Origin of the sequence: Streptomyces sp. NPDC001137 (genome assembly GCF_040298885.1) — a bacterium.
In the GTDB taxonomy this organism is placed as follows: domain Bacteria; phylum Actinomycetota; class Actinomycetes; order Streptomycetales; family Streptomycetaceae; genus Streptomyces.
This window is the reverse complement of sequence record NZ_JBEPBA010000018.1, coordinates 115,344-170,358: the sequence shown is the minus strand read 5'-3', so window position 1 is coordinate 170,358 and position 55,015 is coordinate 115,344. Positions and strand designations below refer to the sequence as shown.

Below are 55,015 nucleotides of genomic sequence, written 5' to 3'. Positions count from 1 at the left end.
CTGATCAACGATCCCGAGACGGACCACGAGCGGCACATCGTCCTGCCGACCCGCCTGATCCCGCGGGGCACCACCGCCCGACCCTCCGCCGGGCCCGCGACGGAGGAGCAGAATCCCTCCTGAGGGCTTCCGCAAGCCCCCAGGAGCGTTCTCGACTACACGATCATGTAGTTCCGTGGCACGGTCGGCCGGATCAGCTCGACCAACCTTGAGCGCAGTACTTCCGTACCGCGAAAGGCAGTTGTCGCGCCATGCCACGAGGGCACTCCTGGAGCGGTACGGCGACCCGGACGCCACCGCCGCGCCCGCCACGGCGTACGAGGTCCGCACTCTCACCGGCGGCCCCCTGGACGCCCTCGCCGAACGGCACGGGCTCCTTCCCATGACCGTCACGGAGGCGCACGACCTCACCGCCCCCGGCCACCCGCGCCGCGAGCGCTTCGTCCGCGTCGTCCTCCCGGACGGCACCGCCTACCGCACCGCCGACCACCTCACCGTGCTGCCGTTAACGCCCCGACCCTCGTCGACCGCGCCGCCACCGCACTGGGCGTCGACCCCGACTCCGTCCTGGACATCCGCGCCATCCGCCCCCGCCGCGACGGTCTCGCGATCGACCGGCCCTTGACGGTACGTCAACTGCTGGCGCACCACGTCGAGTTGCAGGAGCGGCCGTCGCCCGCCCGGCGAGCGACGCTCGCCGCCAACCCCTGCCCGCCCGAGCGCGCGGCCCTGCCAGTCCAGCCGTGCCGGGAGGCCTTTCGGGTGGACCACTCCGCCCCGGTGATCATGATCGCGGCGGGCACGGGCCTCGCCCCTTTCCGCGGAGCCGTCGCCGACCGCAGGGCAGCCCTCGCCGCGGGCACCGAACTCGCCTCCGCCCTCTGCTACTTCGGCTGCGAGGCACCCGACGCGGACTTCCTGCCCGCCGAGGAACCGCGCGCCGCCGACTCCGCCGGGGCGGTGTCCCTCCGCCCGGCCTTCAGCACTGCCGGGACCTTCGTGCAGCACCGCATCGCCGCCGAAGGTGATGAGGTCTGGCAGCTGCTCGGCGCCGGCGCCCGGGTGTACGTCTGCGGCGACGGTTCGAAAATGGCGCCGGGCGTGCGGGACGCGTTCCGTACGCTGTACCGGGACCGCACGCCGGGCGCCGACGAAGCGGCGGCCGAGGAGTGGCTCGACGCACTGATCGCGGACGGCCGTTACGTCGAGGACGTGTACGCGGCCGGCTGACCGAGGGGAGAGGTGGGCGCACGGTGTTGGACTCCTGGGAGCGGGCCCGACACGTCCTTGCGGGCGCACAGATCCCTCCCGACCGGCTGGCCCACCTGCGCCCTCTGACCGGTGGCACCTACAACACGGTCGAGGAACTCCGTCTCACCGACGGCAGCCGCTACGTACTCAAAGTCGCGCCGGACACCCCCGGACTGCGCTACGAGAGCCGGCTCCTCGTCGCCGAGGCGGAGTTCTACCGCGGCGCCGAAACGGCCGGGGTGCCGGCGCCCCGGCTCGTCACCCTCGACGACGACAGCTCCGTACTCCTGATGACGGCAAGTCCCGGCGACCCCTGGGACGGATCCCTCACCGAGGCCGAACGGACTTATCTGCGTGCCGAGTTGGGACGCCAGGTGGCCGCCCTGCACCGTGTCACCGGAACCGCCTTCGGCTACCCCTCGGGTGCGCTGGGTCCCCTCGCCCGCGACTGGCGGACCGCCTTCGGCGGCATGCTGGAGGCGATCCTCGACGACGCCCGCCGCTTCGCGGCCCGGCTGCCCAGGCCCGTCGACGAGATCGCCCGCACCCTGCGCGCCGCGTACGACGCGCTCGACGAGGTCACCGTCCCCGCGCTCGTCCACTTCGACCTGTGGGACGGCAACATCCTCGTGGCACGCTCGGCGGATTCCGTCCGCATCGGCGGGCTCATCGACGGCGAGCGCATGTTCTGGGGCGATCCGCTGGCCGAGTTCGTCTCCCTGGCGCTGCTGGGGGACATCAGGAAGGACGAGGCCTTCCTGTCGGGCTACCGGGAGGGCGGCGGACGCGCCGAGTTCGACCGCCCGGCCCTCCTCCGCCTGGCCTTGTACCGCGCCTACCTCTACCTGATCATGCTGGTGGAGACCGTGCCCCGGGCGATGAGGGAGGGGGACGTCCGGTGGCGGGAGCAGGAGGTCGCGCCGGAGCTCGTGGCCGCCCTGGACGAGATCGAGGAGGCCACCTCTTAGCTCACATCGTGAACTAAGGGTTGGAGGAATGTCGCGCCAAGTCTCTCCGCAGAGGTATGTTGCAGGTCGGACAGGGCGCGAAAGGAACCACATGGCGGGGCGGAACGGGCGCACGGTGCGCGACCTCAGGCGGGCCAACCGCGCGGTCGTGCTGCAGCGGCTCTACTTCGACGGACCCCTCAGCCGCTTCGAGCTCGGCCCGGTCACCGGGCTGAGCTCCGGCTCGGTCAGCAACGTCGTCGCGGACCTGGTCGCCGACGGCCTGGTCGAGGAGGCCGGAAGCGTCGACTCCGACGGCGGCCGCCCCCGCACCCTGCTGCGTGTGGCGCCCGGCGCCGGCCACATGATCGGCGTCGACGTCGGCGAGACCCGGGTGCGCGTTGAGCTGTTCGACCTCACCCTCACCGAACTAGCCCGCACCGAGCGGCCCTTGGAACAGCAGCGCTACGACGTCGAGGTCATCGTCGGCCACATCCGCGACGGGATCGCCGAGGTGCTCGCCGGCGCCGGCCTCGGCCCCGAGCAGCTCCTCGGCGTCGGCATCGGCGTCCCCGGCATCGTCGAGCGCACCCCGGAGCGCGGCGCCGTCGTCCACGGGCAGACCATCGGCTGGGACGCCGTCCCGCTGGAGTCGCTGCTCCGCTCGACCTCCCGACTCCCGGACACGGTCCGCTACTTCATCGACAACGGCGCCAAGACGCTCGGCCAGGCCGAGATGTGGTTCGGCGCCGGACGCGGGGCGCGCAATGCGATCGTCGTCCTCTTTGGCTCCGGTGTCGGCGCGTGCCTCGTGACGCCCGAGGTGGAGCACGGACGGGCGGTCGAGTGGGGGCATCTGACGGTGCGGGTCAGGGGGCGCCGCTGCCGGTGCGGTGCGCTGGGCTGTCTGGAGGCGTATGCGGGGGCGGAGTCCCTGCTGGAGCGGTGGCGCGAGGAAGGTGGGCGACCGCCCGAGGGTGCGGACGAGGAGACCGCTCTGACGGCCATGCTGGCTTCGGCCTACCCGGTCGAGGGGGGCGAGGCCGATCCGGTCGCCCTGGGCGTGCTGGAGGAGACCGCCGAGTATCTCGGTGCCGGGCTGTCCGACCTGATCAACCTGTTCCAGCCCGAGCGGATTCTCATCGGGGGGTGGGCGGGGCTTCAGCTGGGGGCGCGGTTCCTGCCCGCGGTGCGACGGTATGCGGCCTCGTACGCACTGCGGCATCCGGCCGAGAAGGTGAGCATCGATCTCGGGCGGCTCGGGCCCGACGCGGTGACCGTCGGAGCGGCGATTTTGCCGCTGGCGGACTTCTTCGCCCGGGGCGGGCGGCGGCTTGAGCCGGTGCCTGAGGGGCCGGTGCCCGCGTGGCAGACGGCGTTGGAGGAACGCACTCCCTGACAGCCCCCCCGCTCCTTTGGGGCGCACCCCCAGGTTTCGGCCGTCACCCGCAGAGGTACTCGCGTCTCGCTCGACGACGTGAAGGGAGTGCGCCGTGGCCGATCGGCACGACACAGGCCAGGGCGGTGAGCCCGTACCGCGGGATCTGCCCGACCAGCAGGTCGGCGAGGGTGAGGACCCGCTGGACATCCCCGTTCCGGACATGGAAGCCGATACGTCCGACGACGAGGTGCCGGACACCGACGAGGCCGGTACCGGGCGCCGCGACGGCCCTCGTTCGGCCACCGTCCACCCCGAGCACCCCGACCCGGACGAGTCCTCCGCCTGACCGCGACAGGAGCCCAGCATGGGTATCGGCGACCGGGTCCGCGCATGGCCCGTCTACCGGCAGCTCACCGGCACCGACCGCACGGGCCGGGGGAACGCCGCGAAATCCTCGTACACCGAAGGCCTGCGTCCCCGCACCGACAGCGCGGAGCGCGTGGTGCAGTCCGTCTGCCCCTACTGCGCGGTCGGCTGTGGCCAGCAGGTGTATGTGCGGGACGAGAAGGTCGTGCAGATCGAGGGCGACCCGGCCTCGCCGGTCAGCCGCGGGCGGCTGTGTCCCAAGGGCTCGGCGACCCTCCAGCTGACCACCGGACCGGCCCGCGAGCACCAGGTGCTCTACCGGCGCCCGCACGGCACCGACTGGGAGCCGCTCGACCTGGACACGGCCATGGACATGGTGGCCGAGCGGGTCCTGCGCACCCGGCGCGAGACCTGGCAGTGGGAGTACGAGGGGATGCGCACCGCCCGCACCATGGGCATCGCCAGCCTGGGCGGCGCCACCCTCGACAACGAGGAGAACTACCTCATCAAGAAGCTGCTGACCGGCCTCGGCGTGGTGCAGGTGGAGAACCAGGCACGGGTCTGTCACTCCTCCACGGTCGCAGGCCTCGGCACCTCCTTCGGCCGCGGCGGCGCCACCACCTTCATGCAGGACCTGCAGTTCTCCGACTGCATCGTCATCGAGGGCTCCAACTTCGCCGAGTGCCACCCGGTCGGCTTCCAGTGGGTGATGGAGGCCAAGAAGCGCGGCGCCACCATCATCGACGTCGACCCGCGCTTCAACCGCACCAGCGCGCTCGCCGACCTCTACGTGCCGATCCGCGCGGGCACCGACATCGCCTTCCTCGGCGGGATCATCAACCACGTCCTGACCGAGGAGAAGGACTTCCGCGAGTACGTCCTCAACTACACCAACGCCTCCACCCTGGTCGGCGAGGACTTCCGCGACACCGAGGACCTCGACGGCGTCTTCTCCGGTCTGGACGAGGAGAAGAAGCACTACGACCCCACCACCTGGCAGTACGAGGGCGTCGAGATCCAGCAGCCGGCCGGAGAGGCCGACGAGCTCTACGAGGAACGCACCCGCAAGTCCGCCGGCGCCGAGGCCCACGGCTCCGGCGGAGCGCGTACCGGACACCGCGCCCCCACCGACGAGACCCTCCAGCACCCGCGCTGCGTCTACCAGATCCTCAAACGGCACTACGCCCGCTACACGCCCGAGATGGTCGAGGAGGTCTGCGGCATCCCCGTGGACACCTTCCGGCAGGTCTGCGACGCGCTGACGGCCAACTCCGGCCCCGAACGCACCAGCGCCTTCTGCTACGCCGTCGGCTGGACCCAGCACACCACCGGCGCCCAGTTCATCCGCGCCGCCTGTGTCCTGCAGCTCCTGCTCGGCAACATCGGCCGCACCGGCGGCGGCATCCAGGCCCTGCGCGGCCATGCCTCCATCCAGGGCTCCAGCGACATCCCCACCCTGTTCAACCTGCTGCCCGGCTACATCCCGATGCCGCACGCCCACGAGGACATGAACCTCGACAACTTCGTCGAGACGACGCGCACGGTGAAGGGCTTCTGGTCCGACATGCGGGCCTACCTCGTCAGTCTGCTGAAGGCCTACTACGGCGATGCCGCCACACCCGACAACGACTTCTGCTTCGACCACCTGCCGCGGCTGACCGGCTCCCACTCCACCTACGACACGGTGATGGCCCAGCTCGACGGTGACTGCAAGGGCTACTTCCTGCTCGGCGAGAACCCGGCGGTCGGCTCCGCCAACACCCGTCTGCAGCGCCTGGGCATGGCCAACCTGGACTGGCTGGTCGTCCGCGACTTCTCCCTGATCGAGTCGGCGACCTGGTGGAAGGACGGCCCCGAGATCGAGACCGGTGAGCTGCGCACCGAGGACATCGGCACCGAGGTGTTCTTCTTCCCGGCCGCCTCGCACACCGAGAAGTCGGGCTCCTTCACCAACACCAACCGCTGGGTGCAGTGGCACTACCAGGCGGTGGAGCCCGAGGGCGACGCCCGCAGCGACCTGTGGTTCATGTACCACCTGGGCCGCCGCATCAAAGAAAAGCTGGCCGACTCGACCGACCCCATGGACCGTCCGATTCTCGACCTCGCCTGGGACTACCCGGTCAGCGGGGACCTCGAGGAACCCGCGGCCGACGCCGTGCTCGCCGAGATCAGCGGGCACGGCCCCGACGGCGCTCCACTGAGCGCGTACACCGAGCTGAAGGACGACGGCTCGACCCGCTGCGGCTGCTGGATCTACTGCGGGGTCTACGCCGACGGCGTCAACCAGGCCGCCCGCAAGAAGCCCCACTGGGAGCAGGACTGGGTGGCCGCCGAGTGGGCCTGGGCCTGGCCCGCCAACCGCCGCATCCTCTACAACCGGGCCTCCGCGGCCCCCGACGGCACCCCGTGGAGCGAACGCAAGAAGTACGTCTGGTGGGATGCGGAGGAGGGCAGGTGGACCGGCCGTGACGTTCCGGACTTCGTCCCCGACCGTGCACCGGACTTCGTGCCCGACGAGGACGCGGTCGGCCCCGACGCGCTGCGCGGCGACGACCCGTTCATCATGCAGGCCGACGGCAAGGGCTGGCTGTTCACCCCCGCAGGCCTGGAGGACGGCCCCCTGCCCACCCACTACGAGCCGCAGGACTCGCCCTTCCCCAACGCCCTGCACCCGTCGACCCCGCGCAATCCGGTGCGCCAGCTGCTGCCGCGCGAGGGCAACCGCTACCACCCCAGCGGCGACGAGAAGGGCGCCGAAGTCTTCCCGTACGTCGTCACCACGCACCGCCTGACCGAGCACTTCACGGCGGGCGGGATGAGCCGCTGGTCGGAGTATCTCTCCGAACTGCAACCGGAGTTCTTCTGCGAGGTCTCGCCCGCGCTGGCCCGCGAACGCGGCCTGGAGAACGGCGGCTGGGCGACGATCGTCACGGCCCGCAACGCGGTCGAGGCACGCGTGCTGGTGACCGACCGGATCCGGCCGCTGCGGGTGCAGGGCCGCACCGTCCACCAGATCGGCCTGCCCTTCCACTGGGGCCCCAACGGTGTCGCGAAGGGCGACGCCGCCAACGAACTGATGGCCATCGCGCTCGACCCCAACGCCCACATCCAGGAGGACAAGGCGCTCACCGCCGACATCCGCCCGGGCCGCCGCCCGCGCGGCCCGGACCTGCCGAGGCTGGTCGCCGAGTACCGCGCCCGGGCCGGTATCACCCCGGACACCGGAACGGAGGCACGCAAGTGAGCGAGGAACGCGTCGGGTTCTTCACCGACACCTCCGTCTGCATCGGCTGCAAGGCCTGCGAGGTCGCCTGCAAGGAGTGGAACGCCATCCCGGAGGACGGGCTGTCGCTCACGGCCATGTCGTACGACAACACGCAGGCGCTCGGCGCCTCGACCTGGCGGCACGTGGCCTTCATCGAGCAGCCCCGCCCGGACGGCCGCACCCAACTCCCTCTGGTCGAGGGCGAGTCGAGCGCGCAGGAGACACCGGTCGGCGGCGACGGCGAACTGCGCTGGCTGATGTCCTCCGACGTGTGCAAGCACTGCACCCACGCCGCCTGCCTCGACGTCTGTCCCACCGGCTCGCTCTTCCGCACCGAGTTCGGCACGGTCGTCGTCCAGGAGGACATCTGCAACGGCTGCGGCTACTGCGTGCCCGCCTGCCCGTACGGCGTCATCGAGCAACGGCCGCGCGACGGACGCGCGTTCAAGTGCACGATGTGCTACGACCGCCTTGGCGCAGGACAGGAACCGGCCTGCGCCAAGGCCTGCCCCACCGAGTCCATCCAGTTCGGCCCGCTCGACGAACTGCGCGAGCGGGCCGCGCTGCGCGTCGACCAGCTGCACGAGGCGGGCGTCACCGACGCCCGCCTGTACGGCCACGACCCGGACGACGGCGTGGGCGGCGACGGCGCGTTCTTCCTGCTCCTGGACGAGCCCGAGGTGTACGGGCTGCCACCGGACCCGGTGGTGTCCACCCGCGATCTGCCCCAGATGTGGAAGCACGCGGGCGCCGCGGCCCTGTCCCTGCTGGGCGGCCTCGCGGCCTGCTTCGCGCTGGCGGGAAGGGGCCGGCGATGAGCACGACCGAACGCGCGGGACGCAGGCGGCGGCGCGGCGAACAACCCGTCGTCCCCCGGGCCGAGTTCGAGTCCTACTACGGCCGCCCGGTCATCAAGGCACCCTCCTGGGCCGCCCCCGACATCGCCGGGTACTTCTTCCTCGGCGGGCTCGCCGGAGCAGGCTCGGTGCTCGCGGCGGGGGCGCACCTGACCGGACGTACGAGGACCGCGACGGCACTGAAGGTGTCCTCGCTGGCCTCCGTCTCCCTGTCGGCGGCCGCCCTGATCCACGACCTGGGCAAACCGGGCCGGTTCGCGAACATGCTGCGGGTGTTCAAGCCGACCTCGCCCATGAGTATGGGGTCCTGGCTGCTCGGCGCCTACGGGCCCGTGGCGGGTGCGGCCGCCGCGAGCGCCGTGACCGGCCGGGCGCCGCGTCTAGGGGGCGCGGCGACCGGCGCCGCCGCACTGCTCGGCCCCGCGGTCGCCACCTACACCGCGGTGCTGGCCGCCGACACCGCCGTACCGGCCTGGCACGGCGTCCACCGCGAGCTGCCCTACCTCTTCGCGGCGTCCGCGACGGCGGCGGCCTCCGGTATGGCCCTGGTGGTCGGGCCCACGGACGAGAACGCTCCGGCCCGCTGCGCCGCGGCGCTGGCCGCGCTGGCCGACGCGGCGGTGTCGAAGGCGGCGGACAAGCGCCTTGGCATGGTCGCCGAGACCTGGCGGGAGGGCCGGGCCGGCGCACTGCTGCGGGCGGCGCAGGTGCTCACCGCCGGCGGCGCGGTCACGGGCGCGCTCTTCGGCGGACGGCGCGGCGCCGCGGTCGCCTCCGGGCTCGCCCTGCTCGCGGGATCGGCGTGCACCCGCTTCGGCGTCTTCGCGGCGGGCATCGCCTCGGCGGAGGACCCCAAGTACACGGTGGTCCCGCAGCGCGAACGGCTCGACGAGCAGGCGTAGACACCTTCCAGGCCGGTCAGCCCGCCTTGTGTGCCCCCCCGGCGGCTCGCCCTGCGTTCCCGCATCGTGCTGGGTCGGCCCGGTCGCCTCCGGGCTCGCCCTCCTCGCCGGGTCGGCGTGCAGCCGCTGGCGTCTTCGCGCAGCGCGAACGGCTCGGAGCGCAGGTGTAGACACCTTCCGGCGAGCAGGTGCAGAGACCTTCCGGGCCGGTCAGCCCACCTTGCGCCCCCGCAGCGGTTCGGTCCGCGCTCCCTCGCCGTGCTGCAGGCCCTGGAGGAACTCCTCCAGGACTTCGCTCGCCTCGTGCTGCGGGTGCCAGCCCAGCTCGGCACGGGCGCGCGTGCAGTCCATCAGCGGCAGCCGCAGGACCGCGTCGAACAGATGCGGCGACGCGGGCAGCAGATGCAGTCCCCAGGCGGCGGCGATCGCCGAGCGGGCCGCGACGCGGGGGAGCCGGACCGGGCGGGTGCCCAGGAGCTGAGCGAGCAGTTCGTCGTCGACCGGGGGCTCGGCCGCCAGGTTGAACGCGCCGCGGACCTCCGAGCCGAGCGCGAGGACGTACGCCCTGGCCGCGTCGTCGGTGTGCAGGGCCTGCACCCGCAGACCGGGGATGTCCGGCAGGAAGGGCAGCAGCTCCGGACGGGCCAGCGGGGCCGGCAGGAAGCGGCCGCCGAAGATCCGGCGCTGCTCGCTCGCCGACTCGCGCTTGAAGAGGAAGGCGGGCCGCATCCGGACCACCCGCACCTCCGGATGATCGCGCTCGAAGGTGTCCAGGGTGCGCTCCAGATAGGCCTTCTCCCGGCAGTACGCGGCATCCGGCCAGCCGTGCGTCGGCCACGACTCGTCCACCGCGTGGTCCTTCGGTCCCGGAGAGTAGGCGCCCACCGACGACGCGTGCACGAGCGTCGGCACCCTGGCCGCCGCGACCGCCTCGAACACCCGGATGCTCCCGAGCACGTTCGTGCGCCAGGTCGCCGCCGGATCGTGCGTGGGCTGGAAGGCCCACGCCAGATGGACGACAGCGTCGGCGTCCTCGAACTCCTTGGCCAGATCGGCCTGCTGGGACGCGAGGTCGACCGCGGACCACTCCGTCCGGGCCGGCGACCACTCGGGGATCCGCCGGGCCAGACCCAGCACGGACCCCACCTGCGCCTCCTCCGAGAGAAGGCGCACCACACTGGTGCCGACGTTGCCGGTGGCACCCGTGACCACGATCCTGCTGCCCACTGCGCTGCTCACCTTCGGCTCCTTCCGGCCGCACGGTCCGAAACGGGGTGGCCGAGTACCCCTGCCGGGGCGAGGGCACGCGGAAGCCGCCGTATGACCTCGGAGGTAATCGACGCCCGCACCGCCGCCCGGAACCATGGCGGACGTACCCACCCACCGGATCGCAGGAGGACGTCCCATGCCGTATTTCGCCAGCCCTGCCGACGGCGCTCAGCTGCACTACGTCGACTACGGACCGGCCGACGGCCCGGTGGCGGTCTTCGTCAACAGCGCCTACCTGGGCACCGAGATGTGGGAGTTCCAGATGCTGCCGCTGGCGGCCGGGGGTCACCGGTGCGTGGGCCTGGACCGGCGGGGGCACGGACGCTCCGAGGACGTGTGGAACGGCTACGACCTCGACACCCTCGCCGACGACCTGTACGGACTGCTGGACCACCTTGATCTGCGCGCGGTGACGCTGATCGGCCATTCCGTGGGCAGTGCGGAGATCGTGCGCTGCCTGACCCGGCACGGCAGTGGCCGGGTGACCCGCGTCGCGCTGGTGGCGGGCATCGCCCCGGGCGTGGCCCGCACGGAGGACAACCGGGACGGCTGGGACCCCGCGGTCATGCGGGCCGGCAACGCGGCCTTCCTGCGTGACCGGCCGGCGTTCTTCAACGACCCCGGCGCACTGCGCGACTTCTTCGCCCTGCATCTGCCGGGCAACGACGTCTCGCCCGCCTACGTCCGCTACCTCAGCGACCGCTGCCTGGTGTCCACCGCGCGGGCCTCCAGCGCCGTCCAGGAGACCATCGTCACCCTCGACGTCGCCCCCGAACTGGCCAAGCTGGAAGTGCCGTTGCTCGTCGTGCACGGCACACACGACGTCTCGGCACCCCTGGAGACGACCGGCCGCCGCGCCGCCGCCCTCGCCCCCGATGCCACCCTCAGGGTCTACGAGAACGCGGGCCACGGCCTGTTCGTCACCCACGCCGAGCAACTCACCGCCGACCTGCGGGAGTTCATGACCGGCTGAGCCCCGGCGGCTCGGGCACGGGCAGCAGGGAGATGATCAAGGCATGAGCGAGATCATCCTGATGTCCGACGCCCGGGTCGCCGCCGTCCCCGTCGCCGAGAACGGCGAACCGCTCGTCGACGTACGAGACAAGCTCCTGGTCGACGACCGCAAGCACGAGCACTCCCACGGCGCCGAGGTCCATCTGCGCCGGGGAGTCCTCGATCGCCTCCTCGCCGCGCAGGCCCTGCTTCCCGAGGGCCTGCGTCTGCTGTTCGTGGAGGGATACCGGCCGCCGGCCCTCCAGCGCCGCTACTTCGAGCAGTACGCCGACGAGCTGCGCGCCGCACACCCCGACTGGCCCGCCGACCGGATCCCCATCGCCGCCAGCCGCTATGTCTCCCCGCCCGAGATCGCCCCGCACAGTGCGGGCGCGGCCGTCGACCTGACCCTGGCCGACGCCGACGGCCGCGAACTGGACCTGGGCACGGAGATGAACGCCAACCCGGAGCAGAGCGACGGCGCCTGCTACACGGCGGCCGCCAACATCACGGACGCGGCCCGCGCCCACCGTGCCCTGCTCGGCGGGGCGCTGACGGCCGCCGGGCTCGTCAACTACCCCACCGAGTGGTGGCACTGGTCCTACGGAGACCGCTACTGGGCGCTGGCGACCGGCGCACCCGCCGCCCTGTACGGGCCCAGGCAGCCGGCCGGCTCCTAGGCGAAGGCGTTCACGCCCGTCAGCTCCGCCGACAACTCCCACAGCCGGGCGGCCTGTTCGGGGTCGATCGCCCAGTCCTTGACGCCGCTGGTCGCGCCGTCGACCGCGAGCTCGGCGATGTCGCAGTCCTCCAGGTAGACGCCGCCGAGGCCGTCCAGCTGGGCCGAGGTGGCCGCCCACACCTGGGTGGCCGCGCCCTGCGGCGGGGTCTTGAAGCCCTCGGGGTTGAGGATGTTGCCGTCCTCGTCGATCCAGCCGCGCTCGATCATCTCCGCCTTGGGGATGTGCCGCTGGAGCGGGGTGAGGATGCCGCCGGGGTGCAGGGAGAAGGCGCGTACGCCGGCGTCGCGGCCGAGCTGGTCGAGGTGGACGGCGAACAGGACGTTCGCGGTCTTGGCCTGCCCGTAGGCCTTCCACTTGTCGTAGCCCCGCGCCCAGTGGACGTCGTCCCAGCGCATGCCCGAGAAGTGGTGGGCGCGGGAGGAGACGGACACGACGCGGGCGCCGGGCGCGATCGCCGGCCACAGCCGGTTGACCAGGGCGAAGTGGCCCAGGTGGTTGGTGGCGAACTGGGCCTCCCAGCCGGGCCCCACCCGGGTCTCCGGGCACGCCATGATCCCGGCGTTGTCGATCATGAAGTCGATGTTCCGCCCGGAGGCGAGGAAGCGCTCGGCGAAGGCCCGCACGCTCTCCAGGTCGCCGAGGTCGAGCTCGTCCACCTCGACGCCGTCGAGGCCGGCCAGCGCCTCCTCGGCGGTGGCCCGGCGGCGGGCCGGGACGACGACCCGGGCGCCCGCCTTGGTCAGGGCGCGCGTGGTCTCCAGGCCGAGCCCCGAGTAGCCGCCGGTGACGACGGCGAGCCTGCCGGTCAGGTCGACGCCCTCAAGGACGTCGTCGGCCGTGCTCGTGGCGCCGAAACCGGATCCGATCTTGTGCTGTGCAGTGCCAGTGCTCATGCCGAGAACGCTACGGATTGGAGTGCTCTCGAAGTCAAGCGCGGACCAGCGCGGTCGGGCGCGGGCAATGAAAGAGCCCCGACCGGACGGGGGAGGCCGGTCGGGGCTCGCCAAGGGGTGGGCACGGATGGCGGTCGCCTCTCGGCGAAGGGCTCCACAGGGCTTCAGCCGAACGATCGTCCCTGTGGGCGAATGGTGAGGCCCGGGGACACTGTCCCATCCGCACCCACGGTTGGTTCAACGGCGAACTACCGCTGGGTGTTCCGGTGTTCGGCGCGTTGTGGGGTGATCTGCGTCACCCGCTCGGGTCGCTCAGGCCAGCGGGCTGTTCTTCAAGTCGGACAGCAGGTGCGCGGGGTCGTCGTACACCGCCTCGGCTCCCGCCTCCTCCAGGTCCGCGCGTGGGATGCCGCCGCACAGTACGCCCAGACAGCGCACGCCGGCGCGACTGCCCGCGCGCATGTCCCACACGGTGTCGCCGACGAAGACCGCCCGTTCCGCGGGTACCCCGGCCAGTTCCAGGGCGTGTTCGACGGGCTCGGGGGCCGGTTTTCCCTCCTCGACGTCGTCCGCGCTCGCGGTGGCGGTGATCGCGTCGTCGGCGGAGATCGCGCGGCGCAGAGCGGAGAGTTCCGGGCCGCTCGCGGACGTGGCCAGCACCACCTTCCAGCCGTCGTGGTCGAGGCGCCGCAGCAGCCGCCCGGCGTCCTCGAACGCGGGCAGCCGGTCGAAGTACTGGCCGTACAACGCCTTGTGCGCGGCGCTGAGTTCGGCGTCCTGGTCGGTGTCCCGCCGGTCGCCCAGCAGCCGGGCGACGAGGTCCTCGGAGCCGAGACCGATGGAGCGGTGGATGGCGTGCATGGGCACCTTGTGCCCGGCCTGCCGGAAGGCCTCCCACCAGGTCGCCACGTGAAGGTGGTTGGTGTCGACGAGGGTTCCGTCGACGTCGAACACGGCCGCCCGTTCCATGCGCGCTCCTTCGCTCTCTCGCTGACCCGAGTACCACGTCAGGTTCCCGCCACTCCTGCGGGCGTGCGCCGCGAGCGGGTCCAGGCCAGCAGCTCGTCCAGGCTCCAGGTGTTCACCACGCGCTCGGCCGGCACCCCGCACTCCTCCGCCCGGGCACAGCCGAGGATCTGCCAGTCCAGCTGGCCCGGCGCGTGCGCGTCGGTGTCGACCGAGAACAGCACTCCCGCCTCGACCGCCCTGCGCAGCAGCCGCCGTGGCGGATCCAGCCGCTCGGGCCTGCTGTTGATCTCCAGGGCGGTGCCCGTCTCGGCCAGCGCGGCGAACACCTCCTCGGCGTCGAACTCCGACTCGGGCCGCCCCCGCCCGGTCACCAGCCGCCCCGTGCAGTGCCCGAGCACATCGGAGTGCGGATCGCGTACGGCGGCCACCATGCGGCGGGTCATCGAGCGGGCGTCCATGCGCAGCTTGGAGTGCACCGACGCCACCACCAGGTCGAGCCGCTCCAGCAGCTCCGGCTCCTGGTCCAGCGCGCCGTCGTCGAGGATGTCGCACTCGATGCCGGTGAGCAGACGGAACGGCGCCCAGGTGGTGTTCAGCTCCGCCACCACGTCCAGCTGTTCCCGCAGCCGCTCGGGTGACAGACCGCGCGCCACGGTCAGCCGGGGGGAGTGGTCGGTGAGGACCGCCCACTCGTGCCCGAGGGCCTTCGCGGCCCGGCCCATCTCCTCGATCGGGCTGCCGCCGTCCGACCAGTCGGAGTGCAGATGGCAGTCCCCGCGCAGCCTGGCCCGCAGCCCCGCACCGGCCCGGTCCTCGCTCGGCGCCCCCGCCTCGCCCTCCAGCTTGCGCAGATAGCCGGGCACCTCTCCGGCCAGCGCCTCCCGGACGACCTGCGCGGTCTTCGGGCCGACGCCCTTGAGCGACTCCAGTGACCCGGCGGCCGCCCGCTCGCGGACCTCGTCCGCGGGCAGGGACGTCAGCACGCGGGCCGCCGTACGGAAGGCGCGGACGCGGTACGTCGGCGCCAGGGACCGTTCCAGCAGGAAGGCGATCCGCTCCAGTGCCTCGACGGGATCCATGGTGACCTCCTCCTCCAGGGTTCCCCAGCGCCGGGCACCCCGCACGGTTTGTCCCGCCCGCACCCGGGTACTGCGATGCGCACCCCGCACCGTCCAGGAGGAGGTCGGCGATGCCCACATCAGCTCCCACCAAGGTCGCCGTGATCACCGGCTCCGACTCCGGCATCGGCCGCGCCACCGCCGTACGGCTGGCCCGGGCGGGCATGGACGTCGGCATCACCTGGAACAGCGACCTCAAGGGCGCCGAGGAGACCGCGGAGGAGGTGCGCGCCCACGGGCAGCGGGCCGCCGTGGCCCAGATGGACCTCACCCGGCTGCCCACCGCCGCCGGCACCGTCGACGAGCTCTGCGACCGGCTCGGCCGCCTGGACGTGCTGGTCAACAACGCCGGTACCGGCACCATGACGCCCTTCCTCGACCTCGAACTCGACACCGTGCGCGAGGTCGTCGAGGTCGACCTCATCGGCCCCTTCCTGTGCGGGCAGCGGGCGGCGCGGCACATGATCCGGCAGGGCGACGGCGGCCGGATCGTCAACGTGACCTCCGTCCACGAGCACCAGCCGCGGGTCGGCGCCGCCCCCTACTGCGCGGCCAAGGGCGGCCTCGGACTGTTCACCCAGGTCATGGCCCTGGAGCTCGCCGAGTACGGCATCACCGTCAACGCGGTCGCGCCGGGCGAGATCGCCACCCCGATGACCGGCCAGGAGGACACCGACGTGCACACCGAGCCCCGCCCCGGCATCCCCGTGGGACGGCCCGGCGACGCCCGCGAGGTCGCCGCCGTGATCGCCTTCCTGGCGAGCCCCGACGCCTCCTACGTCACAGGCGCCTCCTGGAGCGTGGACGGCGGCATGCTGCGGATGGGCCCGCAGGCCGGCTCCCACCTCAAGAGCGACGACTGGCGGCGCCCCTGAGCCGGCCGCCGTGAGACTGCGCATCAGCTCCTGCGACGGCCCCGGCTTCACCCTCCCCCACTCTCGGCTTCGCTCGAGCGGGGGGACCCCCATCGCTGCGGCCGCGGCTTCCGCTGCCGGGACCAGACCGGCGCACCGCTGAAGGACCCCGAGCACCTCGCCCGCATCCGGGCCCTGGTCATCCCGCCCGCCTGGCGCCAGGTGTGGATCTGCCCCCGGCCCCACGGCCATCTCCAGGCCGACGGCACCGACGACGCCGGGCGCCGCCGCCAGTACCTCTACCACGAGCAGTTCCGCGCCCAGCAGGAGCAGGCCAAGCACGAACACGTCCGCGAGGTCGCCCGCGCCCTGCCCGAACTGCGCGCCAAGGCGTCGACGAGCAGGTCCTTGCGGTCGTACGCGCCCTGCTGCGCCGCCGCAACGGCGGGGAGCGGCTGCTGGTCCACTGGGACCGGCGCGCCTGCAACACCCCCGCCGTGTGCCGCGCCTCCTGCATCGACCCCCGTGTCGCGGAGCTCTTCGAGCAGGGCGAGACCATCGCCCCCGTGCTCACCCGGCTGGGGGAACACGGGCACCTCGGCCGTCCCGCGACGCAGGGTGCCGTCGAGGCGGCGGTGCTCGATCTGCCGCAGCGCCGACACCCCCGAGCGATCCCTGCCCGATGCGTCCTACGCTCTATTGCATGACCGAACAAGCAGCTCCCTACATCTCCAATCCCCGGATCATGGTCCTCGGCGTGCAGCCGGGCACACCGCCGTTCCGGATCGTGGAGATCGACGGCGAAGTGATCGGCGAGGCCAAGTCCGTCACCGACGTCCTGGAGGCGGCCGCCGCCTTCGGCATCACGGTGCACGACTTGGACGACCCGGACGTGGTGCGCTGGGTCGGCGGCGACAAGTTCACCTGGAAACTGCACTGACGGGGCGGCTCAGCCGACCGTCCACTTCTGGTTGGCGCCGCCCGAGCAGGTCCAGATCTGCAGCCGGGTGCCGTTGGCCGAGTTGTTCCCGGTCACGTCGAGGCACTTGTCCGCCTGCGGATTGACGATGTCGTGCGCGCCGGTGACCGTCCACCTCTGGTTCGGGCCGCCGGTGCAGTCCCACAGCTGGACGGTCGAGCCGTCCGCGGTGCCGTTGCCGGTGACGTCCAGGCACTTGCCGAGCGCGCGCAGGGTGCCGTCGGAGGCCGCGGTCCACTGCTGGGCGGCGGTGCCGTTGCAGTCGTACAGCTGGACCGGGGTGCCGTTCGCGGAGTTCGCGCCGGCGACGTCCACGCACTTTCCGGCCAGTCCCCTGATCGCCGCCCCGGTGGCCGAGTCGCCGGTCGTCACCGACACCGAGTCGACCACCAGCTGCTGGGGGAACGACGTGGAGCCGTCCGGGTCGCCGGGCCAGTAGCCGCCCACCGCCAGGTTCAGGATCAGGAAGAACGGCTTGTTGAACACCCAGGTCCTGCCGCCCAGATCGGCGGGTGTGCGCCGCTGGTAGACATTGCCGTCCACGGACCAGGTGATCGAGTCGGGCGCCCAGTCGACGGCGAAGGTGTGGAAGGCGTCCGCGAAGGCCTGCCCGTTCGGGAGGGAGTAGGCGGCGCCGATGCCGCCCGAGCCGGAGTAGCCGGGGCCGTGGATGGTGCCGTGCACGGTGGACGGCTCGTAGCCGACGTTCTCCATGACGTCGATCTCGCCCGAGTCCGGCCAGTTGACGGGCGTGCCGAGCATCCAGAACGCGGGCCACATGCCCTGGCCCCGCGGGATCTTCATCCGTGCCTCGACGTGCCCGTACTGGGCGTTGAACTTCCCCGCGGTGTTCAGCCGCGCCGAGGTGTACTGGCAGGTTCCGTACCAGCACTGGTAGTTGGCCGGGTTCTCGCGCCGGGCCGTGATCACCAGATGGCCCTGGCCGTCCAGGGCCGCGTTCCTGGTGCCGGAGGTGTAGTACTGCCGCTCGTGGTTGTTGACGTTGTCGCCGGTCTCGGTCTGCCACTTCGAGGAGTCGACCGCGGCCCCGGCGGGCCCGTCGAAATTGTCGGAGAACGCCACCGCGGCGGCGACCGCCCCGGGCGGATCCGCCTGCGCAGCACCGGTCGCGGCGGACGCGACCAGCACGGCGGAGAGGGCGGCGAACAGACATCTGCGCAGCAGGCGTGGGGAGGCCACGGCACTTCCTTCCGTACGGCGGCCGGGCGCACCGAGGCGCCGGCCGAGGTGGGGGGTGCAGGCGTCGCCTCTTGATTTAAGGAGTGAGATAAGTGGGCGTCAATACTTTGGTACGGACCAGGAGTTGGGCGGTGGGACTATGCGCCCTTTGCCCTCTTCGCCGCCCGTCGCGGCAGCCGCTCCCGCGCGTGCACCGCCCGGCTCAGCCGCCGCCCCAGCAGGAGGTAACCCACCAGCGCACCGGCGGTGTTGAGGATGACGTCGTCGATGTCGAAGGCCCGGCCCTCGACCAGTGCTCCCTGGGCGAACTCCACGAGCAGCATCACCACCGCGGTCAGCGCCAGCACCCGCAGCAATCCGCGCGCCCGCGGCGCCACGACCGGCACCAGGATGCCGAACGGAACACCCAGCAGTACATTGCCGCCGATCTGCTTCACGGCGTCCCGGAACGCCGGCTGGTCCAGATAGAGCCGCAGGGTGCTGCCCGGATGCAGGTTGGTGTGGGCCATCGCCACCGAGGCGGGGGAGGGTTCCAGGGTCAGCCGGGCCAGCACCACGGCGAACGCCACCATGAACCCGAAGGCGCACAGCATCGCCAGCAGACGGATCGGCAGGGCCAGTACATGCCGCTCACGAGGAGCGGGCTGCGACTTGCCCCCGGGCTTCCCGGACTTCTTCGCCTTCTCCGGCCTCTTGGCCTTCTCCGGCCCCTTGGTCTTTTTCCCGAACCTCTTCGGCTTCTCGGACGTGCCGGTCTTGGTGGTACGCAGGCGCAACGCTGAACGTGCTCGCAAGGCTGCACGGGCCATCAGGTCCTCCAGTCTTCAACTTCCCTGCGTTCTAAGGCGGTTACCCGCTCGTCGGCCGAGAATGCCGCCGCCCGGCCGGCCCGGCCCGAATGTCCTCGCGGTTTCCCTTCCCGCCGTAGGGGCACTCCGGCGGTGGAAGCCAGCGCGCCGCCGCCCTAGGCGCCCGCCGCGATGTTTGGATGCCGCGGGACGGACATGCCGGATGTACCGGACATCCTGCAAGTGGGTGACGGTGCGCGAGCAGAGCCCGAGGAGGTGGCGCATGACCCCGCGAACGGCCCTGTTCACCGTGGTCGAGCTGCTGGGCTGGTGGATCGCGCTCGGACTGCTGTGGCTGGTCCTCATCAGCACCGTCGACACGCTGGAACTCGTCGTCGGCGCGGGCTGCGCCTGCGTGGGCGCCGTTGCGGCCCGGGGCGCACGACGGGCGGTGAGCGGGGCGTGAACGGCTGGACGCTCGCCGCCGCCGTCGGCCTCGCCGGCGGACTGGGCACCGCGCTGTGGGGTGTGACCACCGGTCCGCTGCGCCGCCGCGTCGTGGCCCAGAACCTGTCCACCGCACTCGCCTGTCCGAGCCTGCTGCTCCTCTCCCAGGCCTACGACCGCCCCTCCTACGTCGACCTCGGCCTCGTCCTGGCCCTGCTCGGACCCGTCGGCACCCTCGTCTTCGCCCGGCTGCTCGCCGAGGAAATCGCCGAGGACCCGCCACGCGCCTGGGGGCCCACCCTGACGGTCGCCGGCCTCGGCGCTGCCGCCGTGACCGCCCTGTGCATCGCGACCGGCCCCGGCCGCGCCATGGTGAAACTCCTCGTCATCGGCGCCTTGCTGATCAGCGGCAACATCATCGCCTCGCGGGCCCTGGCCGGCGGATTCCGGGGGGTCCGCGGTGGCTGACGCGGTGATCGTCGTGGCACTGCTGCTGGTCGCGGCCTGCGCGACCGTGGCCGTGGCAACCCGCGACCCCATGCGCCAGGCCCTCGTCCTGTCCCTCCTGGGCATCGCCCTCGCCGCCCTGTTCACCGTGCTCCAGGCGCCCGACGTCGGGCTCTCCCAACTGGCCGTCGGCTCGGCGCTGACGCCGCTGCTGCTGATGCTCACCGTCCGCAAGGTCAAGCGGCGCGCGCAGGGCAAGGAGCGTGAGCGATGACCCGGCGCGTCCGGCTGTGGGTGCTGCTCGCAGGCGGTGCGGGCCTGGCCGCCCTGCTCGTCGCGGCCTGCCTGGACCTGCCGCGCTTCGGCGGCGACCGCCACCCCTACGGCGACCGCGCCGTGCACGCCTCCCTGGCCCGGCAAACCGCCAACACCATCTCCTCCGTCAACTTCGACCAGCGGGCCTTCGACACCCTCGGCGAGATGACCATCCTGTTCTCCGCCGTCCTCGGCTGCGTGACGCTGCTGCGCCAGACCCGCGACGAACACCGCGCCCGCCCCGAACCCGCCGAAGTCGCCCTGCCGGTCCGCCGCTACGCCCTCGTCGTCCTGCCCGTCGCCCTGCTCAGCGGCCTGTACGTCATCGCCCACGGCCAGCTCAGCCCCGGCGGCGGCTTCCAGGGCGGGGTGGTCGCCGCGACCGCCCTCCACCTGCTCTACCTGGGCGCCGACTACGCGGCCCTGGAACGCATCAGACCGATCGGCGCCTACGAGGTCTCCGACGCCCTCGCCGCCTCCGGCTACCTGGTCATGGGCATCGCGGGACTGATCGGGGGCACCGCCTTCCTCGCCAACACGCTGCCGTACGGCACCTTCAACACGCTGTCCTCCGGCGGCACCGTCCCGCTGCTGAACGCGGCCATCGGCATGGAGGTCGCCAGCGCCGTCGTCGTGCTGCTCGCCCGCTTCCTGGACCAGGCCGTCGAGATCGAGGAGGAGAGCGGCACATGAGAGCCGTGATGGATGTACTGCCGTACCTGGTCGCCGCCTGGGTCTTCCTGGTCGGCTGCTACGGCCTGGCCACCAGCCGCAACCTGATCCACGCCGTCGGCTGCCTGTCCGTGTGCCAGGCCGGCACCTATGTGCTGCTGCTGTCCGTGGGTTACCGCGACGGCGCCACCGCACCGGTGTTCTCCGACATCAAACCCGGCTCCCGGCCCGTCGTCGACCCGGTCGTGCAGGCGCTCACCCTCACCGACGTCGTCGTCGGCGCCACCGTCACCGCGCTGCTGCTCGCGCTCGTCATGCAGATCGCCAAACGCCACGGCACCGTCGACCCCGACGAACTCTCCGAGCTGCGCGGCTGATGAACGACCTGCTGCCCCTCGTCGTCGCCGTGCCCCTGCTGGGGGCCGCCCTCCTGGTCGCCGCGGGCCGCCGGCTGCCCCGGGTGGCCGCCGAGTCCGTCGGATGCGCCGTCTCCGCCGGCACGGCCGGGCTCGCGATCGTACTGCTGCTGAACTCCTCACCGCCCATGACCGAGTGGGTCGGCGGCTGGCAGCCCGTCAACGGCGAAAGCGTCGGCATCGTCCTGACCGGCGACGGGCCGGGCCTCGGCATGGCCGCGCTCGCCTCACTGCTGACCCTGGCCGCACTGGCGTACTCCTGGCACTACTTCGATGAACCGCCCCGCCGCCACGCGGGCTCCTTCCCCGCGCTGATGCTGCTCTTCCAGGGCGGCATGTGCGGCTTCGCGCTCGCCGGCGACCTGTTCAACATGTTCGTCTGGTTCGAGTTGATGAGCGTCGTCGCCTACGCCCTGACCGGCACCCGCGTCGAGGAGGCCAAGGCCGTCCAGGGCGCGCTGACCTTCGCGGTCGTCACCTCGCTCGGCGCGTACGCCGTGCTGATGGGCATCGGGCTGCTGTACGCGCGCACCGGCCAACTGGCCATGACCCAGATCGGGCGCGGCCTGGACCGGCACGGCGGGCCCGACGCGCTCGTCCTCACCGGCTTCGTCCTGGTCCTCACCGGACTGCTGGTCAAGTCGGCCGCCGTGCCCTTCCACTTCTGGCTGCCCGACGCCCACGCCGTCGCACCGACGCCCGTGTGCATGCTGCTGTCCGGCGTCATGGTCGAACTCGGCACGTACGGCGTCTGGCGGGTGTACGGGAGCGTGTTCTCCGGGCCCGGCGGCATCCCGGCCGCCGACGCGCAGCGGGTACTGCTGGTGCTCGGAGCGCTGACGGCTGTGATCGGCGCGGTGATGTGCTGGTTCCAGCGGCACATCAAACGGCAGTTGGCGTTCTCGACGATCGCCCACACCGGACTGTTCCTCATCGGCATCGGCGTGCTGACCCCGGAGGGCGACGACGGCGTCGCGCTCTACATCCTCGGCCACGCCGGAGTGAAGGCCGCCCTGTTCGCCTGCACCGGCATCCTCCTCGACCGCTTCGGCAGCGTCGACGAATACGCGCTGCACGGACGCGCCCGGCGGCTGCGCGGAGTCGCCGTGCTCTACGGCCTCGGTGGACTCGGTCTCGCCGGGCTGCCGCCCTTCGGCACGGGGCTCGGCAAGGCCGTCACCGAGGAGGCCGTGGGCGGCTCGCTCACCGTGCTGTACGTCCTCGCCAGCACCGTGACCGGCGCGGCGGTGCTGCGCGTCACCGCGCGGGTCTACTTCGGCCTCGGCCACCGGCCCGAGGAGGACACCGAGTACGAGACGACCGGCTCCGGCGAGGAGCCCGAGACGCAGCGCCGGCTCAGCCGGGTCCCCGACACCATGACGGCGGTACCCGCGGTGCTGCTCGCGGCGGCCCTCGCCGTCGGCGTCGTCCCCGGCTTCGCCGAAGTGGTCGCCCACGGCGTGAACGAGGCCGGGTCCGGCGGAGTCGTGGTCTCGACCCCGCACTGGACACCGGCCGGGATCCTGCTCGGGCTTGCCTCCGCCGTACTGGCAGTGGGCCTCGCGACCGTGGCCGTCATCCGGCCGAAGCTGCTCGCGGGGGCGTACCGAGCCGCGCAGCTGCGGCGCCTGCAGTCCGGCCATGTCGGGGACTATGTGGCCTGGATGCTCGTCGGCGCCACGCTGCTGGCCGCGCTCGTACTGCCCGGAGTCCTCGGGGCCTGATCAGCTCTCGTAGGTGACATGCACCTCCTTGAAGCCCAGGGAGCGCAGCAGACCCTCCAGCATGTCGGTGGTGTTGGACTCGGCGCGCCGGGTCAGGCCGCTGTCCTTCGCCGCGTCACCGATGTGCTTGACCGCGAGTTTCTGCACGGCCTGCTCACTGTTGGGATTGTCCGAGAACAGGTCGCCGAGCCGGTCGAGGAGACCGCGCTGCTTGGAGACGGCGTAGGAGCGGTCCGGGTCGAGGGCCGGCTTGCCGAGCGCCGCGTGCGGCAGCCGGAGTGTGGCGGACGTGCGGTCGCCGTTGACCGTCACGTCGTCCTTGCCGACCTTGCCGAGGTCGACGTAGGCATCGACGGTGCCCGCACCGATGTACAGGGTGCGGGAGCCGCGGATCGCGTCGGGCAGGTACTTGGTGTCCTTTTCCAGGTCGACGACGACCTGGAAGTTGCCGGAGGCGGCGTCGTAACGGCTCATGTCCTGGATGGACTGGAGCAGTGCGGGTCCCGAGCGGTCGTGCGTTTCGGTGCCGAACAGGTCCTTGAGGCCAGGAAGCACACTCAGCCGGATCCCGGCGAAGAACACCACGAGCACCAGCACGACGGCGCTCACCGCCTTCGCCCAGCCGGGCATGCGCCTGGACATGCGCCTGATGGGAGTCGTCATGGCGACGGCCCTCCTTCCTACACTGCGCATGCCCCTCAAAACCCTTGTCAGACCGAGCCGTTGGCCGAATGGCGCCGCTGACGGGGGCACGCAGGGCGCACTAGCGTGGAGAACTCTCCGTACCGGCGCGCCTGGAGTCCCGGATGAGTACACACAGCACTTCCCGGCCCCTCTGCCCCATGCACCGCATCGACCTCCCCGAACCCGGACCTCCCCGCCCCGCCACCCTCGCCACCGGCACCCCGGTGTGGCTGGTGACCCGCTACGCCGACGTACGCCAGGTGCTCATGGACCCCCGGTTCAACAGGAGTTCCCTGCACGCCGAGGACGCGCCGCCGCTGCTCGTCGTACCGAACCTGCTCGACGACCCGAACGGGCTCCTCAACCAGGACGGCGAGGCCCACCAACGGCTGCGCGGCACCGTCCAACGGGCATTCACGCCCCGCGCGATCGCCCGCTGGCACCCCTGGGTGGCCTCGGTGGTGGAGACTCTCCTCGACGACTTCGCCGCACAGGACCGTCCCGCGGACATCATCGAGGGCTTCACCCGCCCGCTGCCCGTCTCCGTCATCTCCCGGCTGATGGGGCTCGACCACGTGGACCGCGAGCGCATCCGCCACTGGGCCGACCACGCGCTCTCCGGCGGCGCGCACACCCGGGAGCAGGTCGTCGCCGCCATGCACGAGTTCGGCGCCTTCGCGGCCGATCTGGTCGCCCAGCGGCGCAAGGCCCCCGGCGACGACCTGGTGAGCGGCCTGGTGGCTGCGGGCGACAGCCTGGACATCGACGAGCGGCAACTGGTCACGCTGGTGTGCGGACTGGTGGTCGCAGGCCACGAGACCACCATGACGGCCCTCGGCAACATCGTCGTCTACCTCCTCACCGACCGGCAGGAGGCCTGGTCCGGGCTCGCCGAGGACGAGGAGACGGCGGCGGTCGCGGCCGAACAACTGCTGCGAGCGGTCCCGCTCAGCGAGGGGCGGGTGCTGCCCGGCCTGATCCGCCGCGCCGTCGAGGACACCGAGGTCGGCGGTGTGACGATCCGGGCGGGCAGCGTGGTCGCCGTCCAGACCAACGCCGCCGGCCGCGACCCCGACGTGTTCCCGCCCGGCCCACCCGACCTGTTCACCCCGCTGCCCGCCCCCAGCGTCATCTTCGGCGCCGGCCCCCACCACTGCCTCGGCGCCTGGCTCGCCCGCCTGGAACTCGGCCTGGCCCTGCACCGCCTGGCAGCCCGCTTCCCCGACCTGCGCGCCGAGTTCACGCCCGGCACGATCGACTGGCGAGAGGGCCAGATGACACGAAGCCCGAGGCGACTGCCGGTGTCGTGGTGAACGGGGCGTGACGGCCTGCGGCGGTTTCGGCCGCGCCCCACAGGGGCGCGGGGCTGTATCAATGTGCGGCTTCGCCGCGCGGGCGCGACCGGCCACGACGGGGCCGCACACGACCGACGACCCCTCCTCGCTCAGCCCGCGCAGCTCACCGCAGCAGCCGGTCACCCGAGGGACGCGACCACCACACACCCTCGCCCCGCGTGAGCCCCGGCAGCCGTAGCTCGACCTCGCGCACCCGGCGGGCCGGCAGCTCACCGGTGATCAGCCAGGACGAGGAGCCCGCCGTGGTGCCGGTGAACTCCGCTCCGCGCGAGGCGAGTTCGGCGGTCACCGGAGCCAGCGCGTCCAGCGGCACCTCCGCCTCGAACGCGTGGTACGGCTCGTACAGACGGGTCCCCGACGCCTCCAGCGCGCGGCGCAGCACGATCGGGGTGAGGCCCCGGAAGTCTGCGGCTGTGCTGATCGGCGAGCAGTAGCCGGAGCGGATCAGCGTCACCCGGTAGTCCGTCACCGGCACCCCGGACAGTCCGGTCGACATGCTCGTGTGCACCGTGTCCTCGATCGCCTGGTGGAAGGCGCGGGGGAGTGCGCCGAGCTCCGTCTCGTACAAGAACACCCCACCCGAGTCGCGCGGGCCGGCCTCCACCCGCAGCCCGATGGTCGCCCAGTACCGCGTGCCCAGGTGCCACGGCATCTCCGCGCGGGCTTCGCCCACCCCCCGCGGCCGCTCCAGGAACCGCACCCGGCCCGGCGCGAAGTCGGCCTCGACGCCGAAGTCCCGGGCGAGCGTCGCCGCGATCACCTCCATCTGGACCTCGCCGTAGAGGAGCAGCGCGGTGGCCCCCGCGGGCGCCGGCCCGGCGTGGATCAGCGGGTCCTGGTCGGCGAGGGCGAGGAGGGCCTCGCGCAGGCGTGCCGCCTGCTCGGGGCGGCGCGCACGGACCACGGTCTCCAGCGTCGGGGGCGCGAACTGCGGTGCTCGGTCGGTGAGTTCACCGAGCCGGTCACCCACCCGCACCCCGCCAAGGCCTCCGATCGCCGCGATGTTCCCCGCGGTGAGCGGCCCGTCCCGGCCGATGACCTCAAGGCGGTTCACCCGTCCGAAGACCTCCGTGGTGCGGCCGTCGGCCTCGCGCCGCAGCAGGGTGAGGCGCTGGCGCGGTGTGACCTCGCCGTCGTAGAGCCGAAGGTACGCCGTCCGCTCGCCGCCCGGGCCGGGGCGCACCGCGAACACCGTGCCGCGCGGGCCGGTGCCCTCGGCCGTGGGGGCCGGCGGGATCAACCCGACCATTCCCGAGACGAGCTCGGCGACGCCCTGCCCGCCCAGGGCCGAGCCGAAGAAGACCGGGTGGAACGAGCCGTCGGCGGTCCGCTCCGCGAGTACCTTGCGCAGGTCGTCGGGCGTGGGCGCGGGGCCGTCGACGACCGCCGCGAGGATTCCCGGGTCGACCTCGGCGAGGGCCTCGGCCAGCCGCGGATCCCCGGGCGGGCGTACGGTCACGCGGGCGTCGGCGGTGCCGATGCCCGTCACGTCCGTGAGCGGTGCGACGTAGGGCGTCAGTCTGCGCCGGATGTCGGCCAGCAGGCCCGCGGACCGGGCGCCGGCACGGTCGATCTTGTTGACGAAGACGAGTGTGGGCAGCCGCAGCCGCCGCAGGGTCCTCATCAGCACCCTCGTCTGTGCCTGGACGCCCTCCACGGCGGACAGCAGCAGCACCGCCCCGTCCAGGACCTCCAGGGCGCGCTCGACCTCGGCGATGAAGTCGGAGTGTCCGGGGGTGTCGATGAGGTTGATCTGGGTGTCGCCGACGGTGAACGCGGCGACCGCGGAGCGGATGGTGATGCCGCGCTCCCGCTCGATCTCCCCGTCGTCCGTACGGGTGTCACCGCCGTCGACGCTGCCGAGCCGGTCGATCGCTCCGTGGTCGAACAGCAGCCGCTCGGTGAGGCTGGTCTTACCGGCGTCGACGTGGGCGAGAATGCCGATGTTCAGGGTGTGCATGCGGGGTCGAGTCCTCGAAAACCGTGGGCCGATGGGGGCGCTGGTTGATTCCGAGGAGTCGGCGCATGGGATCTCCTGAGGTGAGGGACTCGGACCGGGACATCATGGCGTGCGGCCGGTGGCGCACCGCAACCGAATTTCCGCGGTCAGTAGCATGAGCCCGTCCCCCGGAATGATCACGCGAGGAGCGGATCGTGCGAGACATCTCCGTGTTCAGCGGCAGCGCCCACCCCGATCTGGCCGCGGAGGTCTGTGCGCATCTCGGTGTGCCGCTCAGCCCCACCCGGGTCAGCCGTTTCGCCAACGACTGTCTGGAGGTGCAGCTCCAGGCCAACTGCCGCGAGCGGGACGTCTTCCTGATCCAGCCGCTGGTCCGGCCGGTCCAGGAGCACCTCGTGGAACTGCTGCTGATGTGCGACGCGGCCCGCGGTGCGTCGGCGGCGCGGATCTCCGTCGTGATGCCGCACTATTCCTACGCCCGCTCCGACAAGAAGGACGCGCCCCGGATCTCCCTGGGCGGCCGGCTCGTCGCGGACCTGATGGTCGCGGCGGGCGCGAGCCGGGTCCTCGCCATGACGCTGCACTCGCCGCAGGTGCACGGCTTCTTCTCGGTACCGGTCGACCATCTGCACGCCCGGCGTGAACTGGCCGCGTACTTCCGGCAGTACGACCTGTCCCGCACGACCGTCGTCTCGCCGGACCTCGGCAACGCCAAGGAGGCGGCCGCCTTCGCCCGGATGATCGGCGCCCAGGTCGCCGCCGGCGCCAAGCAGCGGTACGCCGACGACCGGGTCTCCATCAGCTCCGTGATCGGCGAGGTCACCGACCGGGACGTCATCGTCCTGGACGACGAGATCGCCAAGGGCAGCACCGTCCTCGAACTCCTGGATCGGCTGCGGGAGTTGGGGCCGCGGTCGATCCGGGTGGCGTGTACGCACGGCCTGTTCGCGGCCGGGGCGCTCAAGCGGATCGGCGAGCAGCCCGACGTACTGGAGATCGTGTGCACCAACACCGTGCCGGTCCCGGAGGAGGAGCGCACCGAGAAGCTGCGGATCCTGTCCATCGCCCCAGCCCTCGCCGAGGCCGTACGACGCATTCACAACGGGGAGTCCGTCAGCGCCCTGTTCGACGCGGCGCGAAGCGAATAGACATGAGGTAGCGAGCAACGCTCGGCATCACAGGGATGCTCAGGAGGGGTTGCAGTGGCGAAGGCGAAGTTCGAGCGGACCAAGCCGCACGTGAACATCGGCACGATCGGTCACATCGACCACGGCAAGACGACGCTCACGGCGGCCATCACCAAGGTGTTGCACGACAGGTTTCCCGACCTGAACCCGTTCACGCCGTTCGACCAGATCGACAAGGCGCCCGAGGAACGGCAGCGCGGCATCACGATCTCGATCGCCCACGTCGAGTACCAGACCGAGCGCCGGCACTATGCGCACGTCGACTGCCCCGGACACGCGGACTACATCAAGAACATGATCACGGGCGCGGCCCAGATGGACGGCGCGATCCTGGTCGTGGCAGCCACGGACGGACCCATGCCGCAGACCAAGGAACATGTGCTGCTGGCCCGGCAGGTGGGCGTGCCGTACATCGTCGTCGCCCTCAACAAGACCGACATGGTGGACGACGAGGAGATCCTGGAACTGGTCGAGCTGGAGGTGCGCGAGCTGCTCAGTGAGTACGAGTTCCCCGGCGACGACGTCCCGGTCGTCAGGGTCTCCGCCCTGAAGGCCCTGGAGGGCGACGAGCAGTGGACCCAGTCGGTGCTGGACCTGCTCGACGCCGTCGACACGGCGGTCCCCGAGCCGCAGCGCGACGTCGACAAGCCGTTCCTCATGCCGATCGAGGACGTCTTCACCATCACCGGCCGCGGCACCGTCGTCACCGGCCGGATCGAGCGCGGGGTGCTGCACGTCAACAACGAGGTCGAGATCATCGGCATCCACGAGCAGAAGACGAGGACCACCGTCACCGGCATCGAGATGTTCCGCAAGCTGCTCGACGAGGGCCGGGCCGGGGAGAACGTCGGACTGCTGCTGCGCGGTGTCAAGCGCGAGGACGTGGAGCGCGGGCAGGTCGTCATCAAGCCCGGCACGGTCACCCCGCACACGGAGTTCGAGGGGCAGGCGTACATCCTCTCGAAGGACGAGGGCGGCCGGCACACGCCGTTCTTCGAGAACTACCGCCCGCAGTTCTATTTCCGCACCACGGACGTCACCGGTGTGGTGACCCTGCCCAAGGGCACCGAGATGGTCATGCCGGGCGACAACACCAGCATCCATGTCGTGCTGATCCAGCCCATCGCCATGGAGGAGGGCCTGAAGTTCGCCATCCGTGAGGGCGGCCGGACGGTCGGCGCGGGTCAGGTCACCAAGATCCTCAAGTAGGGAGCTTCACAACGACCCGGATGTGGCCTCGGGCTGTCCCAGAGCCGCGTCCAGGGTCGGGTGTGCGGGCAGCAGCCGGGTCAGTCCGGTGACCCGCATGATGCGCAGGGCGAGCGGGTGCGTGCAGACGAGCCGCAGCTCGCCGTCCTGGTCGAGGACCCGGGAGCGGGCCCGGTAGAGCAGGCGTAACCCGGAGCAGTCGAAGAAGTCGACCGGCCGCAGATCGATCACCAGACGGACATCGGGGCGTGCCGTCACCCGGTCCAGAACGGGGGAGATCTCCAGGGCCGCGGCGATGTCGATCTCGCCGCGGAACTCCAGCACCGTATGGCCCCGGTCGAGGTGGACACGCAGATGCCGGGTCGGCGGTGCGGGCTCCTGGTGCACGACGACATCGCCTCCAACCAGCTCCGTCCGCTGCGGGGTTGCAGGTCACCGGGGGCTGGGGTGACAACGTGCAGCGAGCGTACGAGCGCAGAAGGTCCCCCGGGTCCCTGGTGAGCGCAAATCCGTTCTCCGTCCTGCAAGTTACCCTCGATGGAGTGAATTTGAGCATGTTCGATTGACATATGTCTTCGAATTGCGATGAAGCGCTCCCATGGTGGGTGCGGCAGGGCTACGACAGTGCGTGCCAGGCCTTGGAGAGTGCCTGGCGCAGCTGCTCGGTCTGGTGTGCGGTGAGATCCCGCACCATCCGCTCCTCCAGCTCCCGCACGGGTCCCGCGAACTGATCCAGGAGCTCCCGGCCGGCATCCGTCAGCAGGATCAGCAGCTCGCGCCGGTTGCGCGGATTGCGCTCCCGCCGCACCAGTCCGCGGCTCTCCAGGGACCGTATGAGATCGGCGATGGACTGGGCGGTGACGAACGAGTCGCGGGCGAGCTGTGCGGCCGACAGCCCGTCGTGCCGCTCCAGGACCGTGAGCGCGGTGTACTGCAGCGCGGTGATCCCGGACGGCTTGACCAGCTCGTCCAGGTGCGAGCGCACCACCAGCTCCACCTGCTTCACCATGTAGAGCAGGGACGGGGACGTCTTGGTCGCCTGGGTGTCGAGCATGGGTTCAGCCTAGAGCATTGACAGGAAACCTGTCTGTAATGAGACTGCGAACCAACAGGAATCCTGTTGGTTGAAATCTTGGCAATGAGGCTGAGGAGTGGTGATGACCGCCTTCGAGATCGAACCCGGACAGTTGTTTGTCGGGGGCCAGTGGCGCGAGGCCGCCGACGGAGCGCGCACCGAGGTGGTCGACCCGTCCCGGGGCGCGGTCGTCACCACCGTCGCGGAGGCGGGCGCCGCCGACGTGGACGCGGCCGTGCGCGCCGCCCGGGAGGCCTTCGACAGCGGCACCTGGTCCGGGCTGAGCGGCCGCGAGCGCGGCCGGATCCTGCACCGCGTCGCCGAGCTGATCCGCGAGAACGCCGACGAACTGGCCCGCCTGGAGAGCCTGGACGTCGGCAAGCCCATCTCGCTGTGCCACGCCGTCGACATCACCAACGCGGCCAACGACTACGAGCACTTCGCCGCCCTCGCCCACTCCCTGGACGGCGCCGTCCGCGACACCCCCATGAACGCCCTCGCCTACACCAAGCGCGAGCCGATCGGCGTGGTCGCCGCGATCACCCCCTTCAACTTCCCGCTGATCCTCGCCGGTTCGAAGATCGGCCCCGCGCTCGCGGCCGGCAACACCGTGGTGCACAAGCCGGCCGACGAGACCCCACTGAGTGCCCTGTACATGGCCAAGCTGCTCCAGCAGGCGGGCGTCCCGGACGGCGTCGTCAACGTGGTCACCGGCACCGGACCGGTCGCCGGCGAGGCGCTGCTGCGCCACCGCGGAGTCGACAAGGTCGCCTTCACCGGCTCCACCGCCATCGGCCGCCACGTGGCTGCCACCGCAGGCGAGGCCCTCAAGCCCGTCACCATGGAACTCGGCGGCAACGCGGCCCACATCGTCTTCGAGGACGCCGACCTGGAGAAGGCGGTCGGCGCGATCATCAAGGCGTTCGTCTTCAACACCGGCCAGTTCTGCATGGGCGGCCCGCGCCTGCTCGTCTCCCGCCCGGTGTACGCCACCGTGCTCGGCATCCTCGCCGACGCCGTGCCCGGCGTACCGGTCGGCGACCCGCGCGACCCCGAGACCGTCGTCGGACCGATGGCGGGGGAGAAGCACCTGAAGAAGGTCGAGGAATACGTCGACATCGCCCGCAAGGAAGGCGGTCGCATCGTCTGCGGCGGCGAGCGGCTCGACCTCGACGGCGGCTACTACTACCGGCCCACCGTCATCGCCGATCTGTCCAACGACTCCCGTGTCGTCCAGGAGGAGATCTTCGGCCCGGTCCTGACCGTGCAGCCCTTCGACACCGAGGACGAGGCCGTCGAGCTCGCCAACTCCACGCCGTACGGGCTCGCTTCCGGAATCCAGACCAGCAACCTCGCCCGCGCCCACCGCATCGCCGACCGCCTCCAGGCAGGCATCGTCTGGATCAACGACTGGGCCATGCTCGACCCCGCGGTGCCCTTCGGCGGCGTCAAGGACTCCGGTTTCGGCCGCGAGTACGGGCCCGAGGCCCTCGCCGCCTACACCAAGGTCAAGTCCGTCGTCGTCTCGCTCGACTGAACCCGCAGGGCTCAACTCGCCTGAGAATCAAGGGAGTTCGTACGATGTCCATCCCCACCCGCGCCGCGGTCGTCGAGTCCGGCGGTGCGCCCTTCGCGCTCGCCGATGTCGAGCTCGACGAGCCCGGGCCCCACGAGGCGGTCGTCCGCATGGTGGCCACCGGCCTGTGCCACACCGACCTCGGCGTCGCGAGCGGCGGCCTGCCCTTCCCGCTGCCGGGAGTGCTCGGTCACGAGGGCGCCGGTGTCGTCGAGGCCGTCGGACCGGCCGTCACCGGCATCGCGCCCGGCGACCACGTCGTGCTGTCCTTCACCTCCTGCGGCGAGTGCCGCAACTGCCACGGCGGCCACCCCGCGTACTGCGCGACCTGGCTGCCGCTGAACCTGATCGGCGGCCGCCGCGCCGACGGCACCAGCACCATCAGCCGGGACGGCACCCCGCTCGGCGGCCACTTCTTCGGCCAGTCCTCCTTCGCCGAGCGGGCGCTGGTGGACGAGCGCAGCCTCGTCAAGGTCGACGCGGACGTACCGCTGGAGTCCATCGCACCGCTGGGCTGCGGTGTGCAGACCGGAGTGGGCGCCGTCTGGAACGTGCTGAAACCGGTGACGGGCAGCACGATCGTCGTCCTCGGCGCCGGAGCCGTCGGCCTGTCCGCCGTGATGGCCGCCGCACTGACCCCCGCCACCAGGATCGTCGCCGTCGACAGGGTCGGCGAACGCCTCTTGCTCGCCGAGGAGTTGGGCGCCACCCACACCGTCAACGTCGGCGAGGCCGACCTCGCCGAGGCACTCGCGGAGATCACCGGCGGACGGGGCGCCGACGGTGTCGTCGAGACCACCGGCAGCGTCGCCGTGCTGCGCCAGGGCGTCGACGCGCTCGCCGCGCGCGGCACGCTGGTCGTCGTGGGAGCGCCGCCCTTCGGCAGCGAAGTGGCCCTGGACGTCAACGGTCTGCTCGGCGGCAAGCAGGTCGTCGGGCTCACCCTGGGCGACGCCGAGACGCAGTCGTTCATCCCGTCCCTGGTCCAGCTGGTGAAGGAGGGACGGCTCCCGCTGCACCGCCTGATCAGCACCTATCCGTTCGCGGACATCGACCAGGCGGTGCGGGACATGGGCGCCGGCAAGGCGATCAAGCCCGTGCTGACGTTCTGACTCAGTCGACCGTCAGGACCAGCTTCCCCGTGGTCCGGCCGGTGTCGCCGAGCCTGTGGGCCTCGGCGGCGTCGGCCAGCGGGAAGGTACCGGCGATCGCGGGGCGCAGCTTCCCCGCCTCCACCAGCTCCGCGATCGCCTTGAGGCCGCTGTGCGACGCGTCCACCAGCATGCGCAGCGCCCGCACACCCAGCCGCTCCGCCTCCTCGCAGAAGTCCTTCGAACCGACGGGCAGGATCGAGACGACGATCCCGCCTGGGCGCAGCACGCGCAGCGAGTTAGTCGAGGTGTCCCCGCCGATCGTGTCCAGGACGACGTCCACGTCCTTCACGGCCTCGGTGAAGTCGGTCTCCCGGTAGTCGATCGCCTCGTCCACACCGATCCCGCGCAGGAAGTCGTGCTTGCCCGCGCTCGCCGTGCCGATCACATGGGCGCCGCGCGCCTTGGCGATCTGTACGGCCACATGCCCGACCCCGCCGGCCGCCGCATGGATCAGCACCCGCTGACCTTGCTGCACGTCGGCGTACTCCACGAGGGCCTGCCAGGCGGTCAGGGAGACCAGCGGCAGCGCCCCCGCCTGCGTGTGGTCGATCGAGGCCGGCTTGTGCGCGAACCACCGCGCCGGGCCGGTGACGTACTCGGCGTGCGAGCCGTGGCCGAACGGGTAGGACAGCATGCCGAAGACCTCGTCGCCGGGCTTGAACCGGGCGACGCCGATCCCCACCGCTTCGACGACCCCGGAGACGTCCCAGCCCAGGACGAACGGCGGCTCGCCCAGGAAACCGCCGTTCGCGCGGTGCTTCCAGTCGGTCGGGTTGAGGCCGGCGGCGCGCACGCGGACCAGCACCTCGTTGGTGCGCGGCTCGGGGCGCGGCAACTGCACTTCCTTGAGGACCTCGGGACCGCCGAGGACGTCCTGACTGATGGCTCGCATCGTGTTCACATCGCTCATGGTCACCCAGCCTGCCGGGGTCCGCCCGGCAAGAAAATGGCACGATTGCCAACCTTCGATAAGATCGTGCCATGACTGGTGAGCAGCGGGTGGAACGGGTCGTGGTGCTGGCCCTGGACGGCGTGTACCCCTTCGAGCTGGGCATCCCCAGCCGGATCCTCGGCGCCGCCGACGGCCGGTACGAGGTGCTGACCTGCAGCGTCGACGGCCAACCGGTGCGCACCTGCGCCGACTTCACCATCGGCGTGGAGCACGGCCCCGAGATCCTGGCCACGGCCGACACCGTGGTGGTCGCCTCCATGACCCCCGCGCGCATCCCGACCGAACTGCCCGCGGAGCTCGCCGCCGCCCTCGCCTGCATCCGGCCCGAGGCGCGGATCGTCTCCATCTGCACGGCCGCCTTCGTCCTCGCGGCGGCGGGCCTGCTCGACGGCCGCAGGGCCACCACGCACTGGCAGGTCACCGACGCGTTCCGGCGGCGCTACCCGCACGTGGACCTCGACCCGGACGTCCTCTTCGTGGCCGACGGCCGCATCCTCACCTCGGCGGGCGCCGCCTCCGGCGTCGACGTCTGCCTGCACATCGTGCGCACCGACCACGGCAGCGAGCTGGCCAACGCGGTTGCCCGCCGCTGTGTCGTACCGCCCTTCCGGGACGGCGGCCAGGCCCAGTACATCGAGCAGCCGGTCCCGGAGAGCGGGGCCGCGAGCACCGCCGCCACCCGCGCCTGGGCCCTGGAACGCCTCGACGAACCGCTCACCCTGTCCGACCTCGCCGCGCACGCCCGGATGAGCCTGCGCACCTTCGCCCGCCGCTTCAACGAGGAGGTCGGCCTCAGCCCCGGCCGCTGGATCGTCCAGCAGCGCATCGCCCGCGCCCGGCACCTGCTGGAATCCAGCGACCTGTCCGTCGACCAGATCGCCGGACGCGTCGGCTTCGCGACGGGCGCGTCCCTGCGCCAGCACCTGCACGCCGCGATCGGCGTCTCTCCGCAGGCCTACCGGCGCACCTTCCAGACGGCCACCCGCTAGCCGCGAACGTTCCCCTCCGCCGCCGCGTCGCAGGAGCGTGGACCGACGAGCGGAACAAAGGGGTGGGGGATGCGCGCACGAGTGGTGGTGACGACGCTGCTGGTCGCCTCGGCGGCGGTGGCGTGCGGCAGTGGGAAGGCCCAGGATCTCGTGGTCGACGGCACGGTTCCCGAGGCGCCCTACAGCGGGCCGCTGCACGTGCCCGTGCAGCATGGCGACGAGGACGGCGTTCGTGCCGTGCGGATCGCGTCGGGTGCCGCGGGCCGGGCGCTGGAGTGCGACGGGCAGATCTACTCCGGCGGCGGCAGCGACCCGTGGAGCAAGGGCGACGGCGGCGGGACACCGGAGGACGGGCTCAGGGCGTACTTCGAGATCGAGCAGCCCGACGTCCCCCGCTACGGCTACCGGGCGGAGCGCAAGGAGAAGGACCGCGTCCTGTACTCCTTCGACGTGGGCGGCAGGACCAAGGTGGCCGTCGTCGTCGCCAAGGATCAGAAGAACCGGCCCGGTTGGGGCCCGGAGACCAGCGCCTCCTGCGACCCGTCCGAACTCCCGGCGAGCTTCACCGACCGGCAGTGGTACGAGATCTGGACCGACCGGCACGGCGAACGGCTGCCGGTCACCGAGGTGAACAGCAGCGCCGGCCCGGCCCACTGCGACTGGCAGAAGGCGCACTTCCTGTCGCTGGGGGAGGGCAACAAGGGCAGGCTGTACGCCCGCGATCCCGACGGAGTCCTCCCCGAGGGCATGCTCACCTCCCCGTACGACGGGGACGTGCGCATGCCCGCCGGCGCCCACGACACCGGATACCGCTTCCACGGCCGGCAGTTGTGGCTGACCGGCGATCCGGGCAAGGCCTACGTCCGCACACCCGAGGGCATCGAGGCCTGGCCGCTGGTGAAGGGGGGCAGGGGCTGCGCGTGAGCCGCCGTCACCGGCTCGCGTGCAGGGCCACCAGCAACTGCCAGACCTCGTCGGCGATTTGGGCCGCGTCACCCGCAAGAAGGCCGTGCAGCCAGTCGGCCAGGACGCCCGCGAAGGTGGCGGCCACCGCCGAGGCGACCAGCGGTGCGTCCGCGGCGCCCGCCCGTTCGCGCTCGCGGAGGCTGTAGGCGCGCAGGTCCCGGTGCAGCACCCGGCCGAGGGGGCCGCCGCCGCCCGGGGTCAGGAGTTCGCGGTACAGGCCGGCGTGCGGGGAGAGGGAGGCGAAGAACTCGGCGAGCGCGGGCGGCGCGTGCACCGGGTCCGGGCGGCCCTGCCACGAGTGCAGCGCCTCCACGGCCTCCCGGACGACATCCGCGCAGGCGTCGACCGCCAGCGCCTCCAGACCGTCGTAGTGGACGTAGAAGGTGGCTCGTCCGACCCCGGCCCGCCGCACCAGCGCCGCCACCCCCACCTCCGCGAGGGGCCGCTCGGCGCACTCCGCGAGCAGCGCCTCCCGCAGCCGCGCCCGGGTGCGCGCCGCCCGCGGGTCGTGAGGCGCGCGGCGGGTCACTGGGCGAGCAGGACGGCGGCCAGGGCGAGCGCGCCGGGCAGTGCCTGCGCGAACAGGATGCGACGGTTGGCCGTCACGGCGCCGTAGACGCCCGCGATGACGACGCAGCACAGGAAGAACACCTGGGCGCGGAAGCCGGTCGGGTCCGCCGCGATCAGGCCCCAGACCAGACCGGCCGCGAGGAAGCCGTTGTAGAGGCCCTGGTTGGCGGCCATCGGCGCGGTCGCCCGCGCCATCTCCCGGTCGAACCCGTGCAGCGCCCGCCCGGGCTTCTTCTGCCACAGGAACATCTCCATCACCAGGATGTAGGCATGCAGGGCGGCCACCAGACCGACCAGTACGTTCGCGAGCGTCTCCATTGCAGGGCTCCGTCATTCTTGTGGCGATTTCCTGGACAGGTGTCCACTATAGCGGGACAGGTGTCCAGGAAGTGTCACTGTCAGTGCCCGCCGATAGCCTGCGTGCATGACTGATCGACAGGTGATCGTGCGACGCGCCCGCGCCGAGGACATACCGGGCCTCGTCGCCTCCAGCGCCGGGTTGTTCGCCGAGGACGGCGGCACCCGGGACAGCAGCGTGAATGTCGACTGGCCGCGCGAGCACGGCGCGCAGTCGTTCGCCGCGGCTCTGGAGGACCCGGCACGCCTCGTCCTCGCCGTGGAGCACGACGGACAGGTCGTCGGACACCTGATGGGATCCGTCACCGGGCCCACGGAGAAGCGGACCGTCACCTCCGCGACCCTGGTCAGCATCTACGTCCGCCCCGAGCACCGGCGCGCCCGGGCCGGGGACCGGCTGGTGGAGGAGTTCCTGGACTGGGCCCGGCGGCAGGGCGCCGAGCAGGCCGAGGTGACGGCGTACGCGGCGAACGCGGACGCCATCCGGTTCTACGAGCGGGGCGGCTTCGCCGCCATGACGGTCACCCTGCGCCAGCCCCTGTAGCGCCGCGGCGCAGCTCCAGGGCGCGCAGGGCCAGCTGCATCTCGAACTGGGCCGCCGGGTCGTGCAGTCGGGAGCCGAACAGCTCGTCCAGCTGGCGCATGCGGTAGCGCACCGTCTGGGGGTGCACGGCCAGCCGGACGGCGACCTCGCTGGCATTGTGCCCGCACTGCAGCCAGCTGAGCAGGGTCTCCGCCAGGCGTTCGCGTTGCGGTGGCCGCACCTGCTCCAGCGGGCGCAGCCGGTGCTCGGTCATGGCGTCGATCAGAGCGTCGTCGCGCAGGAGCAGCAGCGTGGCCAAGTGGTCCTGGCAGCGCACCATTTCGCCGTCCGCGAGCACGCCGCGCTGCACCAGGTCCAGCGCCTCGGACGCCCAGCGCAGCGACCGTGCCCCCTCCTGCAGGGCCACCGTCGGGCCCATCGCGGCCCGCCGTCCGTGCAGCGCCCCGGCCACCGCACGTGCCCGCCCGGGCCCCTCCGGGTCCGGCACGACCAGCACGGCCGGCTGGACGTCGAAACGGGCGAGGAACTCGGGCGCCACGATCGGCTGCCCGCCCGCCTGCGGCCGGTGGTCGATCGCCACCACCGCCAGCGCGCGCGGCACCGGCCAGCGTGCGCTCTGCGCGAGGTCCGCGATGGCCTCCGCGGAGGCGGGCGGATCCGCGGTGAGCAGGTCGAGCAGCCGGGTGCGGCGCTGCTGCAGCTCGCCGGCCGCGTGCAGCCGTGCCTCCGTGTAGCCCGCGGTCGTCGCCGCCGCCATCTCGTCCAGGTGCAGAAACAGCGCCTCGCCGAAGGCAGCCAGCACATTGCGCGGCAGCAGATCGGCGTCGACCAGCGCGTTCACCCGCCGCCACGTCACCCGTGCGCCCAGCCGCAGCGCCGACTGGAACGAGTCGAGGCTGCGCCCCTCCTCGGCCTCCCCGCGGCCGATGCGCTGATACGTCGCCTTCACCGGCTCCCAGTCCGTGTCCGGCTTCGCCATCCGCTCCAGGAAACCCTGCAGCGCATGGTCCACGCCGCGGTGCACCCCCTGCATGTACGTGTCGTCGGCGGGGCGCGCGTACTCGGGGATCTCGGTCCTGATCGCCCGTACGACCTCCTCGGTGATGTCGGCGAAGAAGGGTCTGAGGTGGTGGTGCAGGCCCGTCGGTAACGCGTTGAACGGACCGCGCGGCTCCTCCACCGGCACAGCGGCTCTCTTCGGCACGGCCGCGACGATACCCGCCAGTAATCCATCAGGGCTTATCAACGGCGGACAGTGATGGACATGCGTGTTGTCACCACCTGACAAGTTCACGGGTCCGTAAAGGGATTTGTCGATGTGTGGGCTGCTGGCTGAGAGTGATGGAACCCTCACTTCCGCCGACTGTTCGAGGTTGATCCTTTCGGGTTCAAACCCGATAAGCTCCTGTGCGGCGCTGCGAGTTGACCCGATCGCGATCGGTCGTCCCGTGGTGTTTCATGCACCAGTGCGCTCCCCCTTGGCACACCCCCCTGTTCGTTCGTGTTGCTTGTAAGGATGCAGATGGAACTCGCCACTCCGCCGCCGGCGGCGCGGGCCCCTGTCGCCTGGTACAGCTGGTGGTTGATGCCGCTGGCTTTAGGAGGCGGGACGGTTGCCGCCACGTTCATGAGCTCCGAGCGAATAGCCGCCGGTGTCGCGGGTGTCGCGGCCACCGCCGCGAGCGCCGTGTGCGTCCGGCTGCTGATCCGCACCCGCACGCAGCTGAGCGCCACCGAGGGCTCCTTCCGCGCCACGCAGGCCGAGCACTCGCAGCAGTGGCAGCAGCATGTCGCGGGCCTGGAGCGGAAGTACGCCGCCGAGCGCGGCCTGCTGGAGGCCCAGCTGAACGACCAGTCCGGCGCCTACGAGGCGCGGCTGGCGGAACAGAGCTCGACGTACGAGGCCCAACTCACCGAACAGGCACGGGCCTTCGAGGGGCGCCTCGCCGACCAGGCCAAGTCGTACGAGGCCCAGCTCGCCGACCAGGCCGAGGTCTGGCAGGAGCAGCTCGCCCACCAGCACGACGCGGTGGCCCGGCTCGCCAACGAGCAGCTGCCCGAGGCGCTGAAGCAGCTGCGCGCCGGTGAGGCCGTTGACGACCTGCTGCCCGAGGCGAGCCAGTGCGCCAAGGTCAGCGCCGATCTGCAGGCCGAGCTGCGCAAGGTGCTGCGCACCGCCCTGATCGGCGTGGAGGAGGAGTTCAACCGCTCCACCACCGCCGAACAGGCCGTGATCAGCATCGGCAACCGCATCCATGTGCTGACCAGCAAGCTCCGCGGCCGGCTGCACGAGATGCAGGGCGAGCACGGCCGGCTGCCGGCCGTCGCCCGCGGTCTGATGGAGCTGGACCAGGAACTCGGCCCCGCCGACTCCCTCGCCGCGAGCATCGGCGTGCTCGGCGGCTCGGACCGACCGGGCCGGCAGTGGCAGGAGCCGCAGCGCCTGCTCAGCGTGGTGCGCGGCGGTATCGGCCGGATCAAGGACTTCCACCGCGTCGAGGTCCGTCATCTGCCCGAACTCGGCGTCGACGGCGGTCTGGTGGACCACCTGACGCTGATCTTCGCCCAGCTGCTGGACAACGCGGCCCGCTACTCGCCGCCCAGCGAGCCCGTGCTCGTCTCCGGCAAGGAGGTGCCCAACGGCGTCGGCATCGAGATCCAGGACTCCGGCAAGGGCCTGAGCGAGGAGAAGAAGCGCGAGGCCGAGGAGGCCCTCACCGGCACCGCGGCCGGACCCGGCATCGGCGGAATCTCCGAGGACGCCAACATCGGTCTGCGGGTGGTGGGCGCCCTCGCTCGCCGCTACGGCATCCGCGTCACCTTCGCGGACTCGCCCTGGCTCGGCACTTCGGTGGTGGTCGTGGTCCCGCACAAGTACTTCAGCCCGCTTCCCGCGGCCGCTGCGCCGACCGCCACGACCACGACGACGGCCTCGGCGGCCCAGCCCGCTGCGACCGCGACGGTGTCGGCGGCGGCGTCCGCCCAGCCGGTGGCCGAGCCTTCCGAGGCGGTGGAGACCACTCCCGGCGGACTGCCCCGACGCCGCAGCAAACGGCACGAGGGGGAGGGCACGGCGCGGCCCCAGCCGGCCGAGCGCACCGAGGAGACCACGGTCTCCGCCGTCCCGCCGGACGCCTCGTTCACCGGCCTGGCTGCCTTTGCCACCGCCGGCCGCGAGGCAGACGAGGAGTCCACCACGGAGGACACGACGTCTTTCGGGCGCCGGTCCACCGAGCACCGCACTGAAGAGAGCGACTAGTCCACATGACGCAACAGGGAACCGACGTGAGCTGGGCGCTCCGCGATCTGGTGGAGTCCATCCCGGAGATCCGCTTCGCGCTCGTGGCTTCCAGTGACGGCAAGGCCATCACCTCCTTCGGAGCCGAAGACCCCGACGACGTGGACCGGTTCGCGGCCGTGGTGGCCGGCCTGCAGGCCCTGGCCCAGCCGGTCGCCGAGCAGTTCCCCAGGTACGCGGGGCAGCTGCGGCTGGCCATGATCGAGGTCGACGGGGGGCACCTCTTCGTCGTACGGGCCGGTGTGGAGACATATCTCGGGGTCCTGGCCCGCGAAGGCCTCGACCAGGGGCTGCTCGGACACCAGATGAGGGACCTGGCCCGGAGGATGGGCGAGCTCCTCGGCACCACTCCGCGCCTGGAGGAGCACTCTGGATGAGTGCTCCCCGCAGGCCCACGGACCCGTCCGGTCTCGAGCGCTACTACGTCCTCACCGGGGGGCGCAGCGGACCGGGCGGTTCGGCGTCGAGTCTCGACGTGGCGACCCTCATCGTCTCCCTGGCCGCCCCCGCACCGGGTATGCAGCACGAACACGAGGACATCCTCCGGCGCTGCCGCGATCCGCTGTCGGTGGCCGAACTCGGCGCCCATCTGGGACTGCCCTTCAACATTCTTGCGGTGCTGCTGGCGGATCTGCTCGAGGCAGGCCACGTCGAAGCCCGTGACCCCATCCCGGCGCACAGTGCCGGTCGCGGGCCCGACCTCGCGCTCCTTGAGGAGGTACTCAGTGGACTTGAACGGCTTTGATCACCCCGGCCGCCCGGCAGCCGGCGGCACCCGCTCGGTGAAGGTGATGATCGCCGGCGGCTTCGGCACCGGGAAGACCACCATGGTCCGCTCGGTCAGCGACATCAAGCCGCTGACCACCGAGGAGACGCTCACCCAGGCAAGTGCCGACGTCGACCATCTCATCGGCGTCGCCGACAAGACGGAGACCACCGTCAGCCTGGACTTCGGCAAGATCAGCCTCAACGACAGCCTGATGCTGTACCTGTTCGGCACCCCCGGCCAGGAGCGCTTCTGGTTCCTGTGGAACGGCCTGTTCAAGGGCGCGCTCGGCGCGGTCGTCCTGGTCGACACGCGGCGCCTGGCCTCCAGCTTCCGGGCCATCGAGGAGATGGAGCGGCAGAACGTCCCCTTCGTCGTCGCCCTGAACGTCTTCCCCGACTCCAAGGACTATCCGGTCGAGGAGATCCGCGACGCCCTCGACATCCCCGACAGCATCCCGGTCGTGGCCTGCGACGCCCGCGACCGTGCCTCCAGCCGTGACGTGCTCGTCACGTTGATACGCCACCTGAAGGACCGCTCCGCCGTCGCACTGGAGTCCCGATGAACGCCCAGAATTTAAACGGCCCCGACGCGCCCCGCGGGTGCCCCGTCGCGCACAGCGGGGCGGAACTCGCGCGGCTGTACGGCCCGGAAGCGGCCACTGACCCGCAGGCCATCTACGAGCGGCTGCGCAAGGAGCACGGCTCCGTCGCGCCGGTGCTGCTGGAGGGTGACGTTCCGGCCTGGCTGGTGCTGGGCTACCGGGAGAGCCGGCGGGTTCTCGACAATCCCAGCCAGTTCCCCCGGGACGCGCGGACCTGGCGGGACTGGCAGGAGGGACGGATCGCCGAGACCTCTGCGCTGATTCCGATGCTCGCCTGGCGTCCTGACTGCGTGTCCCAGGACGGCGAACCGCACCGGAGGCTGCGCGGCGCCGTCAAGGACGTGTTGCAGGCCGCCGTCGTCCGCGGTATCCGGCGCCACGCCACGCACTTCGCCAACAAGCAGATCGACGGGTTCGCGGCCGAGGGCCGCGCCGATCTGGTGGCGGACTACGCCGACTATGTGCCGATGCTCGTGATGAGCCGCGTTCTGGGTCTCGCCGAGGCGCAGGGGCGCCGGCTGGTCGAGTCCTGCGCCCAGGTGCTCAAGGGCGGCGAGGAAGCCGTGGTGCACGACGGCATGATCAGAGAGATCCTCGGTGAACTCGTCGAGCGCAGACGGCACGAACCCGGCTCCGACCTCGCCACCGATCTGCTGGAGCATCACGCGGCTCTCGACCACGAGGAGGTCGTCCACCACCTGCGCGTGGTGATGATCGCCGCGCAGGTCACGACCAACCTGCTGGCCCGGGTGCTGGGGCTGGTCCTGACCGACGCCTCCCGGCTCTCCGGGCTGATCGGCGGTCAGCTGAACATCTCGGCGGTGATGGAGGAGGCCATGTGGAACTCTCCGCCGCTGTCCGTGCTGCCGGGGCGCTTCGCCGCCGGGGACGTCGAACTGGGCGGGCATCGCATTGAGGGGGGCGACCTGCTCGTTCTCGGTCTCGCCCCCGGCAACTTCGACCCCGAGATCCGGCCCGACCCGCATGTCTCGGTGGCGGGCAACCAGGCGCACCTGGCGTTCGGTTCGGGCCCTCACGAGTGCCCCGGGCAGAGTATGGGGCAGTCCATGATCGAGATCGCGGTGGACGTCCTGTTGCACCGGCTGCCGGGCCTGCGGCTGGCAGTGGAGGCGGACGAGCTCACCTCGACCGCCTCCACCTGGGAGTCCCGGCTGGACAGACTGCCGGTCGAGTTCCCGGTGTGAGCGCGCTGCCGCCCGGTCGGTTTGCGGCCGGGCAGCAGCGTCGTCACACGGGGTCGGAGGTCGTCCCTCAGCCGTCGAGCCAGTCGCCTGTGACGCTCGTGGGACGGTGTCCGGTGGCGTTCCAGATGAAATGCGGGTGGGCGCAGCCGAACATGTAGGCCAGCAGTGCGGTGTCCTCCCTACCCGTCTGCGGGTCGAACATCGTGAAGAAGTACTCGCTCCCGACGACGCCGGCCTCCTCCTGGACCTCACGGGCGCGGTCCGGGGACGCTGCGGCCATGGATGCCTCAACGGCCGTGATGTAGGTGCGGCGCAGGATCTCCCATGTCCTGTCGATGTGGCCCTGCCAGGGGCCGTGCAGTGCCTCGAAGGCATGGAGCTCGGCGTCGAAGAGGGCCCAGGTCCGGGGGGACTGGACCCGGCAGCGTGCGGACAGCTCCGCGGCCCTGGGGCTCAGCGCCGGTGCGGTGGGCCGCGGGGCGATGGTGAGGTCGGTGCCGTGGGTGAGGATGCCGCTGCACGCGTTGGGCTGCAGGTCGCAGAGCGGGCAGTCCTCGGCCGGCGGGAGGCCCTGGGTGATGCCGTCGAACCACAGGGCGTGGCGGCCCGTGAGCCCCATCCAGACGATGGTGCTGGGCATCAGCCAGGTGTTCCACATCGAGGAGTGCGCCTCGGGCGTGCAGCCGTACTTGATGAGGGCGATGGTGCAGGCGGCGTAGAGGGCTTTGGTGTGGGTGGGTATGTCGGCCAGCCAGAAGTTGCTGATCTCGCCGGTGAGGGAATCGACGCGTACGTCGGCCATGTCGTCGATGACGCGGCACAGCAGCAGGGAGGCGAGGTGTTCTTCCTGCCAGAGTTCGGTGTCGGGTGAGACGTGCCAGAACAGGCAGTCCAGCATCTGCAGGACCGAGTAGGTGCTCTGGCTCAGCGGGTTGGTCTGAGGGAGCGTGACGCTGCCCGCGTGGTGCTGCTGTAGCCAGTACTCGTCGGCGGAACGCTTGTGGGCCGCGTAGAGCCCGCAGACCAGGGCGCGTGCGCTGTTGGTGCTGAAACTCTCGGCCAGGCGACCTTCGACGACCTGGGTCACCTGCGCGGTGTCGATGGTTTCGATCACACGCTTGTATTCGTGGAAGACGAGGATGTCGTCCTCGAAGCGGTCGCGGAAACCAAGGTCTCGTTCAAGGTCGTTCATCAACCGAACCACGGACCAGCCACCGGTGAGGACGCTGTCGAATTCCTCGCGGTACGGCCAGGTCTTGGTGGTGAGGGGACGACCGGCGCTCTGCCGCCAGCCGTAGTCGTCCAGCGTGCGCGCGGGTGGTGTGGGCAGCCGACGGCACAGCGGGCAGGCGCAGTCGGTGGTCTGCTCCTGTTCGCGCGGCGGGGTGAGGGCTCGGCTACGCCATGCCCCTTCCAGCATCGTGCAGGTCAGTCGGCAGAGCTCGATATCGGTGCCGACCTGGGGGAAGGCCGCTTCTATCACGCGCAGTCCGGCGTCGAGATGCCGCAACCTGGCCTGGCCCTCCTCGTCGGGAGGGAGGAACGCGGGCCGCGGCAGATGGATCGCTCCCGCCACGTGCAGCGTCGTACTGGGGCGGGGGGATATGAGTGCGTCCAGACGCTGCCGAGCGGCGTTCTGGCTGCTTCGGTTCTCCTCCGTGCTCCCCTTGATGCGTTTTTCCAGAAGGCGGGCCAGGGCGTTCGCCGCCTCGGCGGGCTGGAGCGGGGCGCTCGGCTGCGCCGGGATCAGGCTGTCGGCGGACGCCTGCGGAACAGTACCTGCGACTCGAGATTTCACACCGGTCTCCCATCAAGCTGTGGACATGACAAATGAACCGATCGGCCATGGTGGTCGGCCGTTCGTGTCCGAGAGTTTTCTGTGCCTTCCGCGACGGCCTGACAGGCCGCCTGTGCGGCCTGTCAGGAGAGGCGCAACCGCCGGATCCGGGGTGCGCGACAGCTTGGGGAAGGCCCGAGAATCCCCTGGTGTCTGCTGATGGGGGTGTCGAAGGGGAGGTCGAACGTGACGTCCTGAGGCATGCGCTTCCTTCCGGGAGACGGCGAGGCAGAGTCCCCCCGGCCCTGCGAACGGGTGGCCGAAATGGCCACCCGTGCCCTCGAACTGAGCTTCTATGGCCGAAAGTTGAACCGAGAAGCGTTACGAGGCTGCCCAGAGCGTAAATGATCTACGCGTGACCTCACCGTGATGTGCGTTACTGCTTATGCCTCATGAGCTGCGTACACTGCCTCCCCTCCCACATAGGTCCGCGCCACACTCGTCCGCGCGATCTCCTCGGCCGGCCCGTCGAACGGGTCGCGGTCCAGGACCACCAGATCGGCCAGGGCGCCGACCCGGATCCGGCCGGTGTCGTCGAGATGGTTCACATGAGCCGATCCCGCGGTGTACGCGGTCAACGCCTCGGCGAGACCGATGCGTTCACCGGGCAGGAACACCGGGGCGCCGTCGCCGTCGGGTGTCACACGGTTGACCGCGACATGGATCCCCTGGAGCGGGTCGGGGCTGCTGACAGGCCAGTCGCTGCCCGCCGCGAGCCGGGCCCCGGAGCGCAGCAGCGCACCGAACGGGTACTGCCACGCGGCCCGTTCGGCCCCCAGGAAGGGAATGGTCAGCTGGTCCATCTGCGGTTCGTGCGCGGCCCACAACGGCTGGATGTTCGCCGTCGCGTCGAGCCGGGCGAAGCGCGCCACGTCGTCGGGATGCACGACCTGAAGGTGCGCCAGATGCGGCCGGGTGTCGCTCGGTCCGTTCGCCGTGCGCGCCGCCTCGACGGCGTCCAGGGCGTCGCGTACGGCCCGGTCGCCCAGCGCGTGGAAGTGGCACTGGAAGCCCAGGGCATCCAACTCGGTCACGTACTTGGGAAGTCGGCCGCGGTCGATGAAGCTCTTGCCGCGATTGGCGGTGGCGCATCCGCACTTGTCCAGATAGGGGTCGAGCAGCGCGGCCGTGCCGTTCTCGGCGACCCCGTCCAGCATCAGCTTCACGGCGCCGGCCCGGAACCGGCCCTGGCTCAACGCGGCGCGTTTCTCGACGAGTTCGGGGATCTGCTCGGCCCCGCGCTCGCGGTCCCACCACAGCGCGCCCACCACACGCGCGGTCAGCGAACCGTCCCGCGCCGCTGCCAGATACGCCCCCGAGGGGTCGTCCATACCGAGGAAGTCCCCGACCAGCGCGTCCTGCCAGGCTGTGATGCCGAGCGCGTGCAGATGGCGCTGCGCGTGCAGCAGCGCCGCCAGCCGGTCGGCCGCGGTGGCCGGGGGAGTGAGCCGCCCGACGAGCTGCATCGCCCCCTCCTGGAGGGTGCCGCTCGGCTGGCCCGCCGCGTCCCGCTCGATGCGCCCGTCGGCCGGGTCCGGAGTGTCGCGGCCGATGCCCGCCAACTCCAGGGCGCGGCTGTTGACCCATGCGCCGTGATGGTCACGGTTGGGCAGATAGACCGGGCGGTCGGGGACGACGGCGTCCAGGAGCTGCTTCGTCGGCGTACCGCCCTCGAAGGCCTCCATGGACCAGCCGCCGCCGAGGATCCACTCCCGCCCGGGGTGCGCGTCGGCGTACGCGCGGACCGCGGCGAGCGTCTCGTGCGCCGTCCGGGCCCCGGTCAGATCGCACTGGCTCAGCTCCAGTCCGGCCGGGACCGGATGGACGTGCGCGTCCTGGAAGCCCGGCAGCAGCAACCGCCCGGCCAGGTCGACCACTTCGGTCCGCGGCCCGGCGAGATCGCGGACCTCGTCGTGTCCTACGGCGGTGATGCGGTCGCCGGTGACGGCCACGGCGGTGGCGGTACGGCCCTCGGGGGTGAGGACCGGGCCGCCGGTGAAGAGAAGGTCTGCGTGCATGTTCCGTTCCTGGTGGGGGTCAGTTGGGGGTGGCGAGCAGCTGCGGCGCCTCGGCGTCCGTGCCGTCGCCCGTGCGGAAGTACGGCGACCTGCGCACCCACTTGGCCCAGGCGGCGGCCACGAAACCAGACGTGATCATCGCCAGGGGAGTCAGGAGCAGGAACCAGCCGTTGTCCGCGCGGAGTTCCAGATGGTCGGTGGAGGAGTAGAAGGACCAGCCGAGGTAGCCGCCGAGTCCGAGCAGCGCCACGGCGCTCAGCGCGGGCAGCACGACCGCCCGTACGCCCTGGCGCCAGTCCTCGCGCAGCAGCGAGCGGAAGCGCGCGGCCGCCGCGAGGGCCGTGAGCGCGTACGAGAGGGCGACCACGATGCCCACCGCGCTCACCGTCGCCATGATCATGTCCGCGAGCCGCGGAATGACCAGGGCGAGGGCCGCGATCGCGGTGGCGAGCGCGCCGATCAGCAGCGTCCCGGCGGCCGGAGTCCCGTACCGGGAGCTGACCTTGGACCACACCGGCCCGAGCGTACGGTCCCGGCTCATCGCGAACATCGCCCGGGCCGTCGGAATCACACCGGCCTGCAGCGAGGCGACCGCCGAGAACATCAGCGCCACCAGAGGGAGCGCGGCCAGCGGCTGGGAGGCCAGCCGGTCCCCGAAGAACGCCAGTCCCTGGGCGCCGTGCCCGGCCAACTCGGGCTCGGACAGCACCCGTTGGAAAGCCACTGAACCGATCAGGAAGAGCGTCAGCATGGTGACCAGGGTGATGATCCCGGCGCGGGAGGCGTCGCGCGGGTCGCGCACCTCCTCGTTCACGCTGAACGCGGCCTCGAAGCCCCAGTAGCAGAACACCGACAGCAGCAGTCCCTGGGCGAGCGCCGAGGCCGACGGGATGGCGAACGGGTCGAACCAGCTCAGGCTGAAGGCGTGCGGCCCGTGGACGATGCCGTAACCGCAGAACCCGAGCAGGACGACGTACTCGAAGACCAGCAGCCCGGTCTGCAGCCGCGCCGCGGTCCGGATGCCGGTGACCGCGGTGAGCGTGACCGCGACCAGGACCACGATGCCGACCGCGGTTGTCTGCACCGTCGAACCCGGATCCAGGGCGAGCCCGGACAGCCGGTGCAGCCCGGCCTCCCCGGCGAGCTGGATCAGCGCCGACCCGGTCACCGCGGTGGTGTACGCGAGGAACGCCAGCGTGGCCACGATGTTCACCCAGCCGACCATGAAGCCCAGCCACGGGCTGAGCGAACGGCCCACCCAGACATAGCCGTTGCCCGCGTTCGGCTCCACCCGGTTCAGCCGGGAGAAGGCGCCCGCGATGCCGAGGACCGGCAGGAACGCCAGCAGCATGATCGCCGGGAGATGCAGGCCGACCACGCCGGCCGTGACACCCAGGCCGATCCCGATGCTGGTGGTGGCGGCCGTGCTGGACGCGGCGATGGCGATGCCGTCGAGCACGCCGAGGGACTTGCGCAGCGCGGGCCGCGCGGGTGGGGCTGCACCGAAGGGCTGGTCGGACATGGCCGGTCTCCGCTCGCACCTGGGGGCCTGGGCGGCCCCGGTGAACGCACATGAAACTGCCCGGGGACTTAACAGGTCAACGGTGTTGTCATAAGGTGCGGGCACCGGCCCCAGGAGGCAGCCCATGAGCGAGCGCGTCGTCCCGCCCACCGCCCGGCAGCGCAGACGGCCCACCAAGCAGGGCGTCGTCCTCTCCGAGGAACTGATCGTCGCCACGGCCCTCAGGCTGATCGAGGAACACGGTGCTGAGGCCCTCTCCGTCCGCCGCCTCGGCCGCGCCCTCGGCGCCGACCCGAGCTCGCTGTACCGCTACTTCCGGCACACCGACGACCTGATGCTCGCCATCGCCGACGAACTCATCGGCCGTACCCTGCGCAGCTGGCGGCCCACCGGCGACTGGCGCGCCGACCTGCGCGACCTCGGCCTGCGCATGCACGCGGGCGCCCTCGCCCATCCGCGGGCGGCCGTCCTGAGCTCGTACCGGGTGACCGGGCGGGCGCATGAGATCCAGGCCGTCGAGACCATCCTCGGCGTGCTGCGCGACGCCGGCTTCCCCGACCCGGACGCGGTGCGCATCTACCACGCCTTCGTCGACCAGTCGCTCGCCTTCGGGGCGCTCGACTCGGCGAGCACGGCGCTGCCGAAGGCCGCTCAGGAGGCGGCGGCGGGGGTGTGGCGGGCCACCTACGCACGACTGCCCGCCGACACGCACCCGCACATCGCCGCGACGGCCCGCCACCTCGTGGCCGACATGCCCCGCAGCTCCTATCCGGCCGCCCTGGACCTGCTGTTGAGCGCTGCGGCGGCACGGCTGGCGGAGATCCGGGCAGACCCCGGCGGGGCGGGCGAGCGGCCTGCCGCCGACTGAATCCGCCGGACCGGGATATCCGTGAGGTACAGGGCCGCGGGGCACGAAGTCCCGCGCCCCGGACCGTTCGGAGGAGACATGCCACTGGTGGAAGCGGGTTATCTGGTGCTCGACTGCCTCGAGCCCGAGAAGCTCGCCGTGTTCTACAAGGAGCTGCTGGCGGCCGAGGAGACGGACGCGACCGCCAACCGCGTGGAGATCAGGGGCGCCGACGGCACCCGGCTGGCCTTCCGCCGCGACGTGAACGCGACGCCGCCGAGCTGGCCGCGCCCCGAGAACTCCCTCCAGGTCCATCTGGACTTCATGGTGGAGGACCTGGACGCGGTGGAGCGCAAGGTGATCGAACTGGGCGGGCGCCCCCTGGACACCAAGGACGCGTCCGGCCCCTTCGAGGAACGCGGCTACGCGGACCCGGCAGGCCACTCCTTCACTCTGCGCCGCACCACACCGACGGCGCCCAAGCAGGGCTGAGACATTCAGGCTCCGGCCGGCGGATCAGCTCCGCTGCGGTTCCCCGCGCCCTGAAGGGGCGCGGGGCCATGTCGATGTGCGGCTCTGCCGCAGGGGCGCGGCCGGCTACGACGACGCCGCAGACGATCGACACCACATCGCCGCTCATGGCGCGGAGCGCCTAGTCCCGGCCGCCCTGGTCGTCGGCCGGCCAGACGCCGGTAGAGCGTTCGATGGCCTTCGCCCCGGTGCGGTCGACCGCACTGCGCACCACGGCGAACAGGGCGCCCTGGACCGCCGCGGCGAGCAGGATCTCTCCCCAGCCGCGGTCCCGGTCCAGGGCGTCCGGTGCGTCCTCCTCGTGCCGCAGCGCCATCCACGTCTTGCGGAAGGCGAGCGAGGCGATCGCCCCGCTGGCCCAGCCCAGGGCGAACCCCAGGGGTTTGTAGGCGAGCGGCAGCTTCAGCTTCCTCTTCTTTGTCTTCGCCACGTCTGTCTCCTTCGTCGGTCAGGGCCGGCCCGGCGCGGCGACCCGCTCACCCACCGGGACGGGCCCCGGCGGCGTCCCGTCACCGAACGGCCGGCCGCCCAGCTCCTCGCGGTGATGAGGCGTCAGCCACCCCGACAGGTCCGGCCCGAGGGGCACGATCCGGGTCGGGTTGATGCCGGTGTGCACCTGGTAGTAGTGCCGTTTGATGTGGTCGAAGTCGACGGTGTCACCGAAGCCGGGCGTCTGGTAGAGGTCGCGAGCGTACGCCCACAGGACCGGATTCTCCGTGAGCTTGAAACGGTTGCACTTGAAGTGGCCGTGGTAGACGGCGTCGAAACGGACCAGGGTGGTGAACAGCCGGATGTCCGCCTCGGTGATCGTGTCGCCGACCAGATAGCGCTGCCCGGCCAGCCGCGGCGTCAGCAGCTCCAGCCGCCGGAAGACACCGGCGCACGCGGCCTCGTACTCCTCCTGGTCCGTGGCGAAACCCGCCCGGTACACACCGTTGTTGACGTCCTCGTAGACGTCCGCCATCACCGAGTCGATCTCGTCGCGCAGGGCGTACGGGTACAGGTCGGGTGCCCCGTCGCGGTGCAGGGCCCGCCACTCGGTGGCCAGGTCCAGGGTGAGCTGCTGGTAGTCGTTGGTCACCAGCTTCCCGCTGGGTATGTCGACGATCGCGGGCACGCTCACGCCGCCCGGGTAGTCGGTCTCCCGCCGGTCGTAGGCCTCGCTGAGGAAGCGGATGCCGAGGACCGGGTCGCGGCCGTCCGGGTCCAGGCTGAACCGCCAGCTGCGGTCGTCCTGGATCGGGTCGGCGATGCCCAGGGACAGGGCGTCCTCGAGGCCGAGCAGCCGGCGCGAGATCAGCGCCCGGCTCGCCCACGGGCAGGCACGGCTGGCCACCAGCCGGTAACGGCCCGCCTCGACCGGCCACCCGTCCCGGCCGTCCGCCGTGATCCGGTCCGTGAAATGGCTCTTGGACCGCTTGAACGTCCTCTGCCCGTAGCTGCTGTTGCCCCCGCCGCCCATGATTCCTCCCTGTGTCGCGTGTCCCCTGAGGACCGGTTCCCCCTGTTCGATGACCGGGTTCCCCGCATTCCTTCGATTCCCCCCAATTTCGCCCGCCCGGTGTGAGCCGCCCTCAGAGGGGCAGTCGGCGGAGGTGAGCGGGACATCCTCGACATCCTCGGACGACAAGGCGGACCGCAGGACACGCGTCACCGTGCTGGTGGCGCTCGCCGCCAACCTTCTGATCGCGGCGGCCAAGGCCGCCGGCGGACTGCTGGCCGGATCACCGGCGCTGCTGTCGGAGGCGGCGCACTCGATGGCCGACAGTTTCAACGAGGTCTTTCTGCTGGCCGCGTTGCGCCGCAGCCGCCGACCGGCCGACAAACGGCACCCCTTCGGCTATGGCAAGGAGCGGTTCTTCTGGTCGCTCCTGGCAGCCGTCGGGATCTTCGTCATGGGCGGCTGCTTCTCCTTCTTCCAGGGCGCCGAGGCCCTCAAGAACGGCGCCGAGGAAAAACTGAGCGGCTATGTCGCGGGCCTGATCGTGCTGGGCGTCGCCTTCCTCGCCGAGGGCGTCTCACTGCTGCGGGCCCTGCACCAGGTGCGCCGCCAGGGCGGCACACAGGGCATGCGCGACCCGGCGCTGCGCACCGTGGTCGCCGAGGACGGCACCGCGGTGCTCGGCGTGACCCTTGCCGCCGCGGGCATGGCGCTGCACATGGTCACCGGGCAGGTGGTGTGGGAGGCGTCCGCCTCGTTCGCGATCGGCGCGCTGCTGGTCTTCGTCGCCTACCACCTGGGCCGCGAGGCCCGCGACCAGCTGATCGGGGAGTCCGCCGACCCTCGCACGGCGGCGCGCATCCAGTCCCTGCTTCAGGCGCAGCCCGAGATCGACAGCGTGGAGGCACTGTTCACGATGAAGACGGGCCTGGACACGGCCCTCGTGGCCGCCCGCGTCGACCTGGTGCCCGGCCTGGACAGCGAGCAGGTCGAGGAGGTCAGCATGCGGATCAAGCGGTCCGTCGCGAGGACCGTGCCCGAGGCCGCCGAGATCTTCCTCGACATCACCGACCGGCCGGCCCATGAGGCACGAGAAAGCCCCGCCGCGACGGGGGAACGCGGCGGGGCCTGACGCACGCGTGCCCGGCGGCACCCGGTTCATGCGTCCTCGAACGAAGATTTTTTCCGGCCGGGTTCGGCGGCCGGTGGGGAGGCCGGCGCATTGCCCGGTTCAGGGGCCGCCGAACCACCCGGCCGGGATCAGTGCCCTCCGTCGGTCGGCTCCAGCACGAACACCGGGATCTCCCGGTCCGTCTTCTTCTGGTAGTCGGCATACGGCGGATACGCCGCCACGGCACGCTCCCACCACTCGGCCTTCTCCGCGCCGGTGACCTCGCGGGCCGTCATGTCCTGCTTCGCCGGCCCGTCCTGGAGCTCCACACGGGGATCCGCCTTGAGGTTGTGGTACCAGACCGGGTGCTTGGGCGCTCCGCCCTGCGAGGCGACCAGGGCGTAGCGGCCCTCGTGCTCGACGCGCATCAGAGGCGTCTTGCGGAGCTTGCCGCTCTTCGCACCCCGGGTCGTGACCAGGACGACGGGCAGGCCGGTGTCGAGGAGCGTCGTCCCCTTCGTGCCGCCGGAGCTCTCGTACAGCTCCACCTGGTCGCGCACCCACTGCGCCGGGCTGGGTTCGTACTGGCCCTCAAGAGGCATGTCATCCGTCCCATCGTCGAGAACTGCGGCTGACTGGCACCGTCCTACAACACCGGTGCAGGCAGGATTCATCCATACCGCACTGCCCTCCGGCGTCGTGATCACGCCACCCGGCGGCGGATCCGTGGCCGGCCGGCGACGCAGCGGCTGCGGCCATGGCCGGATTGCGGAGGCGTCCACCGCCGCTTCGGCCCGATTCAGAAGCAGGAGCGAGCATCCCCGGCCAGAATGCCCGCGCCACCGATCTGGCCGAACTTCACGTCGTCCCATAGATGCCCCGGGCATCTAATGAAGATCTGCACGACGCACTCTTCGTCTGCGAGGTCTTCCATGACGGAAACGGAACCCGTCGCGTTCCCCCAGGACCGGACCTGCCCCTACCACCCGCCCACCGCCTACGACTCCCTGCGCGCCACCCGCCCGCTGAGCAGGATCACGCTCTACGACGGCCGTCCGGCCTGGCTCGTCACCGGGCACGCCCTCGCCCGTGAGCTGCTCTCCGACCAGCGCCTTTCGACCGACCGCACCCATCCCGACTTCCCGGCGCCCACCGAGCGGTTCGCCGCGGTGAAGAACCGGAGGGTCGCCCTCCTTGGCGTCGACGACCCGAAACACCGCACGCAGCGGCGGATGATGGTGCCCAGCTTCACCCTCCGGCGCGCTGTCGAACTGCGGCCGCGGATCCAGCGGATCGTCGGCGAGCGGCTGGACGCGATGATCGCGCAGGGGCCGCCCGCCGAGCTGGTGAACGCCTTCGCGCTGCCCGTGCCGTCGATGGTGATCTGCGCGCTGCTCGGCGTCCCCTATGCCGACCACGAGTTCTTCGAGGGGCAGTCGCGGCGGCTCCTGCGCGGCCCCACGGTCGACGACGTGCAGGACGCACGCGACCAACTGGACGCGTACTTCGAGGAGTTGATCGACAGCAAGCTGAAGCAGCCGGAGCCCGGCGAGGGAGTGCTGGACGAACTCGTCCACCAGCAGCTGCGCGAGGGAGTGCTGGACCGCCAGGAGGTCATCTCGTTCGCGACCATCCTGCTGGTCGCCGGCCACGAGACGACCGCCAACATGATCTCCCTGGGCACCTTCACCCTCCTCCAGCACCCGGAGCGCCTGGCCGAGTTGCGCGCCAACGCGGAGCTCGTGCCCGGTGCCGTCGAGGAGCTGATGCGCATGCTGTCGATCGCGGACGGCCTGCTGCGCAGGGCCACCGAGGACATCGAGGCCGGCGGCACGACGATCCGGGCGGGCGACGGCGTGGTGTTCGCCACCTCGGTCATCAACCGTGACGAGGACGTCTACCCCGCCCCCGACACCCTCGACTGGCACCGCTCCGCCCGCCACCACGTCGCGTTCGGCTTCGGTATCCACCAGTGCCTGGGCCAGAACCTGGCCCGGGCCGAGCTGGAGATCGCCCTGCACACCCTCTTCGAGCGGCTGCCCACGCTCCGCCTCGCAGCCCCCGCCGAAGAGATCCCCTTCAAGCCCGGCGACACGATCCAGGGGATGCTGGAACTCCCCGTGACCTGGTAAGAGGCTCAAGGCCATGCACACCGACACGCACATCGAGATCGACAAGGACGTCTGTATCGGCGCGGGCCAGTGCGCCCTGGCCGCCCCGGGCGTCTTCACCCAGGACGACGACGGATTCAGCACGCTGCTGCCGGGCCGGGAGGACGGCGGCGGCGACCCGATGGTGCGGGAAGCGGCCCGGGCCTGCCCGGTCGGCGCGATCACCGTGTCCGGGGGCTGAGAGCCAGGGTCCGAGTCCCGCTCGGACCGGGGCCGGGGCTCAGCCCGCCCGCAGCAGCAGCCGTGCCGCCTCGCGTGCCTCGCGGGCGGGCTCCGTGCTCTGTGCGATC

At 71.4% G+C, this 55,015-nt stretch carries 58 protein-coding genes and 2 pseudogenes (2 of these 60 only partly in view); 37 read left to right on the top strand and 23 right to left on the bottom strand.

Features of this window, described 5'->3' with window-relative positions; all coding sequences use genetic code 11:
- The 8 genes and pseudogenes from ABT254_RS31060 to nrfD form a co-directional block, all read left to right on the top strand.
- Window positions 1-123, top strand: partial view of a LacI family DNA-binding transcriptional regulator gene (locus ABT254_RS31060; protein ID WP_351477194.1) — the 3' portion only. Its footprint begins 933 nt before the window's first position; only the last 123 of its 1,056 coding nucleotides appear in the window; its start codon lies off the left edge, out of view; its stop codon occupies window positions 121-123.
- 112 nt (window positions 124-235) lie between these two features.
- A pseudogene (locus tag ABT254_RS31055) lies at window positions 236-1,230 on the top strand (ferredoxin reductase domain-containing protein); the annotation flags it as partial.
- Between the two features lie 23 nt (window positions 1,231-1,253).
- Window positions 1,254-2,219, top strand: coding sequence for a phosphotransferase family protein (locus ABT254_RS31050; RefSeq protein WP_351477192.1), 966 nt, complete (start codon window positions 1,254-1,256; stop codon window positions 2,217-2,219).
- A 91-nt stretch (window positions 2,220-2,310) separates the two neighbouring features.
- Window positions 2,311-3,597 (top strand): ROK family transcriptional regulator, encoded by a 1,287-nt coding sequence (locus ABT254_RS31045; RefSeq protein ID WP_351477189.1) that lies wholly within the window; start codon window positions 2,311-2,313, stop codon window positions 3,595-3,597.
- A gap of 94 nt (window positions 3,598-3,691) precedes the next feature.
- Entirely contained in the window at window positions 3,692-3,925 is a 234-nt protein-coding gene (locus ABT254_RS31040) for a hypothetical protein (RefSeq protein WP_351477186.1), read from the top strand.
- Between the two features lie 18 nt (window positions 3,926-3,943).
- On the top strand, window positions 3,944-7,189 hold the full coding sequence (gene fdh, locus ABT254_RS31035) for a formate dehydrogenase (protein WP_351477183.1): 3,246 nt from the start codon (window positions 3,944-3,946) through the stop codon (window positions 7,187-7,189).
- Window positions 7,186-8,028 carry a 4Fe-4S dicluster domain-containing protein gene (locus tag ABT254_RS31030; protein ID WP_351477180.1) on the top strand — a complete coding sequence of 281 codons (843 nt, stop codon included), beginning with the start codon at window positions 7,186-7,188 and terminating at the stop codon, window positions 8,026-8,028. The genes fdh and ABT254_RS31030 overlap by 4 nt, the downstream gene beginning before the upstream one ends.
- Entirely contained in the window at window positions 8,025-8,969 is a 945-nt protein-coding gene (gene nrfD, locus ABT254_RS31025; protein ID WP_351477178.1) for an NrfD/PsrC family molybdoenzyme membrane anchor subunit, read from the top strand. Before ABT254_RS31030 ends, nrfD begins: the two co-directional genes overlap by 4 nt.
- 210 nt (window positions 8,970-9,179) lie before the next feature.
- Here nrfD and ABT254_RS31020 read toward each other — a convergent pair whose 3' ends face one another.
- Window positions 9,180-10,208, bottom strand: a complete 1,029-nt coding sequence (locus tag ABT254_RS31020) for an SDR family oxidoreductase (protein ID WP_351477175.1) — start codon at window positions 10,206-10,208, stop codon at window positions 9,180-9,182.
- Between the two features lie 166 nt (window positions 10,209-10,374).
- On the opposite strand from ABT254_RS31020, the gene ABT254_RS31015 reads away from it, so the two are divergent.
- Both ABT254_RS31015 and ABT254_RS31010 read left to right on the top strand, forming a co-directional pair.
- Entirely contained in the window at window positions 10,375-11,211 is an 837-nt protein-coding gene (locus ABT254_RS31015; protein ID WP_351477172.1) for an alpha/beta fold hydrolase, read from the top strand.
- A 43-nt stretch (window positions 11,212-11,254) separates the two neighbouring features.
- Window positions 11,255-11,911: a M15 family metallopeptidase gene (locus ABT254_RS31010; protein ID WP_351477170.1), complete on the top strand. Its 657-nt coding sequence runs from the start codon at window positions 11,255-11,257 to the stop codon at window positions 11,909-11,911.
- Here ABT254_RS31010 and ABT254_RS31005 read toward each other — a convergent pair.
- From ABT254_RS31005 to ABT254_RS30995, 3 genes are all read right to left on the bottom strand, one after another.
- Entirely contained in the window at window positions 11,908-12,867 is a 960-nt protein-coding gene (locus ABT254_RS31005) for an SDR family NAD(P)-dependent oxidoreductase (RefSeq protein WP_351477168.1), read from the bottom strand. The genes ABT254_RS31010 and ABT254_RS31005 overlap by 4 nt on opposite strands.
- A gap of 312 nt (window positions 12,868-13,179) precedes the next feature.
- Window positions 13,180-13,836, bottom strand: coding sequence for an HAD family hydrolase (locus tag ABT254_RS31000; RefSeq protein ID WP_351477166.1), 657 nt, complete (start codon window positions 13,834-13,836; stop codon window positions 13,180-13,182).
- A gap of 38 nt (window positions 13,837-13,874) precedes the next feature.
- Complete coding sequence (locus tag ABT254_RS30995; RefSeq protein ID WP_351477163.1) at window positions 13,875-14,915, bottom strand: PHP domain-containing protein; 1,041 nt, start codon at window positions 14,913-14,915, stop codon at window positions 13,875-13,877.
- A gap of 110 nt (window positions 14,916-15,025) precedes the next feature.
- Here ABT254_RS30995 and ABT254_RS30990 point away from each other — a divergent pair, with 110 nt between their 5' ends.
- Both ABT254_RS30990 and ABT254_RS30985 read left to right on the top strand, forming a co-directional pair.
- Entirely contained in the window at window positions 15,026-15,829 is an 804-nt protein-coding gene (locus ABT254_RS30990) for an SDR family oxidoreductase (protein ID WP_351477160.1), read from the top strand.
- A gap of 30 nt (window positions 15,830-15,859) precedes the next feature.
- Window positions 15,860-16,021 (top strand): annotated as a pseudogene (locus tag ABT254_RS30985) (DNA topoisomerase IB-related protein); the annotation flags it as partial.
- An 86-nt stretch (window positions 16,022-16,107) separates the two neighbouring features.
- Here the strand turns inward: ABT254_RS30985 and ABT254_RS30980 are convergent.
- Window positions 16,108-16,470, bottom strand: coding sequence for a hypothetical protein (locus tag ABT254_RS30980; protein WP_351477157.1), 363 nt, complete (start codon window positions 16,468-16,470; stop codon window positions 16,108-16,110).
- A gap of 41 nt (window positions 16,471-16,511) precedes the next feature.
- Between ABT254_RS30980 and ABT254_RS30975 the strand changes: the two genes are divergently transcribed.
- Entirely contained in the window at window positions 16,512-16,748 is a 237-nt protein-coding gene (locus ABT254_RS30975; protein ID WP_115911260.1) for a hypothetical protein, read from the top strand.
- 9 nt (window positions 16,749-16,757) lie between these two features.
- On the opposite strand, the gene ABT254_RS30970 is transcribed toward ABT254_RS30975, so the two are convergent.
- Both ABT254_RS30970 and ABT254_RS30965 read right to left on the bottom strand, forming a co-directional pair.
- Window positions 16,758-17,987, bottom strand: coding sequence for an RICIN domain-containing protein (locus tag ABT254_RS30970; RefSeq protein WP_351477153.1), 1,230 nt, complete (start codon window positions 17,985-17,987; stop codon window positions 16,758-16,760).
- Between the two features lie 137 nt (window positions 17,988-18,124).
- Window positions 18,125-18,796: a VanZ family protein gene (locus tag ABT254_RS30965; protein WP_351477150.1), complete on the bottom strand. Its 672-nt coding sequence runs from the start codon at window positions 18,794-18,796 to the stop codon at window positions 18,125-18,127.
- A gap of 262 nt (window positions 18,797-19,058) precedes the next feature.
- On the opposite strand from ABT254_RS30965, the gene ABT254_RS30960 reads away from it, so the two are divergent.
- The 6 genes from ABT254_RS30960 to ABT254_RS30935 are packed head-to-tail and all read left to right on the top strand — an operon-like array spanning window position 19,059 to window position 22,796.
- Window positions 19,059-19,241, top strand: coding sequence for a hypothetical protein (locus tag ABT254_RS30960; protein ID WP_351477147.1), 183 nt, complete (start codon window positions 19,059-19,061; stop codon window positions 19,239-19,241).
- Window positions 19,238-19,690: an MrpF/PhaF family protein gene (locus ABT254_RS30955; protein ID WP_351477144.1), complete on the top strand. Its 453-nt coding sequence runs from the start codon at window positions 19,238-19,240 to the stop codon at window positions 19,688-19,690. The genes ABT254_RS30960 and ABT254_RS30955 overlap by 4 nt, the downstream gene beginning before the upstream one ends.
- Window positions 19,683-19,943 (top strand): Na(+)/H(+) antiporter subunit B, encoded by a 261-nt coding sequence (locus ABT254_RS30950; RefSeq protein ID WP_351477141.1) that lies wholly within the window; start codon window positions 19,683-19,685, stop codon window positions 19,941-19,943. The genes ABT254_RS30955 and ABT254_RS30950 overlap by 8 nt, the downstream gene beginning before the upstream one ends.
- Window positions 19,940-20,677, top strand: coding sequence for an MnhB domain-containing protein (locus ABT254_RS30945; RefSeq protein WP_351477138.1), 738 nt, complete (start codon window positions 19,940-19,942; stop codon window positions 20,675-20,677). The genes ABT254_RS30950 and ABT254_RS30945 overlap by 4 nt, the downstream gene beginning before the upstream one ends.
- 8 nt (window positions 20,678-20,685) lie before the next feature.
- A complete protein-coding gene (locus ABT254_RS30940; protein ID WP_351477295.1) occupies window positions 20,686-21,033 on the top strand; it encodes a sodium:proton antiporter in 348 nt (115 codons plus the stop codon).
- Complete coding sequence (locus ABT254_RS30935; protein ID WP_351477135.1) at window positions 21,033-22,796, top strand: complex I subunit 5 family protein; 1,764 nt, start codon at window positions 21,033-21,035, stop codon at window positions 22,794-22,796. The genes ABT254_RS30940 and ABT254_RS30935 overlap by 1 nt, the downstream gene beginning before the upstream one ends.
- On the opposite strand, the gene ABT254_RS30930 is transcribed toward ABT254_RS30935, so the two are convergent.
- Entirely contained in the window at window positions 22,797-23,459 is a 663-nt protein-coding gene (locus tag ABT254_RS30930) for a DUF4230 domain-containing protein (RefSeq protein WP_351477132.1), read from the bottom strand.
- 143 nt (window positions 23,460-23,602) lie between these two features.
- On the opposite strand from ABT254_RS30930, the gene ABT254_RS30925 reads away from it, so the two are divergent.
- Entirely contained in the window at window positions 23,603-24,793 is a 1,191-nt protein-coding gene (locus ABT254_RS30925; RefSeq protein WP_351477129.1) for a cytochrome P450, read from the top strand.
- A gap of 145 nt (window positions 24,794-24,938) precedes the next feature.
- On the opposite strand, the gene otr(A) is transcribed toward ABT254_RS30925, so the two are convergent.
- Window positions 24,939-26,795 (bottom strand): tetracycline resistance ribosomal protection protein Otr(A), encoded by a 1,857-nt coding sequence (otr(A), locus tag ABT254_RS30920; RefSeq protein ID WP_351477126.1) that lies wholly within the window; start codon window positions 26,793-26,795, stop codon window positions 24,939-24,941.
- 194 nt (window positions 26,796-26,989) lie between these two features.
- On the opposite strand from otr(A), the gene ABT254_RS30915 reads away from it, so the two are divergent.
- Both ABT254_RS30915 and tuf read left to right on the top strand, forming a co-directional pair.
- Window positions 26,990-27,943: a ribose-phosphate diphosphokinase gene (locus tag ABT254_RS30915; protein ID WP_351477123.1), complete on the top strand. Its 954-nt coding sequence runs from the start codon at window positions 26,990-26,992 to the stop codon at window positions 27,941-27,943.
- 54 nt (window positions 27,944-27,997) lie between these two features.
- Window positions 27,998-29,191, top strand: a complete 1,194-nt coding sequence (gene tuf, locus ABT254_RS30910) for an elongation factor Tu (RefSeq protein WP_351477120.1) — start codon at window positions 27,998-28,000, stop codon at window positions 29,189-29,191.
- Between the two features lie 6 nt (window positions 29,192-29,197).
- Here tuf and ABT254_RS30905 read toward each other — a convergent pair whose 3' ends face one another.
- Window positions 29,198-29,578, bottom strand: coding sequence for an anti-sigma factor antagonist (locus ABT254_RS30905; RefSeq protein WP_351477118.1), 381 nt, complete (start codon window positions 29,576-29,578; stop codon window positions 29,198-29,200).
- 229 nt (window positions 29,579-29,807) lie between these two features.
- Window positions 29,808-30,245, bottom strand: coding sequence for a MarR family winged helix-turn-helix transcriptional regulator (locus ABT254_RS30900; protein WP_351477115.1), 438 nt, complete (start codon window positions 30,243-30,245; stop codon window positions 29,808-29,810).
- Between the two features lie 103 nt (window positions 30,246-30,348).
- On the opposite strand from ABT254_RS30900, the gene ABT254_RS30895 reads away from it, so the two are divergent.
- Entirely contained in the window at window positions 30,349-31,803 is a 1,455-nt protein-coding gene (locus ABT254_RS30895; protein WP_351477112.1) for an aldehyde dehydrogenase family protein, read from the top strand.
- Between the two features lie 44 nt (window positions 31,804-31,847).
- Entirely contained in the window at window positions 31,848-32,954 is a 1,107-nt protein-coding gene (locus ABT254_RS30890; RefSeq protein ID WP_351477109.1) for an NAD(P)-dependent alcohol dehydrogenase, read from the top strand.
- Window position 32,955: 1 nt separating this feature from the next.
- Here the strand turns inward: ABT254_RS30890 and ABT254_RS30885 are convergent, their stop codons facing one another.
- Window positions 32,956-33,906, bottom strand: coding sequence for an NADP-dependent oxidoreductase (locus ABT254_RS30885; RefSeq protein WP_351477106.1), 951 nt, complete (start codon window positions 33,904-33,906; stop codon window positions 32,956-32,958).
- A 71-nt stretch (window positions 33,907-33,977) separates the two neighbouring features.
- Between ABT254_RS30885 and ABT254_RS30880 the strand changes: the two genes are divergently transcribed.
- Together ABT254_RS30880 and ABT254_RS30875 are read left to right on the top strand one after the other, a co-directional pair.
- Window positions 33,978-34,937, top strand: coding sequence for a GlxA family transcriptional regulator (locus ABT254_RS30880; RefSeq protein WP_351477104.1), 960 nt, complete (start codon window positions 33,978-33,980; stop codon window positions 34,935-34,937).
- Window positions 34,938-35,006: 69 nt separating this feature from the next.
- Window positions 35,007-35,861: a hypothetical protein gene (locus ABT254_RS30875; RefSeq protein ID WP_351477101.1), complete on the top strand. Its 855-nt coding sequence runs from the start codon at window positions 35,007-35,009 to the stop codon at window positions 35,859-35,861.
- A gap of 7 nt (window positions 35,862-35,868) precedes the next feature.
- Here ABT254_RS30875 and ABT254_RS30870 read toward each other — a convergent pair whose 3' ends face one another.
- Together ABT254_RS30870 and ABT254_RS30865 are read right to left on the bottom strand one after the other, a co-directional pair.
- Entirely contained in the window at window positions 35,869-36,432 is a 564-nt protein-coding gene (locus ABT254_RS30870) for a TetR/AcrR family transcriptional regulator (protein ID WP_351477099.1), read from the bottom strand.
- Window positions 36,429-36,791 carry a DUF1304 domain-containing protein gene (locus ABT254_RS30865; protein WP_351477097.1) on the bottom strand — a complete coding sequence of 121 codons (363 nt, stop codon included), beginning with the start codon at window positions 36,789-36,791 and terminating at the stop codon, window positions 36,429-36,431. Before ABT254_RS30865 ends, ABT254_RS30870 begins: the two co-directional genes overlap by 4 nt.
- Window positions 36,792-36,897: 106 nt before the next feature.
- On the opposite strand from ABT254_RS30865, the gene ABT254_RS30860 reads away from it, so the two are divergent.
- Window positions 36,898-37,374, top strand: a complete 477-nt coding sequence (locus ABT254_RS30860) for a GNAT family N-acetyltransferase (protein ID WP_351477094.1) — start codon at window positions 36,898-36,900, stop codon at window positions 37,372-37,374.
- Here ABT254_RS30860 and ABT254_RS30855 read toward each other — a convergent pair.
- Window positions 37,352-38,578, bottom strand: a complete 1,227-nt coding sequence (locus ABT254_RS30855; RefSeq protein WP_351477091.1) for a PucR family transcriptional regulator — start codon at window positions 38,576-38,578, stop codon at window positions 37,352-37,354. The two genes, ABT254_RS30860 and ABT254_RS30855, sit on opposite strands and share 23 nt — an antisense overlap.
- A 318-nt stretch (window positions 38,579-38,896) precedes the next feature.
- Here ABT254_RS30855 and ABT254_RS30850 point away from each other — a divergent pair, with 318 nt between their 5' ends.
- The 5 genes from ABT254_RS30850 to ABT254_RS30830 are packed head-to-tail and all read left to right on the top strand — an operon-like array spanning window position 38,897 to window position 43,247.
- Window positions 38,897-40,633, top strand: coding sequence for an ATP-binding protein (locus tag ABT254_RS30850; protein WP_351477087.1), 1,737 nt, complete (start codon window positions 38,897-38,899; stop codon window positions 40,631-40,633).
- Between the two features lie 5 nt (window positions 40,634-40,638).
- Window positions 40,639-41,049 (top strand): roadblock/LC7 domain-containing protein, encoded by a 411-nt coding sequence (locus ABT254_RS30845; RefSeq protein ID WP_099933429.1) that lies wholly within the window; start codon window positions 40,639-40,641, stop codon window positions 41,047-41,049.
- Window positions 41,046-41,417 (top strand): DUF742 domain-containing protein, encoded by a 372-nt coding sequence (locus ABT254_RS30840; protein WP_351477084.1) that lies wholly within the window; start codon window positions 41,046-41,048, stop codon window positions 41,415-41,417. The genes ABT254_RS30845 and ABT254_RS30840 overlap by 4 nt, the downstream gene beginning before the upstream one ends.
- Complete coding sequence (locus ABT254_RS30835; RefSeq protein ID WP_351477081.1) at window positions 41,398-42,003, top strand: GTP-binding protein; 606 nt, start codon at window positions 41,398-41,400, stop codon at window positions 42,001-42,003. Before ABT254_RS30840 ends, ABT254_RS30835 begins: the two co-directional genes overlap by 20 nt.
- Window positions 42,000-43,247: a cytochrome P450 gene (locus tag ABT254_RS30830; RefSeq protein ID WP_351477078.1), complete on the top strand. Its 1,248-nt coding sequence runs from the start codon at window positions 42,000-42,002 to the stop codon at window positions 43,245-43,247. The genes ABT254_RS30835 and ABT254_RS30830 overlap by 4 nt, the downstream gene beginning before the upstream one ends.
- Before the next feature lie 67 nt (window positions 43,248-43,314).
- Here the strand turns inward: ABT254_RS30830 and ABT254_RS30825 are convergent, their stop codons facing one another.
- The 3 genes from ABT254_RS30825 to ABT254_RS30815 all read right to left on the bottom strand — a co-directional run bounded on the left by ABT254_RS30825 (window position 43,315) and on the right by ABT254_RS30815 (window position 48,624).
- Entirely contained in the window at window positions 43,315-45,045 is a 1,731-nt protein-coding gene (locus tag ABT254_RS30825; protein WP_351477076.1) for a hypothetical protein, read from the bottom strand.
- 422 nt (window positions 45,046-45,467) lie between these two features.
- Window positions 45,468-47,102, bottom strand: coding sequence for an amidohydrolase (locus ABT254_RS30820; RefSeq protein WP_351477073.1), 1,635 nt, complete (start codon window positions 47,100-47,102; stop codon window positions 45,468-45,470).
- A gap of 19 nt (window positions 47,103-47,121) precedes the next feature.
- Window positions 47,122-48,624, bottom strand: coding sequence for an APC family permease (locus tag ABT254_RS30815; RefSeq protein ID WP_351477070.1), 1,503 nt, complete (start codon window positions 48,622-48,624; stop codon window positions 47,122-47,124).
- Window positions 48,625-48,748: 124 nt separating this feature from the next.
- Between ABT254_RS30815 and ABT254_RS30810 the strand changes: the two genes are divergently transcribed.
- Together ABT254_RS30810 and ABT254_RS30805 are read left to right on the top strand one after the other, a co-directional pair.
- Complete coding sequence (locus ABT254_RS30810) at window positions 48,749-49,492, top strand: TetR/AcrR family transcriptional regulator (RefSeq protein WP_351477067.1); 744 nt, start codon at window positions 48,749-48,751, stop codon at window positions 49,490-49,492.
- Window positions 49,493-49,570: 78 nt separating this feature from the next.
- A complete protein-coding gene (locus tag ABT254_RS30805; protein WP_344401306.1) occupies window positions 49,571-49,963 on the top strand; it encodes a VOC family protein in 393 nt (130 codons plus the stop codon).
- Between the two features lie 160 nt (window positions 49,964-50,123).
- Here the strand turns inward: ABT254_RS30805 and ABT254_RS30800 are convergent, their stop codons facing one another.
- Both ABT254_RS30800 and ABT254_RS30795 read right to left on the bottom strand, forming a co-directional pair.
- Window positions 50,124-50,432 (bottom strand): DUF4235 domain-containing protein, encoded by a 309-nt coding sequence (locus ABT254_RS30800; RefSeq protein ID WP_351477064.1) that lies wholly within the window; start codon window positions 50,430-50,432, stop codon window positions 50,124-50,126.
- A gap of 18 nt (window positions 50,433-50,450) precedes the next feature.
- A complete protein-coding gene (locus tag ABT254_RS30795) occupies window positions 50,451-51,464 on the bottom strand; it encodes a glutathione S-transferase family protein (RefSeq protein WP_351477061.1) in 1,014 nt (337 codons plus the stop codon).
- 133 nt (window positions 51,465-51,597) lie between these two features.
- On the opposite strand from ABT254_RS30795, the gene ABT254_RS30790 reads away from it, so the two are divergent.
- Complete coding sequence (locus ABT254_RS30790; protein ID WP_351477058.1) at window positions 51,598-52,575, top strand: cation diffusion facilitator family transporter; 978 nt, start codon at window positions 51,598-51,600, stop codon at window positions 52,573-52,575.
- Between the two features lie 128 nt (window positions 52,576-52,703).
- On the opposite strand, the gene ABT254_RS30785 is transcribed toward ABT254_RS30790, so the two are convergent.
- Together ABT254_RS30785 and ABT254_RS30780 are read right to left on the bottom strand one after the other, a co-directional pair.
- A complete protein-coding gene (locus tag ABT254_RS30785) occupies window positions 52,704-53,156 on the bottom strand; it encodes a nitroreductase family deazaflavin-dependent oxidoreductase (RefSeq protein WP_351477055.1) in 453 nt (150 codons plus the stop codon).
- A gap of 197 nt (window positions 53,157-53,353) precedes the next feature.
- Window positions 53,354-53,488, bottom strand: a complete 135-nt coding sequence (locus ABT254_RS30780) for a hypothetical protein (protein WP_351477052.1) — start codon at window positions 53,486-53,488, stop codon at window positions 53,354-53,356.
- On the opposite strand from ABT254_RS30780, the gene ABT254_RS30775 reads away from it, so the two are divergent.
- Together ABT254_RS30775 and ABT254_RS30770 are read left to right on the top strand one after the other, a co-directional pair.
- Entirely contained in the window at window positions 53,487-54,686 is a 1,200-nt protein-coding gene (locus ABT254_RS30775; protein WP_351477049.1) for a cytochrome P450, read from the top strand. The genes ABT254_RS30780 and ABT254_RS30775 overlap by 2 nt on opposite strands.
- A gap of 13 nt (window positions 54,687-54,699) precedes the next feature.
- Window positions 54,700-54,906 carry a ferredoxin gene (locus ABT254_RS30770; RefSeq protein WP_344401312.1) on the top strand — a complete coding sequence of 69 codons (207 nt, stop codon included), beginning with the start codon at window positions 54,700-54,702 and terminating at the stop codon, window positions 54,904-54,906.
- A gap of 39 nt (window positions 54,907-54,945) precedes the next feature.
- Here ABT254_RS30770 and ABT254_RS30765 read toward each other — a convergent pair whose 3' ends face one another.
- Window positions 54,946-55,015: the end of a TetR/AcrR family transcriptional regulator gene (locus tag ABT254_RS30765; RefSeq protein ID WP_351477046.1), read on the bottom strand. Its footprint extends 482 nt past the window's final position; only the last 70 of its 552 coding nucleotides appear in the window; its start codon lies beyond the right edge, outside the window — the gene reads right to left on this strand; its stop codon occupies window positions 54,946-54,948.

Coding starts and splice junctions, on each gene's coding strand:
- ABT254_RS30830 (WP_351477078.1), top strand. CDS start 42,000: ATGAACGCCCAGAATTTAAACGGCCCCGACGCGCCCCGCGGGTGCCCC.
- ABT254_RS30995 (WP_351477163.1), bottom strand. CDS start 14,915: ATGGATCCCGTCGAGGCACTGGAGCGGATCGCCTTCCTGCTGGAACGG.
- ABT254_RS30885 (WP_351477106.1), bottom strand. CDS start 33,906: ATGAGCGATGTGAACACGATGCGAGCCATCAGTCAGGACGTCCTCGGC.
- nrfD (WP_351477178.1), top strand. CDS start 8,025: ATGAGCACGACCGAACGCGCGGGACGCAGGCGGCGGCGCGGCGAACAA.
- ABT254_RS30865 (WP_351477097.1), bottom strand. CDS start 36,791: ATGGAGACGCTCGCGAACGTACTGGTCGGTCTGGTGGCCGCCCTGCAT.
- ABT254_RS30780 (WP_351477052.1), bottom strand. CDS start 53,488: ATGGAAGACCTCGCAGACGAAGAGTGCGTCGTGCAGATCTTCATTAGA.
- ABT254_RS30810 (WP_351477067.1), top strand. CDS start 48,749: ATGAGCGAGCGCGTCGTCCCGCCCACCGCCCGGCAGCGCAGACGGCCC.
- ABT254_RS31045 (WP_351477189.1), top strand. CDS start 2,311: ATGGCGGGGCGGAACGGGCGCACGGTGCGCGACCTCAGGCGGGCCAAC.
- ABT254_RS30840 (WP_351477084.1), top strand. CDS start 41,046: ATGAGTGCTCCCCGCAGGCCCACGGACCCGTCCGGTCTCGAGCGCTAC.
- ABT254_RS30785 (WP_351477055.1), bottom strand. CDS start 53,156: ATGCCTCTTGAGGGCCAGTACGAACCCAGCCCGGCGCAGTGGGTGCGC.
- ABT254_RS30960 (WP_351477147.1), top strand. CDS start 19,059: ATGACCCCGCGAACGGCCCTGTTCACCGTGGTCGAGCTGCTGGGCTGG.
- ABT254_RS31015 (WP_351477172.1), top strand. CDS start 10,375: ATGCCGTATTTCGCCAGCCCTGCCGACGGCGCTCAGCTGCACTACGTC.
- ABT254_RS30900 (WP_351477115.1), bottom strand. CDS start 30,245: ATGCTCGACACCCAGGCGACCAAGACGTCCCCGTCCCTGCTCTACATG.
- ABT254_RS30845 (WP_099933429.1), top strand. CDS start 40,639: ATGACGCAACAGGGAACCGACGTGAGCTGGGCGCTCCGCGATCTGGTG.
- ABT254_RS31010 (WP_351477170.1), top strand. CDS start 11,255: ATGAGCGAGATCATCCTGATGTCCGACGCCCGGGTCGCCGCCGTCCCC.
- ABT254_RS30935 (WP_351477135.1), top strand. CDS start 21,033: ATGAACGACCTGCTGCCCCTCGTCGTCGCCGTGCCCCTGCTGGGGGCC.
- ABT254_RS30795 (WP_351477061.1), bottom strand. CDS start 51,464: ATGGGCGGCGGGGGCAACAGCAGCTACGGGCAGAGGACGTTCAAGCGG.
- ABT254_RS30815 (WP_351477070.1), bottom strand. CDS start 48,624: ATGTCCGACCAGCCCTTCGGTGCAGCCCCACCCGCGCGGCCCGCGCTG.
- ABT254_RS30820 (WP_351477073.1), bottom strand. CDS start 47,102: ATGCACGCAGACCTTCTCTTCACCGGCGGCCCGGTCCTCACCCCCGAG.
- ABT254_RS30805 (WP_344401306.1), top strand. CDS start 49,571: ATGCCACTGGTGGAAGCGGGTTATCTGGTGCTCGACTGCCTCGAGCCC.
- ABT254_RS30930 (WP_351477132.1), bottom strand. CDS start 23,459: ATGACGACTCCCATCAGGCGCATGTCCAGGCGCATGCCCGGCTGGGCG.
- ABT254_RS30890 (WP_351477109.1), top strand. CDS start 31,848: ATGTCCATCCCCACCCGCGCCGCGGTCGTCGAGTCCGGCGGTGCGCCC.
- ABT254_RS30860 (WP_351477094.1), top strand. CDS start 36,898: ATGACTGATCGACAGGTGATCGTGCGACGCGCCCGCGCCGAGGACATA.
- ABT254_RS30775 (WP_351477049.1), top strand. CDS start 53,487: ATGACGGAAACGGAACCCGTCGCGTTCCCCCAGGACCGGACCTGCCCC.
- ABT254_RS30875 (WP_351477101.1), top strand. CDS start 35,007: ATGCGCGCACGAGTGGTGGTGACGACGCTGCTGGTCGCCTCGGCGGCG.
- ABT254_RS30940 (WP_351477295.1), top strand. CDS start 20,686: ATGGATGTACTGCCGTACCTGGTCGCCGCCTGGGTCTTCCTGGTCGGC.
- ABT254_RS30975 (WP_115911260.1), top strand. CDS start 16,512: ATGACCGAACAAGCAGCTCCCTACATCTCCAATCCCCGGATCATGGTC.
- ABT254_RS30945 (WP_351477138.1), top strand. CDS start 19,940: ATGACCCGGCGCGTCCGGCTGTGGGTGCTGCTCGCAGGCGGTGCGGGC.
- ABT254_RS30770 (WP_344401312.1), top strand. CDS start 54,700: ATGCACACCGACACGCACATCGAGATCGACAAGGACGTCTGTATCGGC.
- fdh (WP_351477183.1), top strand. CDS start 3,944: ATGGGTATCGGCGACCGGGTCCGCGCATGGCCCGTCTACCGGCAGCTC.
- ABT254_RS30965 (WP_351477150.1), bottom strand. CDS start 18,796: ATGGCCCGTGCAGCCTTGCGAGCACGTTCAGCGTTGCGCCTGCGTACC.
- ABT254_RS30850 (WP_351477087.1), top strand. CDS start 38,897: ATGGAACTCGCCACTCCGCCGCCGGCGGCGCGGGCCCCTGTCGCCTGG.
- ABT254_RS30990 (WP_351477160.1), top strand. CDS start 15,026: ATGCCCACATCAGCTCCCACCAAGGTCGCCGTGATCACCGGCTCCGAC.
- ABT254_RS31005 (WP_351477168.1), bottom strand. CDS start 12,867: ATGAGCACTGGCACTGCACAGCACAAGATCGGATCCGGTTTCGGCGCC.
- ABT254_RS30895 (WP_351477112.1), top strand. CDS start 30,349: ATGACCGCCTTCGAGATCGAACCCGGACAGTTGTTTGTCGGGGGCCAG.
- ABT254_RS31000 (WP_351477166.1), bottom strand. CDS start 13,836: ATGGAACGGGCGGCCGTGTTCGACGTCGACGGAACCCTCGTCGACACC.
- ABT254_RS30925 (WP_351477129.1), top strand. CDS start 23,603: ATGAGTACACACAGCACTTCCCGGCCCCTCTGCCCCATGCACCGCATC.
- ABT254_RS30880 (WP_351477104.1), top strand. CDS start 33,978: ATGACTGGTGAGCAGCGGGTGGAACGGGTCGTGGTGCTGGCCCTGGAC.